Here is a 57,458-nt window from a genome sequence, read left to right on the forward strand (position 1 = left end):
GAAGGGCCATTCGACACACGATCCGCGCCGAACTTGATGATTTCGGCAGCTTTACCGGCCATCGTCATCGCGATCTGCTGTTCGCACTGGTCCTTGTGATAGTTTAGCCGATCCATTTCAGGAAGGCTCATCACCATACCAAGCGCGCCACCACGCGGAATAATCGTAGCTTTGTAAACCGGATCACATTCCGGCAAGGTCACGCCAACAACTGCGTGGCCAGCTTCGTGATAGGCGGTCATTTCTTTTTGCGCAGGTGTCATGACCATAGAGCGGCGCTCCGCCCCCATCATGACCTTGTCCTTCGCCATTTCGAAATCTTCCATCGTCACAACATTGCGCCCGATCCGCGCGGCCATCAGCGCGCTTTCGTTCACAAGGTTCGCGAGGTCCGCACCGGAAAATCCAGGTGTACCGCGCGCGATAATACGGAGATCAACATCCGGCCCGAGCGGGATTTTCGCAGCGTGGACGTTGAGGATTTTCTCACGGCCTTTGATGTCCGGATTAGGAACCTGTACCTGACGGTCAAATCGGCCTGGGCGCTTCAACGCCGGATCAAGAACATCAGCACGGTTGGTCGCTGCAAGAAGGATCACGCCCTCGTTGCTTTCAAAACCGTCCATCTCAACAAGGAGTTGGTTCAGCGTCTGCTCGCGCTCATCATTACCACCGCCATAACCGGCGCCACGATGGCGACCAACGGCGTCGATCTCATCGATAAATACGATACACGGGGCGTTTTTCTTGGCTTGCTCGAACATGTCGCGTACGCGGCTCGCACCAACACCTACGAACATTTCAACAAAATCAGAGCCCGAAATCGTAAAGAAAGGAACACCCGCTTCGCCTGCGATCGCACGTGCAAGAAGCGTTTTACCTGTACCCGGAGGTCCGATCAGAAGCGCGCCTTTAGGAATCTTACCACCAAGTCGGCTAAACTTCTGCGGGTTACGCAGGAACTCAACAATTTCTTCAAGTTCTTCCTTGGCTTCATCAATACCGGCGACATCATCAAATGTAACACGGCCCTGCTTTTCGGTAAGCATCTTGGCTTTGGACTTGCCAAACCCCATCGCGCCACCTTTGCCGCCGCCTTGCATGCGGTTCATCATGAAGAACCAAAAACCAATCAGAAGAGCAACCGGACCAAAGAGCATGATAAAGCGCCCAAGCGCAGACTGCTCTTGCGAGTTCGCTTTAACTTCAATGCCTTTTTCAATCAGCGTAGACGAAATTTCAGCGTCTTCCGGAACGATCGCCCAGTGGCTTTGGCCATCAGAGCCAACAAACTCCACCCGCTCGGCGTCCATCGTTACTTCGGTGACTTCACCGCTGTTCACAGCATTAACAAATTGTGAATAAGTGTACTCGCTGCTGTTCATCGTGCTGCGGTTACCGCTAAACACCTGAAAAAGAGCGACAAATAGCAGACCCAAAACGATCCAGAATGCGAAACTTCGCGCGTTGCCCAAGGGACATCTCCTCAAGAATTTTGACAGCACATAAGAATCCGTGCGTCGTCACCCGTCTAAAATAAGGATCGAAGCGAATTCTTCAATGCGATAAAGCTGTTTGAAGGAAATCTTCCCAATGTTTTTGGGGCTCAGCCGTGATTGCATTCGCTTTGCCCACCAATGGAGCGGACACAAGTTCGCCGCTTACCCAAACTGACGGTGAAACAAGCAGCGCCGCACGTTTTCTGCCCGTTTCGCGCCAGTCAGGGCAAAGTTGTAGCCCATCAGACCCAAGCGCGCGGACCTCGGCGCCATCCGCAACAATGCCGCGCAGCAGCCAGCGGCCGTCCCAAACTTCGCCGACAGCAACACTTAAGCCCTCAACTGCGGCAAACTCACGCGTGACCAATACCCTTTCGCCAACACGCACAAACAAACAACCGCGCAGCACGGTCTGCTCCTGCTCTTTGAGTTGCGCCAGAACGCGCTGCACAGACTTTCCGCGTGGCGCATATTCAAAAGGAGACATCCATTCGACAGCTCCCGAGATCAAACGACGCTGAATTTCTGCCGGGTGTTGAGTGAGCCGTGCGAGATCAAGCCAAAGATTGCAGTCTTCGATCGTCACCGCATCTTCGGCAGCGGTACGCGTATAATGATCGAGTGCTTCCGAGACCCCACGCAAGTTCTCCGCAGATTTTGCAATACTCGTAACGTTTACCCCGGCGCTTTCAAGATCAGGCAGCATCTTGCGAAGTCGGACTCGGTCAAATCGGTCATCTTGATTAGACGGATCTTCCACCCAAGCCGCGTCACGTTCCTGCAAGTATGCACGCAACTCGGAACGACGGAACGCCATCAACGGCCGAATGAATTCAACGCCGGAAACATCTCTGCTTTCTGTCATTTTAGCGAGACCTGCCGCCCCGGCACCACGCCCAAGCCGCATCAGAAACGTCTCGGCCACGTCATCCATAGTGTGGGCAAGCGCAACTCTTGAGACATCTACATCTTTTGCCCAATCGGCAAGCAGGCTGATCCTTGCCTTGCGCGCCATTGATTGCAGATTTCCGGTGCCATCCCATCCTCGCCACTCCAATGTGGAATGCGGGACTCCTAGAGTTCGGCAATGTTCTGCAACGAGCTTTGCTTCGTCTTTCGCCTCAGCGCGCAGCCCATGATCAACTGTCGCTACTTTAACCGTCACACCAGCTTCTGAAGCCCAGTCGGCAATCAGATAGAGCATTGCAAGTGAATCCGAGCCTCCAGAAACCGCAAGCCCAAGCCCATCAATGGCAAAAGGCGCCAGCTTGGTAGCGAGCGCCTCTTGATGTTCGTGTGTCCAACTTGTGGGCGTCACAAGCAACCAAGCTCCTGACGTCTGGTGTTTGCTTCTGCAACTTCAGGCGCAGTTGGGAAACGAGCCTCGACCTCTCCGAGAGTCAGGCAGGCTTCGTTCTGTTGACCGAGCGTGCCGAGAGAAGAGCCGAGTTTAAACAAGGCGCGCGGCGCGAGCGGCCCATCTGGCGCTCCAGAGAAGCTTTCCAAAAATGCGCGCGCAGCGGGCTGCACATCGCCCGCACCTTCATAAGCAAGACCACTTAGGAACTGCGCCTCACTTGTCAGGCGGCTCCCTTGATAGTCCCGCAAAAAGTTTTCGAATTTCTCAACCGCTTGCAGATAGTTTTGCGCGTCCAGCTCTGCTTTTGCTGCGGCGAAATCTGCCTCTTCGCCCACGGCAAGCTGACCACCTTGTTCGGTCGATGGCTGCGAAGGCGCAACTTCGGGAACATCGCCACCAAGTGTGCTGCCAAACTCAATTTTCGAAATATCGCAATTTGGTTCAAGCTCGCAAATCCGAAACTCAAGGTCACCAATACGCGTTGTGCCGTCTTTGACAACGCGGTTCAGGCGCAGTTCGATCTCTTCGGACCGCGCAGTCACGCTCTGTAGTTGGGCCTCGATGGTTTCGATCCGCTCAAGCAATGTACCTGCCTGATCTGTACCGCCAGACAAACCCGTCGTAGACAGTTCGCGCTTGAGCTTCTGGATCTCTACATAAACGACCGAAAGCTCTTGCCTGAGGTCCGCGAGCGTCTGATCCTGCGCTTGCACAGGCACAGCAGTCCAAGATGCGCAGACCAGTGCTGCTGCGACCGTAGTTTGTCTTAGGAACGAAATCACACGCCTGCCCCTGCTGCAACAACCGTCACCGCGCGACGGTTCTGACGATAACAGCTTTCCTCGGAACAAATCTCAAGTGGACGTTCCTTGCCAAAGCTCACAGTTTGCAACCGGTTGCTCGCCACACCTTGCGACACAAGGAACTGATAGGCGGCATTTGCGCGGCGCTCGCCGAGCGCGAGGTTATACTCGCGTGTGCCTTGTTCGTCTGCGTGGCCTTCAATAATGGCAGTATACTCGCCGTTGTTCATGAGCCATACAGCCTGCCCTGCGAGGGTTGCTTTGCCTTCTTCAGTCAGCGTGCTTTGATCAACTTCGAACAGAACGCGATCACCGATGGTGGTGTTGAAATAGGCGACGGAAGTTGGATCGTTAACATCGCCGTTCAGTCCGCCGCTTCCAGAACCGGCACCGCCACCAAATCCGCCAGTTGTGTTGGAACAAGCCGCCAGACCAAGCGCTGCAACCACCAGCGCAACCTTTGTAAACTGTTTCATATCACTTCCCACCTTTGTTCGTTTTTGCGCAACATCTTGCTCGCGCGCGTGCGCTTTCAATAGCTATTACTTCAACAGCGGCGACCACGCGGGATCACTTGCTGCACCCTGCGTTTGAACCCGTTTGAGGCTACGACCCGTCACGTCCACCGAATAGAGAGATGACGTGCTGCCAGAACCAAGCGTCTCACGCGTAAACATAATCACGCGCCCATTGGGGGACCATGTTGGCCCTTCGTCAAGGCGCGATGTGGTTAGAAGCCGCTCTTCGCTTCCATCTGTGCGCATTACGCCAATGTGGAAACGGCCATTGTGTTGCTTGGTAAAGGCGATCAAATCTCCGCGAGGGGACCAGACCGGCGTACCGTACCGGCCGGAACCAGAGCTGATCCGACGCGCTTCGCCGCCATTTGCCGACATGATGTAGAGTTGCTGACCACCGCTTCGATCGCTTTCGAACACGATTTTGCTACCGTCAGGAGAATAGCTTGGCGCGGTTTCGATTGACGGTGTCTGTGTTAAGCGGCTCGACGCGCCCGTAGAAAGGTTGAGCGTGTAGATATCGGTATTCCCGCCCCGAGACAGCGAGTAAACCACCGTGTTCCCATCAGGAGAAAAGCGCGGAGCAAAGCTCATGGTACCTTCTTGTTGCTCAAGAATACGGCGGCCAACGGTTGCCACGTCGAGCAGGTAAATCCGAGGAAAGCCTGTTTCATAGGACGTATAAAGAACGCGGTCCCCTGTTGGCGAGAATCGCGGCGCAAGAACAAGAGACTCATCGCCTGTTAGATACTGAACATTCGCGCCATCGTAATCCATGACCGCAAGCCGCTTTTTGCGGGCGTTCTTGGGGCCTGTCTCCGCAACATAGACAACGCGGCTATCAAAGTAGCCCCCCTCGCCTGTGATCCGGCTGTAAACCGCATCCGCAACCTTGTGCGCCATGCGCCGCCAGCTTTGCGTGGTTCCGCCAAACTGGAGCCCTTCTCCCATTGGCGCACCGGACACCACATCAAAAAGCCGGAACTTAACCGTCAACCGATCACCCGAAACACTCACCGCGCCGGTAATCAGCGCCTGCGTGTTGATCGCGCGCCAATCGGCATATTGGATCGGGCTGGTGAAGCTTGTGATATTCGAGATGTATGCATTTTTCGGGATTTCGCGGAACAGGTCCGTACCGACAAGATCCGCAACGACAACGCGGCTGATCTGCGAAGCCATCTCGCTTGATCCTGCGGTTTCGGCCACGAAGTCGGGCACGGCGACCGGCATGGGCTCGATCACACCATCAGTTACGGTAATACGCAAAGGTTCGGCCGTTGCCTTGTGACCAACACCAGCAACGATGAGAGCAAGAACGAGGGCAATCAATCGGAACATAGCTATCTATTCCTCATTTTAACTGGATCAAAGGTTATCTCTATTTCTTTCCAATGATCGTATTTTTCAGCAGGAAGGTTAAAACCCTTGCTGCCACACATGATAATGGCTCGGCGCGCGGCTGCAAACGCTCTATCGGCGGCGTCTTTTGAACCACCACTATAATCAATCATTCTAACCGAAGTGGCGTCAGGTACACCATCGCGGCCAACCGAGAGAGACGCAACCACTGTTGTCCGCAACGCCTCGCCCGACAGTGCACCAACGTTCCAGCATTGAGACACTGCAACGCGCAGCGACTCCTTCTCGCCAAAAGTAAGTGGCGGTCCGCTGGCCGGCTGCGGGGCTTCGCTTGGTGCGGGGGTTTCGTTTGCCTCGTTCAGCGCCGCGAGAATATCATCTTGCTGCTCTGGTTGATCCGGTTCTTCTGGCTCTTCAGGCTGCTCGACGACGGGTTGAGGGCGTTCAGGGCGCGAAGGTGGCCGCGGCGAAGATTTCGGCGGCTCGATCGCTTCGGCAACGATCTTGTTTGAGGCTTCTTCCTGTACTGTTGTTTCCTCAACTGGCTCCTCTACAGGATCAGGCGGCGTATCCTCTGCGGTTTCTGCGGCCTCTTGGGTAACAACATCAATTGGTTGCTCTGGGGTATCATTGATCACTGGTTCTGGCGCAACACGGTCTGCAGGGCGCTCAACGGCCTCTGGCGCAACTGGTGCTAGCGGCACAATCTGTGGTTCATCCGGCACAACCGGATTTGGAGCAACTTCGGTTATCTCTGGCGCTTCGGTCGGCTCGGCAATGATCTGTTCCGGCTGCTCTGGAACTTCGGGCGCGGTTTCTTCCGGCTGCACGGGTTCAGGCTCGGCAGGCACGTCTGGCTCTGGCTGTGCAGGCGGTTCAACTTCGGTATCCACATCAGGTGCAACAGATGGCGTAGCGATTTGTGCGAACTCTTCGGGCGAGATCAGCGAGACTTGGGTCGTCTCAACCGAAACCGGTTCGCGCGCACGAAGAAACAGGCCCCCGAACAGAACCCACAGGATCAAGAGCGCGTGGCCAAATCCCGAGATATAGTAACCGGTGCGCACTGTAGACCGCTACCCGTCGCTGCCGTTCAGCGTGGGACCGCCGGTGTCGGTAACGAGGCCAATATCATTGAACCCGCCCGCGTTAAGCGCGCCCATGATCTGCACTACTTGTTCATAGGGGATTGCCCCATCGGCGCGTAAAAACACCTTGTTGTCCGCCCGCTCCGCAGCAATCGCGCGCAGTTTGGGGATCAACTCCTCGGCGGCAATATCTGTACTCATCAGAACCAGCCGACCATCCGCCGTTAGCGACAGTGTCAGCGGCTCCTCTTGCTCGCTCGGCAATGCTTTGGCCGCGGTTTTCGGCAATTCTACCGGAACTCCAACGGTCATGAGTGGCGCTGCGACCATGAAGATAATTAGCAAAACAAGCATCACGTCCACAAAGGGCGTGACGTTAATTTCCGACATAGGTTTGTTCTTGCCGCTCTGGCGGCGGCGGCCTCGTCGGCCACCCCCTCCTCCACCTTGCATTACACCCGCGCCCATATCAGCTATCCAACTGACGGCTCAGAATGGTAGAGAATTCGTCGGCGAAGGCTTCGTGCCCCGCAATCAAACGATCACTGTCAGCGGACAGTTTGTTATAGAAGATAACCGCCGGAATAGCCGCCAGAAGGCCAAGAGCCGTCGCCAACAGAGCCTCGGCAATACCGGGCGCAACAACGGCGAGGTTGGTGCTTTGCTGAATGGCGATCTCTTCAAAGGCGTGTTTGATGCCCCAAACCGTACCGAACAAACCAACAAATGGTGCGGTCGCGCCAACAGTCGCGAGGAAAGGCAAGCCTTGCGTGAGTGACTCACTCTCTTTCGCGAGCGCCACATCCATGGAGCGATCAATCCGCGCCTGTGCGCCTGCGATCAATCCGCCGTCGTGTCGATGACTGCGCCGCCATTCCAACATGCCTGCGGAGAATATCTTCTGCGATGCGCCCTGTGGATCGCCCGCAATTTGATCGAAAAGCCCGTCCAGAGGCTCGCCAGACCAGAACGCGTGATCGAATTCGCTCGATTCACTACGGGCCCGTCGATAGTTCAGCGTCTTTTGAATAATAATCGCCCACGACCAAAACGATGCGACGATCAGCATGATCATCACGATTTTAACCGTGAAAGTTGCGCGCAAAAAAAGCGCCAAGAAGGAGAAATCAATCTCCTGCGCCACTGCAAGGGTTTCTGTTTCCATATGCCTGCTCGTTACTAAAGGCCGGTGTTCCGGCTCTGATTAACGCGGATTCTATCGTATTCACACGAGGATTGCTACGCAAAGCTCCTGAAAGCGACAAAATGTTTAATCACAAAGCAGTAACTGGCGAATATCCGCCGGTATTCGGGCTGGATTTCCCGTATTTAGGTTAAGCGCCACCAAAGTCACATGCGCAGAGAACAAAACCGTCTCGCCGCGCTTCACCTGCTGCAGCATAACAAAACGTGCACCCGTTGCCGCTTCAACAGAGGTTTCCACTGTTAGCACATCGTCGAAAATTGCTGGCTGAAAGTAATCAGCCTCTACTCGGCGAACCGCAAAAACAAGGCCTGTGTCGCGCTTGAGCGCCGACTGATCAACGCCCAACTCCCGAACGTATTCCGTACGCGCCCGCTCGATAAACTTGAGGTAATTGGCATAGTAAACGATGCCTGCCAGATCGGTGTCTTCGTAATACACCCGAAGCGGGAAGATATGGGGCACGATTTACCTCGAACTTTTTCCAATGATGCGTAGTTTGCCGTGAAGGCCTCGCAAACGCAATTTAACCAACCGCAGAGATCCGAGCAAACAGGCGCAAAGCATGACTGGAATCCTGAGCCGTAGCGGGCAATACAGAATCATAAGCGGCCTGAATGACCTGTGCGATTTCAGGGCGCAAAACGGTTGCTTTCGTTTCTGGGTGAATGGCCAACGGCGAACGCTCGGCAAAGGCCTTCTCGCCCCACAGCAGCATAATCTGGACCATCTGCCCCAAGACAAGGACGTCGGCGGGGATGTCGGCAAGCGTGTCATCCATTCTTAGGAACACGAAACCAGCCTTAATCGCACCCTGCTCGTCAAAGCGGAAAAAGCGGTACTGGTTTGCTTTAGCTTCGTCCAAACGCGCAAGGAGAGGATCCATTTCGGGGATCAAGCGATCGATATCTGGAACGCCCTTCAGGTCACTCCATTCGCGGATAAAGAACACCATTAGGTTGCTGCCCAACTCGGGATCAGTTTCGGCCAACTCGTGCCGCGCCAAGGAACACAGCGCTTCGAGCGCACCCTTCACCACAGAGATAGTTTCTTCCTCAACACCAAACACAACGGGCGCAATAGGCCTCCCCCAGCGGGAAAATCCGTAAGCACCACCGCGCTCAAACAGGCTTTCGATCTCTTCCGGCGTTATAGCGGTCATGCGTCACCCTTTATCCATGTCATTGCAGGGGGACATAAAAATTTTGAGCCCTTCATGCAACCCGCCTACTTGCCAAACAGCTGAGGTTGATCGGGCGACTTGGGCGGTGCAATGCCAAGATGTGTCCATGCCTTTTGTGCCAACATCCGGCCGCGCGGTGTCCGTTGAATCAACCCTTGCTGAAGCAGATAGGGCTCAATCACTTCCTCTAGGCTATCGCGGCTTTCCGACAGCGCGGCCGACATGGTTTCGATGCCCACCGGCCCGCCACCATAATTCTCGGCCACCAAACGCAAGTATCGGCGATCCGCACCGTCGAGCCCGAGGTGATCAACACCAAGCCGCGTCAGCGCATGATCAGCAAGCTGCTGCGTGATGACACCACTACCTTCCACCAATGCAAAATCCACAACACGGCGAAGCAGGCGCCCAGCAATTCGAGGTGTGCCGCGCGCTCGCTTGGCAATCTCCATCGCGCCATCGGGCTCAGACGGAACATTCAAAAGCCGCGCACCACGGGTGACAATTTCGTTGAGTTCTTCGATTGAATAGAATTGCAACCGCGTAGGGATGCCAAACCGGTCGCGTAATGGCGTGGTCAATAGCCCCATGCGTGTTGTCGCCCCGACAAGCGTGAAGGGTTGGAGCTCGATCCGAACCGTCCTTGCCGCAGGGCCTTCGCCGATAACGAGATCAAGTTCGAAATCCTCAAGCGCAGGATACAGAACTTCTTCAACTGCAGGATTAAGGCGGTGAATCTCGTCGATAAACAACACATCCCGCGCCTCTAGGTTTGTCAGGATTGCTGCGAGATCACCGGCTTTTGCGAGCACAGGGCCACTTGTCATGCGAAAGTTTACGCCCAACTCACGGGCCATGATTTGCGCCAGCGTGGTTTTACCAAGGCCAGGAGGTCCGTGAAACAAAACGTGGTCCATCGCCTCTTCACGCTGTTTTGCGCTTTCAATGAAAATCCGCAAGTTTGCGCGCGCCTCGGCTTGGCCAATGAATTCTTCGAGCACCTGTGGCCGAAGAGCGCGGTCTGCGTCCTCGGGGCGGGCTTCAGGGCGAATGGTCGGGTCTGGCTGCGGACTATCGGGTGGATACACGGGCTAGCCTTTCGGTGCCAGAAGCCGCAACGCGGCGCGAATTAGATCAGTCGTTTGCGCTTCGGGCGTATCACTGGCGGCCTGCGCCACAGCGCTTGCGGCTTCGCTCGGATTGTAACCAAGGTTGGTTAGTGCGGAAAGCGCTTCCGATTGTGCCGCCGCCGAAGACGGAGCCGACTTTCTCTTGGGCGCAGGCTCAACAACCTCAACAACATCCTCACTCGAAGGCGCTGCCGGAGCTATCCCTTCGGCATCTGCCAAAGTACCGCCAAGCGCCATGACATTGGGTGCTTTCTCTTTGAGTTCCAGAACAATACGCTGCGCTGTTTTCGGACCAACCCCCTTCGCGGCCTTGACTGCATTCCAGTCTCCGAGAGAAATTGCGCGACCGACACCTTCTGCGCCAATGGTTCCTAAGATCGCCATCGACGCTTTAGCCCCGACCCCTTGAACCGATACAAGCAACCTGTGCCACTCTTTCTCGATCAAACTGGTAAAGCCAAAGAGTTGAAGATTATCCTCGCGCACCAATAACTCGGTATAAAGCGCCACTTGCTCGCCGATCTGCGGCAGGGCGGCCATTGTCCGTTCCGTTACATAAACGAGATACCCAACACCCCGCACATCAATCATGACGTGGTCTGTGCTTCGATATTCCAGCCGACCGGAAATTTTGCCAATCACATCGCCACTCGCTTTTCTGCTTGTTTCACGGCCTTTGCCAAATGCCCTGCGGACTGTGCATGATGGGCATGGCAGATCGCAATCGCCAAAGCGTCTGCGGCATCTGGCCCAGCAAGCACAACACCTGGGAGCTGCATCTTAACCATATGCGCAACTTGCCCTTTGTCGGCATGGCCAACGCCCACGACCGTTTTCTTGACCTTGTTCGGAGAATATTCGCCCACATCCAACCCCGCCTGCGCCGGAACGAGCATCGCAACGCCCCGCGCCTGTCCGAGCTTAAGCGTGCCCGCACCGTCCTTGTTCACAAAGGTCTGCTCAACCGCCGCACTATCGGGTGCATATGTTGCGAAAACAGAGGAAAGTTGCGTGTGAAGCGACAAAAGCCGTGAGGCGAGGTCTGCTTTTCCGTCCGATGTACAGATGCCGTTGGCGACATGTGTGATCCGAACGCCTTGAACGTCAATGACGCCCCAACCAAGGTTTCTTAGCCCCGGATCAATCCCAACTACCCTCATAGAATGCCTACCTGCTCTGACTTTTTGGCTTTGCACCAATTGTTGTGCGCGAAAGTAGCACGAAACGCGAACATTTGCCAATCCTTAACTGAATTAGCAAGCATGTTGCACCCAGCGAATAGAACCGAAGAAGGCATGCAAGAATCGCATGATGGGTATGCGCGAACACCCTCTTGCGAGACTCGGCTTTGCGGCTTACCTGCCGCTCATCAGATAAACTAAATACCACGACAAAGAAGGAGGCCTCGCATGGCTGTAACTACTGTTGATACCCGCTCATTCGCCAACGGCGCCTCTTTTGCAGGCCGCACACTTAACTATGTTGCTTCTGTATTTGCATCGCTCGCAGCTTGGAATGACGCACGCGTAACACGCGCAACGCTCAACAAACTGAGCGATCATGAACTGAATGACATCGGCCTTTGTCGTGCCGACATCGCTAAGTTCTAGCCCCGACTTCATTGAGATTAAAGAAGCCCGCGTGCGCATCGGCCACGCGGGTTTTCTTTTGCGTGACATCACGCGTGTGCGCACACGACAATAGGCCACACCAATCGATGCGACCTTCTATCTTGTTGCATGAAATAGCGCTTAGCGGATGTAAGTCCGGATGGTGTCCGCAGCGTATTGTGTGATGGGATCCGCGTGCATAGCCCAGCCGCCAACCTGCTCAAACACAGTTCCAGCTTTTAGCTTCTCGACACGGCTATCATAGGTGCCCTGACCGAGGTGCGCCAACAGGAGCCCCTTCAGCGCGAAGAAAACCAAGCACGACAGGAACAACCCACGCCATGGAAAACGAGGACCGTGGCGGCGAACCTTAGTCTCAATAAGACCGTCTTTGTTCACGACATTTTCGACAACGCCGCGCGCCATCTTTGTGCGACGCTTGTTAATGCGCCCGACACGTTGTTCAAAACTTTGCATATTGGCATCAGCCATAGTGCGCTCCGTCCGTTAAACCCACCAACTCAATACTATACTTAAGAATATGAATTTTCTTAACAAAATGTGGCGAGAATGTGGCGAACGCGGCTATGGCGTGTCTTTCAAGGCTTTTACGAGGCTTTTCGCTGAATAAGTAGCGTCGTCCAGTCAACAATCTGCTGCTTTTCGATAAGATTGAAGCTATTTTGTGTATAAACTTCAATGACCTCATCGGCCTGCTCGTTCAAGATTCCAGATAGAATCGCGTATCCTTCTGGCGCAATGTTGGCCGCCATATCAGGACAAAGTCCAACCAACGGCCCCTTAAGGATATTCGCAAAAACAAGATCAAACGGCGCTTTCGCCTTTAGGGTTGGGTGCTCGAAGCCTGCTGCTTCCACACACTCAACGCGCCCGTCTAGGTTATTGGCTTTCACGTTGTTTTCAGCAACTTCAACAGCAACCTCATCGATATCACTCGCCAAAACGACACCTGGCCAGATCCGCGCAGCGGCCATAGCAAGAACCGCCGTACCACATCCAATATCCGCCACGTTCTTGCCGACAAACCCTTCGGTTGCCAAACGATCAAGCGCCTGAAGGCATCCGAGCGTTGTTCCGTGATGACCTGTGCCAAATGCCATAGCCGCATCAATCAACAATGGCACCGCGTCGTCAGGAACGGTATCCGCATCGTGGCTGCCGTATACATAGAACCGCCCAGCAGGAACTGGCGCAAGCTCGCGCTTTACATGGGCAACCCAGTCCACATCCGGCACTTCGGATACTACGAATGGTTTTGCCCCCGCCATCGCGGACAGTAATGCCAATTCTCCCTCGTCCGGCGCCTCAAGGAAATAGCCGCCAACTTCCCAAAGACCAGAGCCGTCCTCAACTTCGAAAACACCAACACCCGTTGGTTCAACGGTCATGTTTTCCATGGCTTCGCCGAGCTTGTTGGCCTCGGCCTTGCCTTGCAACGTTGTCAGTGCTGTGAATGTAGGCATTTGTACCTCTTGTTCAGATTGCGCGAGCGGCTATGTGCTCGGATTTCACTACGCGCCGCCCTTGAAGAGGTCAAGCGATCCTAAACCGCCAAGCCGATTGGACAAGTCACGCCTGTTCCGCCGATGCCGCAATAGCCTGTCGGGTTTTTCGCGAGATACTGCTGATGGTAGTCTTCGGCGAAATAGAATGGCCCAGCCGGTTCTATTTCCGTTGTTACCGCACCATAGCCTGCCCGCCGCAATCGATGTGCGTAAAGCGCGCGGCTTGCCTCTGCGGCTTCTGTCTGGGCGTCAGAAAATGTGTAAATTCCAGATCGGTATTGTGTGCCACGGTCGTTTCCTTGGCGCATGCCTTGTGTCGGGTCATGACCTTCCCAGAAATGCTGCAGCAACGTGTCATAGGAAATTTTCGCCGGATCAAACACAACACGCACAACTTCATTGTGGCCTGTTTTGCCTGTGCAAACCTCTTCGTATGTCGGATTTGGAGTGAAGCCGCCAAGATACCCAACCATGGTGAGATACACACCGTCGAGTTGATAGAATAACCGCTCAACGCCCCAGAAACAGCCCATCCCGAAAATTGCAACCTCCATACCCTCTGGCACGCTCAGGTCCAGCGGACGGTTGCTCAGGAAATGAACGTCTGCTGTTGGAATTTGTGTATCACGCCCCGGCAGAGCCTGTTCTTTGGTGATCATCGTATCTTTTGCGGAATGAAACATATTTTCTCCCATGAGTGTGGATTGAATATATGCTGCCTTCTTGCTGATTTCTACTCCGCTGGAACCGCGCCGCTCGAAAACCGCGTTTCGCGCCCTGGAGCTGGATGCCGAGGCAATAGAAACGACAACGCAAGCGAGCCGCAGGCAATAACCGAAGCCGTGCCAAATACCATCGCCGGATCAACGATCCATAGCAGCCCAAGAAGTACAGGAAGGAATACCGCTGCGATGTGATTGATGGTGAACGTAACCGCTGCAGAAGTCGCAATATCGGCAGGGTTTGCTATTTTTTGGAAATAGGTTTTCAAAGCCATTCGCAGCGCAAAGAGCATGTGGTCCACAATATAAAGCGCCATCGCCAACCAAACGCCCCAGCCGTATACATACAGCCCAGCATAAGCAAAGAACACTAGCGCAAGCCCTGCATATTCAAACACTAGCGCTGTCCGTTCGCCAAAGTGTGCGATTGCTTTGCCCGCCAACGGCGCCAGCACGATGTTAGCAATCAAGTTCACAAGGTAAAGCGCGGTGATTTCATGAACCGCAAATCCGTATTTCTCGACCATCATAAATCCGGCAAAGACCACAAAGATTTGGCGGCGCGCTCCGGCGAGAAACTCGAGCGCGTAATAAAGCCAGTACCGTCGACGCAAAACAATGCTCTTGCGTTGCACGACATCGGATTCAAACTGCGGAAACGCAAAGACACAATACAGCGCGATAACCGCCGCCACACCGCCGGAGATCAGGAAAACCTCGGTGTATTGCAGGCCAAACCGCTCCCACGTCATCACAATTGCAACGTAAGCGACAAGCGTAGCGACCGAACCAACAGCCGCCAGCCAACCAAGAATTTGCGGTGCCTTGTCTTTAGGCAGCCACTGCAACTGAAGCGAATGATTGACCGTTTCAAAATAGTGAAACCCAACCGAACTGATGAACGTCACCAAAAGGATGCCGCCAAGCGATGGGAAAAATCCCGTAACCGCGGTGGCCACAATAAGGAGCAACAGAGAGACCATGGCCAGAACTTGCTCACGCATAATCAGCAGAACTGCTGCGACCCCAATTGCCAAAAATCCGGGAATTTCGCGAATTGTATGCAAAAGCCCGATATCTGCCCCGTCAAATCCAGCAACCTCAATCACAAAGTTGTTCAACAGTGCGAGCCACGTTGAGAACGCAATCGGCACCGCAATGGACGCAAGAACCAAGAGCGCAACAGGCCGCCGCCAAACTGGAAGCTGATCTATGTCTTTGAAGGGAAACTTTTTCATACGGGCGCTTTACGCTGAAACGCCGACTGACAAAAGGTAGATTAGTAAAAATTCTGCGGGTCGATATCGATGGATAGCCGCAAGTTGGTTGGAATCTTGAACTGCGCCGCCCATTCAGACAGGGCTCGCTGAAGTGGCACAGACTTCTCAGCCTTAACCAACAGCCGAACCCGATGCCGTCCGCGAATGCGTGCGATTGGTGCGGGGGCCGGTCCGAAGACTTGCGCGCCAATCTTTCGTAGCGGCGCATCACGCCGTGCCATGTCCGCCCCTAAATCAAATACAGCCTGAACATCGGGCGAAGAAAGCACGATACCGGCCATTCGCCCATAAGGCGGCACGCCAGCGGCTTGACGTTCCTGCGCTTCAGCCTGCCAAAACGCTTCTTCGTCGCCAGAGAGGATTGCCCGAATAACGGGATGTTCCGGCTGATAGGTTTGCAACAGCGCAACGCCCTTTTTCTCCGATCTGCCCGCACGGCCAGAAACCTGCCGCATCAATTGAAAGCTCCGTTCTGCGGCACGCAAATCGCTGCCCTGCAATCCAAGATCGGCGTCGATGACTCCCACGAGCGTAAGGTTCGGAAAATTATGCCCTTTTGCCACAAGCTGCGTTCCGATGATTATATCAGCACCGCCTTCGGCAATGGATGTGATCTGTTCTTTCAACGCGCGCGCCGAACCGAACAGATCACTCGATAAAACCGCCACGCGTACATCTGGAAACAACTCGGCGACCTCCTCGGCAAGGCGTTCGACGCCGGGGCCGATGGGCGCGAGCTTGCCTTCTACTTCACAGCTTGGGCAGGCCGTTGGCATCGGTTTGGTCTCGCCGCATTGGTGGCACACAAGCCGCTTAAGGAAACGATGTTCGACCATGCGGGCATCACATTGCTCACAACCGATCTGAACGCCGCACGCACGGCAAAGCGTGGTCGGGGCATATCCACGACGGTTTATGAACAACAAGGCCTGTTCGCCTGCATCGACTCTCGCCTTAACTGCTGCGGTAAGTGTCGGCGATATCCACCGCGCAGAGGGCAGTTGCTCGGATCGCATATCAATGGCCTTTAGATCAGGCAGCTGCGCCTCCCCGAACCGGCTTTCAAGATCAAGACGCCGGTATTTGCCTGCCTCGGCATTGGCCCAAGTTTCCAAACTTGGCGTTGCAGAGGCAAGAATAACGGTTGCCCCACAATAGGTTGCGCGCAAGACGCTCATATCTCGCGCCGAATAGAGAACGCCATCGTCTTGCTTATAAGAGGTGTCGTGCTCCTCATCGACGACAATCAAACCCAAGTCTCGAAACGGCAAGTAAAGCGCCGAGCGGGCCCCAACAACAAGTTGCGCGTTCCCCTCTCCGACCATGCGCCACACACGGCGGCGTTCGGTCATTGTTACGCCGGAATGCCATTCTGCAGGGCGCGCGCCGAACCTCTTTTCAACGCGCGACAGAAACTCTGCCGTAAGTGCAATCTCCGGCAACAGAACCAGCGCCTGCCGACCTTTGCGCAAGCACTCGGCGATGGCTTCCATATAGACTTCTGTTTTGCCAGAACCGGTAACGCCCTTAAGCAAGAAGGACTCATAGTCCGCCGTCGCAACGCTTTTACGCAATTCCTCGGCGGCGCTGGATTGATCCTCGGTCAACTCAACCGCGCCGAACCCGGCTTGCAATGTAGGGAAAGGCCCATCTCGCGGCGTATCCAACTCAAGAACGGTTCCGAACTTAACAAGACCTTTAACAACAGAGGTCGAGACACCAGCCAAATTGGCAACTTCGCCAAGCGTGAAGCCAAGCCCGCCGTATTCTTGCAAGGTTTCGATCACACGCGTCCGCGCGGGGGTCATTCGGTCTGGCACACCGTCGCCCAACCGATAAATTTTCTGCATAGATAGCGGATCAGACAAGCCCGGCGCACGCGTTGCCAGTCGAAGCATTTGAGTTAGCGGTGTGATCGTATATTCAGCGGCGCGTGTCAGGAAATCCCGCATATCCTGCCCCATCGGCGCAACATCAAGGACGCGGCTTATCTTGCGGATCTTTGAAGGATCAAACTTTCCATCGCCCTTGCCCCAGACAACTCCCAAGGTTTTACGCGGCCCCAAAGGAACCTCAACAAAGCTCCCGATAGAGCAACCACCTTCTGGCGCTTTGTAATCAAGGAATCGATCAATCGGCTGCGTAGTGAGCACAGAAACAAGCGCGCCTTCTGGAAAATCATGGTCATTCTCTAGACCTTCCGCACTCATCCCTAACTCCGGCGATCCACCAAAGCTCAATTGCCCTGTCATATCAACACTCTGCCTTTTGGGGTTTCGACGGGGCATAACTTGAGGTAAACAGGCGCCGGATAGAGCCCAACCAAACTAGGAACACTCTCATGAAATTCTTTGTTGATACTGCGGATGTTGCCGCGATTGCCGAACTCAATGACCTCGGCATGGTGGACGGCGTAACAACCAACCCGTCCCTGATCATGAAATCCGGCCGCGACATTATCGAAGTCACAAAAGAAATCTGCGACCTCGTCGAAGGTCCTGTTTCCGCCGAAGTTGTTGCACTCGAAGCTGACGAAATGATCGCCGAGGGTCGTAAACTGGCAGAGATCGCGGAAAACATCTGTGTCAAAGTCCCTCTGACATGGGCGGGTTTGAAAACGTGTAAGACGCTTAGCGACGCAGGCACCAAAGTCAACGTCACTCTGTGTTTCTCTGCAAACCAAGCGCTTCTCGCGGCCAAAGCTGGCGCGACATTCATTTCGCCATTCATCGGCCGCTTGGACGACATCAATGTTGACGGTCTGGACCTGATTGCCGACATTCGCACCATCTATGACAATTACGCTTTCGAGACAGAGATTCTGGCTGCCTCGATCCGTTCCGTCAACCACATGAAAGATTGTGCGCTGATCGGTGCTGACGTCTGTACTGCACCTCCAGGCGTGATCAAAAAAATGGCTGATCACCCGCTTACCAAATCTGGCCTTGATGCATTCATGGCAGACTGGGCAAAAACAGGTCAGAAAATCCTCTGATCCGTCTGCAAATCTGATTTCAAAGCCCGTCGGTGTTTTTCTCCGGCGGGCTTTTTTGCAACTGGCGTTTGAGTACTCGCCCCTGCACATGGAGATTTTTGAGTGCATTGAACGCACCTGCATGTTAGAAAACTGCAAGTTGAGAGTAGTTTTAGCACCAATTCAGACGGAAAAATCCGCGATTTGGGCAATAAAGATGACGAGGCAGGCACGTTGAGCAGCGTAAAATTTCAAGAAGAACTTCGCGAGAAAATCATCTCTGATCCTGATGTTATTCTAGAGGATCAGGATCTTATGCGCGCCCTCGTTGCCGCAAACGAACGCTCACTCGGTGACAATATTGTTGATCTGCGCGGGATTGCAATGGAGCGGCTTGAAACTCGGCTTGATCGCCTTGAAGACACGCACCGATCCGTCATTGCTGCCGCCTATGAAAACCTCGCAGGGACCAATCAGGTCCATCGTGCTATTCTGCGTATGTTGGACCCTACAGATTTTGAGAGCTTCCTGAAAGAACTTGGCGGCGAAGTTGCGCAAATCCTGCGTGTTGACAGCGTGCGCCTTGTTCTGGAAAGCACCGAAAACGGTGATGACCCGCTGGTGAAACGCCTTGGCGCAGTTCTGACAGTCGCGGATCCCGGTTTCGTTGATGGCTACTTGAGCCAAGGTCGGAATGTGCCAGTGCGCCCTGTTACCCTTCGTCAAATTCATCCGAACAATGACCACATCTATGGCGAAGCCGCCGGTTATATTCGATCCGAAGCGGCGCTTAAGCTCGACCTTGGGCAAAATCGCCTACCTGGCTTGCTACTCTTGGGAGCAGAAGACCCGCATATGTTCAAGGCGGACCAAGGAACGGATTTGCTTGGTTTCTTTGGCGGCGTCTTTGAACGGATCATGCGCCGCTGGTTGTCGTGAGCGCAATTCCCCCAGCCGCCAGTGCACTGCTGGACGACTGGCTCGCAAATAAGCGTGCACTGCAAGCCGTCGCTGACAATACGATTACAGCCTACCAAACCGATCTATTGGCGTTCCTCTCGTTCATGTCCACGCGTTTTGACGGCAGCCTTGGGACATCTGCGCTCAAGCGCCTGACCTTGCAAGATATGCGTGCGTGGCTCGCGCATGAACGCAGTCGCGGTATTTCGCCAAGGTCGCTTGCACGCGAACTCTCTGCTGTCAAAAGTTTCTATAACTGGTTTTCTGAACGAGAAGGTTTTGACGCGACTCCTGTTCTTTCGACACGTGCACCAAAGTTTCACAAAAAACTTCCGCGCCCCGTCGACATTCCGGCAGCGCGTGCAATTATCGAATGCGTAGAGTTACAATCCACAAAGCAATGGGTTGGCCTTCGTGACGTTGCCTTGGTTACGTTACTATACGGCTGCGGACTGAGGATATCGGAAGCTTTGGCGCTAACAGGCGATATGGCCGACATGCCCGCAACGTTGCGCATTATCGGCAAGGGCAACAAAGAACGTATCGTGCCTGTGTTACCTACAACACAACATGCGATTGCGAATTACGCCAAAGCCTGTCCCTACGAGCTTTCCGCCAAAACACCACTTTTCTATGCTGTCCGTGGCGGACCGCTCAAGGCCCGTACGGTTCAAGACACGATGGCAAAAACCCGCATGCAGCTCGGCCTACCCTCCAGTGTAACGCCCCATGCGCTTCGTCATTCCTTTGCCACGCATCTTCTTTCGGCGGGTGGCGATCTACGCAGCATTCAAGAGCTGCTTGGGCATGCTTCTCTGTCCACAACCCAGAACTATACCGCCGTCGATACAGCTCGGCTCATGCAGGTCTATGAAAAAACTCATCCCCGCGCCTAAGCTGATTGCACTGAAGCACTAATTCAGCCATCAAAGCGTATGACCAAAGAACACAAAGCTTATTTCGTCCATCTCTTTACCGCGACCGGCGCAGTTTTTGCGATGCTCGCGCTTCTCTCGGCGGTTGAGCAGGCATGGAGCGTTATGTTCCTGTGGCTTGTTGTGGCGTTCTTCGTCGATGGTATCGACGGACCGCTCGCGCGTCATTTTGATGTAAAATCCAATGCGCCACAAATCGATGGTGTGTTGCTCGACCTGATCATCGACTATCTGACATATGTGTTCATTCCGGCCTATGCGCTATTCAAGTCAGGCCTATTACCTGGTTGGACTGGATGGATTGCCATCATCGTGATCACCTTCGCCAGCGCGCTTTACTTTGCCGATACACGCATGAAAACACAGGATAATTCTTTCCTCGGATTTCCCGGGTGCTGGAATATGGTTGTTATCGTGTACTTCGCACTTCAGCCGAATTTCTGGATTATGCTGGCTGGGGTCGTCCTTCTCGCTCTTGCGATGTTTGCGCCGCTCAAGTTCATTCATCCTGTTCGCACAGAACGCTGGCGCACCCTCTCGCTGCCCATCGCACTTGCTTGGACCTTTTTTGCGGGCTGGGCCGCGTGGGTCGATTTCGACTCCCAGAGCTGGGCCCATTGGGGGCTTGGGCTTACGACCTTGTACCTGCTGTTTGCAGGCATCGCGCAGCAAATCATACCCGTCCGCGCAAAATAAAAAGGGCGGCGCGAAGACCGCACCGCCCCAATTAAACCTCTTGCAAATAGCCTATTCGCTCAGCGCCTCATCACAACGGCCACAAACGCCTTCGTGTTTATGCTGCCCAACCTCTGGCAAAACCTTCCAGCAACGCTGACATTTCTCGCCCTCGGCGGGCTCAAATACAACGCCAATGCCTTCGATTTCCGGCAGGCGGAACGCTTCTGCGGGGATAGGATCGCCCGAAAGCTGAACCGAAGATGTGATGCAGATGTCATCGAACGGCAGGGATTTGAGCGCAGCCAGAACCGCTTCGTCGCGCACATGCACAACTGGCCCTGCTTCAAGGCTCGCACCGATAACCTTTTCCTGACGCTGGATTTCAAGCGCTGCCGTCACGACACGGCGGGCTTTGCGCACGCCTTCCCATTTCGCGGCCAGCGGCTCGTTAAGCCAATCGGCAGGCGTATCTGGGAAATCTGTAAGGTGAACCGAGCTATCGTCATCGCCGTAACGCTCAAGCCAAACTTCTTCCATTGTGAAGATCAGGATCGGGGCCAACCACGTCGTTATGCGATGGTACAGGATATCAAGTACTGTACGTGCCGCACGGCGTTGTAGCGTGTTACCGTCACAGTAGAGTGCGTCTTTGCGAATATCGAAATAGAACGCCGACAGGTCCAAAGTCGCAAAGTTGAACACCGATTGGAACACACCTTGGAAATCAAAGGCGGCATAGCCTTTGCGCACAGTGTGATCCAGCTCTGCCAAACGATGCAGAACCAAGCGCTCAAGCTCTGGCATATCCTCGGGTGCAACACGTTCGTCCTCACTGAACTCTGCGAGCGAGCCAAGCATAAACCGCATTGTATTCCGCAAACGGCGGTAGCTATCGGCCACGCCTTTGAGGATTTCAGGGCCAATCCGCTGGTCAGATGTGTAATCCGTTTGAGCAACCCAAAGGCGCAAGATATCAGCGCCGTATTGCTGGATAACCTTCTCTGGCACGATGGTGTTGCCGATGGACTTGGACATCTTCATGCCCTTTTCATCGAGCGTCATGCCATGGGTTACAACGTTGCGATAGGGCGCGCGGCCATTGGTGCCACAGCTTTGTAGCAGCGAGCTATGGAACCAGCCGCGGTGCTGGTCGGTGCCTTCCATGTAGACATCGGCGATACCGTCGTCGGAGCCGTCTTCACGATCGCGCAGAACAAAACTATGGGTCGAGCCAGAGTCAAACCAAACATCGAGAATATCGAAGACCTGCTCATAGTCCGCAGGGTCCACGATCCCGCTGAGGAAACGCTCTTTCGCACCCTCGGCATACCATGCATCCGCACCCTCGGCCTCGATCGCTTCAACGATCCGCGCGTTGATCTCTTCGTTGCGCAGAAGGAAATCCGCATCGGTCGGCAATGCGCCAACTTTGGTAAAGCATGTTAGCGGAACGCCCCACGCACGCTGGCGCGACAAGACCCAATCCGGACGGCTTTCCATCATCGAATAAAGGCGGTTGCGGCCCGATTGTGGCGTCCACTTTACGTTGTCGATTGCGGTCAGCGCGCGCTCGCGGATGGTCTTACCAAAGGTGTCTTTGCCATCACCAATTTCGCGGTCAATCGCGGCAAACCACTGTGGCGTGTTGCGGAAGATGATCGGCGCTTTGGACCGCCAAGAATGCGGGTAACTGTGCGTTACACGGCCACGCGCGATGATGCCACCAGCCTCAACCAGTTTGGCAATCACAGCATTGTTGGCTTTGCCCTCTTTGCCCTTACGGTCAAAGACCTGAAGCCCGGCAAAGAATGGAACATGTGGCAAGAACTCGGATTCTTCGCCCACGTTGTGAGTCATCCGGTCTAGCCAGTTGCGCTTTACGAAAGCCTCGTAGTCGTCGGCACCGTGGCTTGGCGCGGTGTGCACGAAACCGGTACCGGCGTCATCGGTTACGTGATCGCCATCGATGAGCGGCACTTCGTAATCCCAGAAGCCATCAGCACCGTCGAGACCCGCGAAGGGGTGCGCACAAACCGCTCCCTCAAGCTCAGACGCAGCAACATCAGAAACGCGGGTAAACTCTGTGACACGGGATTTGCCGAGCGTATCTTCGGCGAGTGTATCGGCTAGAACGTAAAGATCGCCTGGTGCAGTCCAGCTTTCTTCTTCAGTCGTCGCGACGCGGTAAAGACCGTAGGAAATGCCTTTGTTGTAAGCAACGGCCTTGTTCGAAGGGATGGTCCACGGAGTCGTTGTCCAGATGACAACCCGCGCGTCCTTCAGCGCTTCAGAACCAGAAACAACCTTAAACGGCACCCAGATCGTGTGGCTCTTGTGATCGTGGTATTCGATTTCTGCTTCGGCCAGTGCGGTTTTTTCAACTGGCGACCACATCACGGGCTTGGAGCCTTGATACAGCGTGCCGTTCATCAAGAACTTCATGAAGTCTTCGGCGATCACGCGCTCGGCGTGGAAGTCCATTGTCAGGTACGGGTTTTCCCAGTTGCCCGTCACGCCAATGCGCTTGAATTCCTCGCGCTGCACGTCAACCCAACCTTGGGCAAACTTACGGCACTCCGCTCGGAAGTCGTTGATTGGCACGTCGTCTTTGTTTTTACCCTTTTGGCGGTATTTCTCTTCGATCTTCCATTCAATCGGAAGGCCGTGGCAATCCCACCCCGGAATGTAGCGGGCATCAAATCCCATCATCTGATGGCTGCGGACGATGATGTCTTTGATCGTTTTGTTCAGCGCGTGTCCGATATGGAGGTGCCCGTTCGCATAGGGCGGGCCGTCATGCAGCGTGAAAACCTTGCGCTCGGCATCAGTGCCTTTCTTGGCGGCGGCCTCTTCGCGAAGGCGGTCATAAACGCCGATCTTTGCCCAGCGGTCAAGCCAGCCGGGTTCGCGCTTAGGAAGCCCTGCCCGCATCGGAAAATCGGTTTTCGGCAGGTTCAGAGTGGATTTATAGTCGGGTGTTTCGGTCGTGTCGGCGCACATGGATGTGGTCCTTAAACGGTATTCATTTTCGGCGAAGGGCGGCGCGCATGGCTTACGCCTTTTCCCGGCGTCTCCTGCTTTAGAGCGCCGGGCAAATAATTCGAATAATGATCGAGTGATGTATCATCATAGGCGCGTTATAGAGCCGCCTTTCCCTATGGTCTAGCGAAACCCGTGCGCTCTGGGGCTTCTCTGTTGAAATTTCGCGCTGTTTCCTAGGCCTCTGCGTCAATTGGGCGTGTTTCGCATGAAGAGTGAACGGAATATTGAAGAGAGGAAAGGTAATATCATGTCCCATCCGCTCGCACGTTTTGACATCACGCCCCAAGAGATCGACCGCGTGGTGGCGCAGTTCTACAAACGCATCCGTGCGCATGACGTACTTGGTCCGATCTTTATACAGCGGCTTGGCACAACAGCACAGGTATGGCGGCCACATGAGGCCAAGATCGCCGCATTCTGGCGCAATGCTATCCTTTTTGAACGCGAATATTCCGGCAATCCGATGCAGGTACACATGCAGGTTCCGGCGATCATGCCCGAACATTTCGCGCTCTGGCTTGACCTCTTTGATGAGGTGCTCGCAGAAGAGCTACGCCCAGAGGCTGCACGCTCATTCTCTGCTTTGGCGCATCGCATTGGCCGCGGTTTACGGATGGGGATTGCTTCGGTCCGGCAGCCCAAAGATCAACCGCCCGTATTTTCCTAGCTAAACAGACCCGTAAGCGCGCGCTGCACCAGTTTTGTCACGCCGGGGCGCTTTTTGGCAACGAATGGTAACGGTCGACATGTCTCCATTGCCGCAACCCCAACGCGCGCCGTCAACGCTCCATTAATCACGCCTTCACCGAAGCGACGTGAGATTTTGCTCATGACCCCGCCACCCGCGATCGAACCAATCATATCGTCACCAACCGCCACAGCGCCTGTTGCGACAAGGTGCGCCATAACAACTTTGGTCAACCGCCAACTTCCAAGAAAGCCAGCACGACCACCGTATATTTCGGCAATGCGGCGGATCATTCTAAGATTTAAGCTCAGTGCAGCGAACACATCGGCGAGCGCAATTGGGACAAACGCCGTAACAGTCGCAACTTGGCGCGCAGTCGCTTCAATTTCTAGGCGCGCCATATCATCAAGTGGAGCGAGTATTTCGTTTTCGGCAAACGCCAGCAAAGCATCGGCATCCAGTTGCTCGTCTTTCCGGTCATTTAAACGCGCCTGCCCCCACTCGGTTTCTGGACGGTTGGCGTAAAGCCGTTCAAGCCGCGAGACGACATCTTGTGCAGGCTTCAAGTCAGCGGCGGCATAGGCATGCGCTGCTTCTTTCTGTAGTGAATCGATCCGCCCCAAACGCACAAATCCAGCAATTTCCTTGAGCGCCACGATGAGCAACACAATCAGGAAGATGCCCAGAAGTCCGGCGGCAACATACCCGAGAACTACATTCTGTTCGATCAGTCCGGTTACGAAATTCCATGCCGCAATCGAAAGGCCAAACCCCAAAAACGCCAACAAGCTGCCCCAAAACCATTTGGCCAGTCGCGATGTGGGTTTCGCCATATAGCGCGCAGTTGATTGCAGGGCTGAGGATTCGCCAAGTTCAGGCACGGCAGGTGCTTCAGCAGGCGATTCTTCGGGGTCTGAAATCTCGATCAGGATCGGTTTATCTTTACTCATCGCAGCTTATCCCCAATCAGAAAATCAACGGCCTGATCTAGCCGGATATGCGGCGGGCCTTCATCAGGTTTCAGGTTCAGGGCCGCGGGCAGAAAACGCTGGCTTTCAACCGAAAACCCATTCCATTCGTCAGCACCATTTTGAAGCGCCGTTAGAACCTGAGAGGGATCTTTGGGCAATTGCCCCGAATAGAAAGCGACCTGCTTATCGCGCCCCTCGACCCTGCCTCGAACACAGTCAAGCACACGACCTTCGTGGGTTATCGTTGCTTCAGTTGTTGTGCGCAAAGCGGCAATAGCCATGGCCCGCGTTTGCGCTCCAGAGAAATCCGCGCGCGATTTGGCCTGTTCCAGCAAAGCTGACGTAATCGCGGCCAATTGTGGATGCTGCGTATGATGGAGATGATCAGCTTTGGTCGCGGCAAAGAGCATCCGTTCCACCCGTTTCCCGCCTAGTAGACTGGTTAACCAGCGCGACTTGCCCGGCCTAAAGCCCGCAAGAATATCACCCATCGTATTGCGCAAATCCTCAACAGCGGCAGGGCCACGATGCAGCGCTTTTAGGACGTCCACCAATACGATTTGCCGATCAATCCGAGCAAAATGATCGCGGAAAAACGGCTTTACGACTTGCGATTTATACGCCTCGTAGCGCCGCTCCATCTCTCGCCCGAAAGAACCACGCGAAAAGCGCTCGGCCATAGGTAGCGGAACAAATGTCAGCACTGGAGAGCCCTCCAGTTCACCAGGAAGGATCACGCGCCCCGGTGCGCCGCTGCTCAATCCGTTTAGATGCGCCGCGCGAGAAAATTCGGTGTATAGCGCGGCCAGTTCCTGTGCGCGCGGTTCTTCGAATGGGGCAGAGACATCAGCTTCCGAGAGCTTCTTCGCGAGATCGGCACCACCCTCCTGAGCCTGAATCCGTGCCAAAGCATTCTCTGACCAATCCGCATAGCTCTTGTCCATCAACGCAAGATCAAGAAGCCACTCCCCCGGGTAATCGACAATATCCAGATGAACGGTCCGCTCACCAGCTAGCCCCGCTATGAGCCCTTTGGATTTAACACGAAACGACAGTCTAAGCTCACTAACGCTTCGGGTGTTTTCGGGCCAAACTGGGTCTGGCCCGGTCAACTTGGCAAGATGTGTTTCATAGGGGAAGCGTGCTATCGTGTCGTCAGGTTGCGGCTGTAGATAAACCGAACGCAGCGTGCCATCGGTAAGTGCCGTAAGCTGCGGCATCCGTCCGCGCTTCAGCAGGTTAGCCACCAACGATGTGATGAAAACGCTTTTGCCCGCACGGCTAAGACCCGTCACGCCAAGGCGCACGGTTGGCTCGAAAAGGGTTTCGTTTACGCTGGCCCCGAGGCTTTCAACCTGTCGGGTTACGCCATCTGCAATATCTGCCAAGCCCAAGAATTCGCCTCACAATCTGGTTCTCTCAATCTATGCACTCCGCTGCAATTTTCCTAGGGCAGTTGCCAAGGACGCGCGAAGAATGTATCGCGAAGTATGCCTCGTTATGCTCTCAAAATCGAATACAATGGTGCGCCTTTTTCTGGCTGGCAGCGTCAAAAGGAGCATCCGTCTGTTCAGCAGGCGGTTGAGGAAGCACTACAAAAACTTGACCGATCCGTCACCGGAATTGCCGCCGCAGGGCGTACTGATACTGGCGTTCATGCGACAGGTCAGGTTGCTCATGTAGATATGGCCGCGACATGGGAGCCGTTCCGTTTGGCCGAAGCGCTGATCTATCATCTCAAACCGAACCCCGTTGCGATTGTGAATGCAGCCGAGGTGGATGAGGAGTTTCACGCGCGGTTCTCGGCGATTGAGCGGCGCTATCTCTTCCGGCTGATTTCGCGTCGCGCCCCGATGACATTTGACAAAGGCACGGTCTGGCATGTGCGCCACGAGCTTGACGCCGACGCTATGCAAGAGGGCGCAAACTTCCTTCTCGGCCGGCATGATTTTACAACCTTCCGCTCAACTATTTGCCAAGCCCCCTCGCCACTTCGCACGCTTGATGAGCTCCGCGTTGAGCGAATTGAATTACAAGACGCCACCGAATTCCGCTTCCATGTGCGTGCGCGCGCGTTTCTGCATAATCAAGTGCGCAGCTTTGTTGGCACCCTCGAGCGCGTTGGTGCCGGAAGCTGGCAACCCGAAGACGTTGCCGCCGCCCTCGAAGCAAAAGACCGCGCAGCCTGTGGACCCGTCTGTCCGCCCCATGGCCTTTACCTTGCCGAGGTGAAATACCCGCAAGACCCGTTCAAAGGAATGCGCGGCGGAGAACCCATCGACCACGAAGGAACTGAAGCATGAAACTCTTTGTTGGCCTCGGAAATCCCGGCGGGAAATACGCCCACAACCGCCACAACATCGGCTTTATGGCGCTGGACGAGATTGCCCATAGCCATAGCTTCAGCCCATGGAAGGGCAAGTTTCAAGGCGCGGTTGCCGAAGGGCGGCTTGGCTCTGAGAAAGTCATCCTACTCAAGCCGGAAACCTTCATGAACCTGTCGGGCCAGTCCGTCGGAGAGGCCATGAGATTTTACAAGCTCACTCCGGCCGACGTTGTTGTTTTCCACGATGAGCTAGACCTCGCTCCTCGAAAGATTCGCGTAAAAAGCGGTGGCGGACACGCGGGGCACAACGGGCTTCGCTCAATCCACCAGCATATCGGAGAAGCCTATGATCGCGTGCGCATGGGAATTGGCCATCCGGGGCACAAAGATCGCGTTGCGGGATATGTTTTGCACGATTTCGCCAAGGCAGATCAGGAATGGCTAGACGATCTTCTGCGCGGCATTGCTGATGGCGTTCCGCATCTCGCCGAGGGCGATAACGGAAAATTCCTGAATGCAGTCGCGCTTCGGGTTGCGCCACCGCGCTCTTCGACGACGGTCAAAAAGGAAGCCTCGAAACAGAAAAAGACTGAAACGCCCCCCGCCCCAGAGGCGCAGGATACCCGTTCCAGCCTTCAGAAACTCGCCGATAAATTTCGACGCTAGGCGTTATTCTTCGTCGCCCATGTCAAAGCCGAGCGCACGAGCGACGGTAAAGATGTCCTTGTCGCCGCGGCCACACATATTCATCACGATGATGTGGTCCTTTGGCAGTGTCGGCGCAATTTTCATGACGTGCGCAAGCGCGTGGCTTGGTTCAAGCGCGGGGATGATCCCTTCTTGCTGACAGCAATATTGGAACGCCTCAAGCGCCTCTTTGTCAGTGATCGAGACATATTTCGCACGGCCCGTATCGTGCAGCCAGCTGTGCTCTGGCCCGATGCCCGGATAATCCAGACCCGCCGAAATCGAGAACCCTTCGAGAATCTGGCCGTCGTCATCCTGAAGCAGATAGGTCCGGTTGCCATGGAGCACACCAGGGCGACCACCGGTAAGGCTCGCGCAATGCTCCATTTTGTCGTTCACGCCCTTGCCGCCCGCTTCAACACCGATGATGTTGACGCTTGGCTCATCAAGGAACGGGTAGAACAGGCCAATCGCATTTGATCCGCCACCGATCGCTGCAATCAGCGTGTCAGGCAAGCGGCCTTCGCCTTCATGCTCTTGCAACTGTTCGCGCGTTTCCTTGCCGATAATCGACTGGAAATCACGCACCATCGCTGGATAGGGGTGCGGCCCTGCTGCCGTGCCGATGCAATAGAAAGTATCGGCCACGTTGGTCACCCAGTCGCGCAGCGCATCGTTCATAGCGTCCTTAAGCGTTCCGCGCCCAGACGTCACAGGAACAACCTCGGCCCCCAAAAGCTTCATGCGGAACACGTTCGGTGCCTGACGTTCCACGTCATGCGCGCCCATGTAAACGACGCATTTCAATCCAAACCGCGCACATACAGTTGCAGTGGCAACACCGTGCTGCCCCGCACCGGTTTCCGCAATAATACGAGTCTTACCCATGCGCTTGGCGAGCAGAATTTGGCCCAATACATTGTTGATTTTATGCGCGCCGGTGTGATTCAACTCGTCACGCTTGAGGTAAATCTTGGCGCCACCAAGGTCCTCTGTCATCCGCTCAGCAAAATAGAGCGGGCTGGGGCGGCCAACGTAATGCTTCCAGAGATCATCCATCTGCGCCCAGAATGTCTCATCGGTTTTCGCGCGCTCGTACTCTTCCTCAAGGCTGAGGATCAAGGGCATCAGTGTTTCCGAAACAAATCGCCCGCCAAACTTACCAAAACGCCCGTTCTCATCGGGACCGGTCATAAAGCTGTTAAATAGATCATTCATGGCTGTGTTCTTTCCGAGCGGCGTTGATGAAATCTTGTATCATGCTTTCGTCCTTTATTCCCGGCGCAGATTCAACCCCGGAAGAGACATCGACCTGCCGCGCCCCTGTCAATTCGATGGCACGGCCAACATTTTCAGGTGTAAGGCCACCAGCAAGCATCCACGGACAGGCCCAGCGGCGGTTTGCGATGAGTTGCCAATCAAAGGCAATTCCGTTCCCGCCCGGCAAATCCGCATTGGGGTTTGGCTTGGCGTCGATCAGAATTTGATCCGCGACTGTGCTGTAACGCTCGATATCTGCAAGGTCAGCTTCGGTTGCAACGCCAACAGCTTTCATGACCGGAAGACCGTAGCGCGCGCGAACCTCTGCAACCCGCTTCGGGCTTTCACCGCCGTGAAGCTGCAGCATATCGAGCGGAACCGTTTCGCAAAGCTGATCCAAAAATGCATCGTCTGCGTTTACGGTAAGTGCAACTTTGGCCACGCCAAGCGGCACATCAACCGCCAAATCGCGGGCAAGCTCGGCATTTACATTGCGAGGAGATTTCCCGAAAAACACAAATCCCACGTATCCCGCTCCGGCGTCAGCAGCCGCAGCGACGCTCTCCGGTGTCTGTAATCCGCAGATTTTTACGCGAACGGGGCCGCTTTGGTCGGGTGTGTGAATACGAAACATAGACGCGGTTTAGCGAGTCGCGCCACTTTCCTCAAGCAGAGCGAGCACTTCGTCCTGATGTTCGCCCGCATTTCCACGAAGCCGAGACACTTCGCTTTTGAGTTCGCTAACTTCGCGTTTCACACGAGCGGCTTCAGCTCGTTGCTTATATTCACGAATCCATTCCCACACGAACCCAATCAACAGCCCTGCAACGATACCTGCGAAAATGATAACAAAAAGTGGGAGGTGAACGATAAAGCTCAGCCCGAAGAAGTCTGCAAGGTCAGCGGGCAGAAGCCGAAGCTCCACAACCGCACGATTTGCCAACGCCACGGTAATCAAAATGAGTCCGAGGGCGATAAGGAAGGCATAGCGAAAGTATCGCATTTGGGTGTTACTTTCCGTTCAGTCTGTCTCTTAGAAGCTTGCCAGTCTTGAAGAACGGCACATGCTTTTCTTCAACGGCCACACTCTCGCCGGTGCGCGGGTTACGGCCCGCACGTGCATTTCGTTTTTTCACAGAGAATGCGCCAAATCCACGAAGTTCGACACGGTCGCCGCGAGACATGGCCTCGATGATCTCTTCGAAAATGGTATTCACAATGCGCTCAACATCTCTTTGATAAAGATGTGGATTTTCATCGGCAATTTTTTGAATCAACTCCGAACGGATCATCCGTGGTTCCCCCCGATTAAATGGTTTTTGCGCTAAGTATTCTGAACACTTTAGTTTCAACGAGTATAGGGGGTATTTGATTTCTGAGAAAGAAATTCCAAGGGGTTAGCAGCAAAAAATCACGGTAGTTTGTACTGAATGGAGGGAATTTTTCCCGATTTCCCCAAGGCTTGCGCGGCGGGAACCAATGCGTGCCAACATATCAGCATCCGCGAGGTTAACGATTCGGCAACGAAAAACGGCCCCGCAAATGCGAGGCCGTTTCATGATTTCATAACCCGATTTGGGTTTTGGCTTTACTCGTCGCCCTTAAGCGCTGCGCCGAGAATATCGCCGAGGGAAGCACCGGAATCGGAGGAGCCATACTGCTCCACAGCTTCTTTTTCTTCCGCGATTTCGCGAGCTTTGATCGAGAGACCAAGACGACGTGTTTTTGCGTCAACGTTAGTTACGCGTACGTCCACTTTGTCACCCACACCGAAACGCTCTGGGCGCTGCTCGGCACGGTCACGCGACAGGTCGGAGCGGCGGATGAAGGATTTCGCGCCTTCATATTCCACTTCGATGCCACCGTCTTCGATCGCAGTCACTTCAACAGTGATGATGGAGCCGCGTTTCACGCCTTCAACTGCACCGGAGAAGCTATCATCCAGAGCTTTAACGCTCAGGCTGATGCGCTCTTTTTCAACGTCAACTTCGGTTACAACGGCTTTCACCATGTCACCTTTTTGGAAGTCGCCGATTACGTCTTCGCCACGGCCTTCCCATGTCAGGTCAGAAAGGTGAACCATGCCGTCGATGTCGCCGTCGAGACCAATGAACAGACCGAATTCGGTGATGTTTTTGACTTCGCCTTCAACTTCTGTGCCAACTGGGTGGCTTTCAGCAAAGACTTCCCATGGGTTGCGCATAGTCTGCTTGAGACCAAGGGATACACGACGTTTCGCGCTGTCGATTTCCAGAACCATGACTTCGACTTCTTGCGACGTAGACACGATTTTGCCTGGGTGGACGTTTTTCTTTGTCCAAGACATTTCAGAAACGTGAACGAGGCCTTCAACACCTGGCTCAAGCTCAACAAACGCACCGTAGTCGGTGATGTTTGTTACGCGGCCTTTATGTACGGACTCGAGTGGGTATTTACCCTCAACAAGGTTCCAAGGATCGTCCTGAAGCTGTTTCATGCCCAAGGAGATGCGGTGGGTATCTTTGTTGATTTTGATAACCTGAACCTTGACGGTTTCGCCGATGTTCAGGATCTCGGATGGGTGGTTCACGCGGCGCCATGCCATGTCTGTGACGTGCAGCAGACCGTCAACACCGCCGAGATCAACGAATGCGCCGTATTCAGTGATGTTCTTAACAACACCGTCAACTGCATCGCCCTCAGCCAGCTTGCCGATAACTTCGGCGCGCTGTTCGGCGCGAGATTCTTCGAGGATTGCGCGGCGGGAAACAACGATGTTGCCACGACGACGGTCCATCTTCAGAATCTGGAATGGTTGCTTAAGACCCATCAAAGGGCCCGCGTCACGTACGGGACGTACGTCAACTTGCGAACCAGGCAAGAAGGCCACGGCACCGCCGAGGTCAACTGTGAAGCCGCCTTTAACACGGCTAAAGATTGCGCCTTCAACGCGCTCTTCTTGCTCGTAAGCTTTTTCGAGGCGATCCCATGCTTCTTCGCGGCGAGCTTTGTCGCGCGAGATAACAGCTTCGCCTTTGGCGTTTTCAACACGGTCGAGGAAAACCTCAACTTCGTCGCCAACAGCGATTTCAGGCTCTTCGCCTGGGTTCGCGAATTCTTTAAGTTCAACGCGGCCTTCCATTTTGTAGCCTACGTCGATGATGGCTTGGCCAGCTTCGATTGCGATGACTTTGCCTTTAACGACAGACCCTTCGTCGGGTGTGTCAATTTCAAAGCTCTCTGCAAGCAGGGCTTCGAATTCGTCCATAGAGTTTGTTTGAGCCATGTGGTCTCAGTTTCCTTTTCATACGTTTTTGCGGGCCGAGTGGTTGTTTCCACCGGTCTTTGGGTTTCAGTTGGTCACCTCCTTTATGGAGGGTTAGACGGACTAGAAAACACGTCCCATAAAATGGGAGGGCCAAACACAAAAACAGGCCGAAGGATACCCTCAGCCCTGCCCATGATCGTGTGTCCCAGCGATTCCGCCTTGTAGACAGGCGCTATATAAGAAGTTTTTCTTGATAGAGCAAGGGGGTGCAGTAGGAGCAACAGCGCCTATTTTCGGCAACATTCTGCTTGTACCGCACCCAAATCACGCCAGCCGCTTAACTGACGAGTTTGGCCTCGATCGCCGACACGGCAGCAGACACAGCCTCCTTGATCGTAAGCTCACTTGTATCAATCACAACGGCATCGTCCGCGGCAACGAGTGGTGCTGCGTCGCGTGACGCATCCCGTTCATCGCGCGCTTTCACATCCGCTAGAACCTGTTCGAAATCGACGGAACTTTCCTTCTCAGACAACTCCAGAAAACGGCGCTTTGCCCGCACTTCTGCACTTGCGGTGACAAACAACTTCACGCTCGCATCAGGGCAGATCACTGTTCCAATATCGCGCCCGTCCAAAACCGCGCCGCCTTGCCGCTTTGCAAAACCGCGTTGGAATTCAACCAGGGCAGCGCGCACTTCCGGCATCGCGGCAGCTTTGCTTGCGGCCTCCGCAACTTCCGCCGTCCGAAGCTGAGAACCATCAATCTCTTTGGCATTCAGTGACTGTGCAGCTTCAATCGCGTCCGCGCCATCCAAAACACGAGCGCCGACGGCACGGTACAGCAAGCCAGTATCCAAATACGCGAAGCCAAAGTGTGTCGCCACGGCCTTTGATACAGTACCTTTTCCCGCTGCTGCCGGACCATCGATTGCCACAGTAAATTGCATTCTTCTTCTGCCTCGTTTTGCAAAATGGGCCTAAGCCCGTTTCCGTTGCTTTTTCACATGTGTTTGCGTGGAACGCTATTCAATCATCTCAAACCATGATGCGCGGCAACCGGCGCTAGGCTGTTGGTATTACGCTTCATTTTTCCGCCTACCGGCAAAAAACCTGTTCCACGCCACACGAATGAGAAGAACAAGAAGCACCGAATACGCCAAAGTTCCGAAGGCGGATTTCAATTCGGTCATCATAGTTGCCCACCCCGCGATTTTCGGATCAAGCGCGGCAGGATCAGATTGGAGCATCATGCGCACAGCGATGTTCTCGAGATAATCAAACACCATTGCAGCGACGGCGAATACGCCTGCGACCCATCGCAAAGTCCAATGACGCCCCTTTGTAGCCCAAAGGCTTGTCCAAATCACAAGCGCCGTCACCAAAGCAGGAAAGGCAAGATCAAGAAGTTGCTGTGTCCACAGATAGTATTCGACCTGAGCGTCGGTAAGGGCAGTCAGGTATGCTTGCGCCTGTGAATAATCATACCCTCGGGGACGCAGATCAAATGGCAAGCTCCCATCAGGAACCCGCAATGCCGGAAGGCTCCACGCAACCATGAGGCCGTAAACGCCAAACGTTGCAACAAACAAAGCCCAGTAGGCAATCACACGCCGCATAGAATTCCTCCTTTAGTCAGGCAGGTTAGGCGACGCAGGATTTCAGGCAACCGAATTCCGCCGAAAGGTAAGATAGTGTGGCTTACGACCCTCACGAAATGCCTTTTGCTCATAACGTGTCGAAATCCAGTCGTCCCATTCCGTGTGCCAGCTTTCAGGATCGGGATTAAGATGCGTAAATCCCTGCTTTGGCACTTCCTGCAATGTCTGTCGCACATAATCCGGAATATCGGTCGCTACGCGAAAAATCGCACCGGGCTTCATAACCCGAGCTAGAGGTGCAAGGTGCTCGGCGGTTACAAACCTACGCCGATGATGTCGCCGCTTTGGCCACGGATCAGGATAGAGAAGGAAGGCACGCGAAATTGAGGCCTCCGGCAGAACATCAAACATATGCCGCACATCGCCAGGGTGCACGGCAACATTCTTCACGCCAGCATCACGGATTTTGCCCAGAAGCATCGCCACGCCGTTGATGTAAGGCTCGCAGCCGATAATGCCCTTTTCAGGGTTCTGTGCCGCCTGATGAACCATATGTTCGCCGCCGCCAAACCCGATCTCAAGCCAAACTTCGCGCTCACCGAACAACCCCTCAAGATCAATGTTCTCGCGCTCTGGATTTTCTTCCCAAGTGACTTTTCCAGGTGAAAGCGCAGCCAGATCCTCATTCAGGTACTCTTCTTGAGATTGGCGCAGGGTCTTACCTTTGAACCGACCATAGAAGTTCCGCCACGGCGCACCGGTTGGATGGGCGCCGTGATCTGCCTTGTTTTCAGGCGTCTCAGGGTTGTCGGACTGCGGTTTATCTTTATCGCTCATTGCAGGCTCTCAATAATGACTCGGCGCTGTTCCTAGCCAATTTCCGCCCGCGGTCAAGCAACGAGGCCGCTAAAGCGCGGCTTTAAGTGTCTCGACCAGATCGGTACGTTCCCAGCTAAACCCGCCATCCGCATCAGGAGCACGGCCAAAGTGACCATAGGCTGCCGTACGCTGGAAAATGGGTTTGTTCAGACCAAGATGCTCGCGAATGCCGCGCGGCGTCAGGTCCATTGCATCAGAGACAATGCGCTCGATTTTGGCGTCTGCAACCGTACCGGTGCCGTGTGTGTCGATATAGATCGATAGTGGACGTGCGACACCAATAGCATAAGCAAGCTGAAGCGTGCAGCGCTTGGCGAGCCCAGCCGCAACGACGTTTTTGGCAAGGTAGCGCGCTGCATAAGCGGCAGAGCGGTCAACTTTGGTTGGGTCTTTACCAGAAAACGCCCCGCCCCCATGAGGAGCCGCACCACCATAAGTATCAACGATAATCTTGCGCCCTGTTAGCCCAGCATCACCATCCGGCCCGCCGATCACGAACTTTCCAGTTGGGTTCACAAGCCATTCTGTTTCATCAGTGACCCACGCATCAGGGAGGGTTTCGCGAATAATCGGTTCAACGATTTCACGAACGTCTTGGCTCGTGAGGCTTTCATCCAGATGCTGTGACGACAGAACAATCGAGGTGCTTTCAACCGGCACACCCTTTTCATACCGCAAAGAAAGCTGCGCCTTCATATCCGGCCCAAGAATAGTTGCGGGGCCGCTCTCTGCTTTGCGGGCAGCTGCGAGTTTGCGCAAAATCTGGTGAGAATAGAAAATCGGAGCAGGCATCAATTCGGCTGTTTCATCAACGGCGTAACCGAACATGATCCCCTGATCGCCGGCACCCTCTTCCTTGTCTCCTGCAGCGTCAACGCCTTGGGCAATATCGGCAGACTGGGCGTGAAGAAGATTGGTCACTTCAAGTGTATCGGCGTGAAAACCGTTCTGTGTGTAGCCAATGTCGCGCACGCAGTCGCGCACGATCTGCTCTACAGAATCAATAACAGAGGACGGTCCGCGCACTTCACCACCCACAACAACGCGGTTCGTCGTTGCAAAGGTTTCACACGCAACACGAGAAAACGGATCTTGTGCAAGAAACGCATCAAGAATCGCATCAGAAATTCGATCGCAGACCTTATCTGGGTGTCCCTCTGAAACAGACTCAGAGGTAAACAGGAAATTTTGTCGTGTCATGAAGTGCTCCGTTGAAAGTAAACCGCCACGTCAGGAAGCCGTTGTGGCGCTTGTCTAAATGTCGGTACTCTTCTCGTTGGCGGTGGTCAATCCGATTTTTCGCGCCTTTTGAACCAAAAAACGCCTAATAGCCCCGCCAAGAGCAGAACGAGCACCGGTATTTCGCCAAAACGCGAATATGGTGTTGGCTTGAGTGGCTCGGGTAGCGCAACGTCAATCGCACCGGATACGCCCAGCGGGATGGATTGGATAACGTCGCCAGTCGGGCCGATCATCGCCGTGATACCGGTATTTGCAGCACGCGCGACGGGCAATCCCTGCTCGATAGCTCTGAACCGTGCTTGAACAAGATGCTGATACGGACCAGCGAAGTCACCAAACCAAGCGTCATTTGTAATGTGCAGAATCCAATCCGCTCGCTGGCCATTCACACGCAAGTCACGCGGGAACACGGCTTCATAGCAGATCAAAGGGAGAACTGCGCCGCTGCGGCCGAGGCTCAAGATTTCTGGCCCAGCGCCGGGGGCATAGCCGCTTCCGATTTGTTGCGCCAATCCAGAGAGGCCGAACCTGCCGAGCAGGCTTCCTCCGGGGATGTATTCTCCGAACGGAACGAGGTGATGTTTGTCGTAGATATCCTGAACCGCGCCATCTGATCCGATCACCATCATTGAATTGTGAAAACCCTCGGGGCTGCGGCGTTGACCTCCTGCAATCACGACTGCACCCTGAGCTGCATCAGAGATAATTTCAGGAACTGTGCTCTCGTCATGAAACAAGTAAGGGATCGCTGTTTCAGGCCAAACAATAACGTCGGGCGATTTGCCATCTAAATCACGCTCTGCCGTCAGCTTCAGGTTTCGCTGCCAGAAAACTGGAATCATATCAGGCAACCATTTCTGGTCCTGCTGGGCGTTTGTCTGAACCAACCGAATGATCGGAGCATCAGCTTTTGCAACCGGTTCAATCTTTTCATGCTGAACGCCGAACCACAGCAGCCCGATAGCCGCCAAAATGGAGATAACCCTCGACGGTTTCATCCCCCTATCGCCAGGACTGACAATCCCTGCAGCCAGCAAGAAAGACGCCAAAGTTAATCCATACGGGCCAATAAGCGCTGCCACCTGAGCGAGAGGCGTATCAATCCAAATATATCCGAACATGCCCCACGGAAAGCCCGTGAATAGGTAGCCACGCACCAATTCCATTCCGCCCCAAAGAAGTGCAAGCGACCAATGCCACGCAGATGGGCGAAGCCGATAAGCGAGCGCAAAGGCACCGCCCCAAAGAAGCGCAAGGCCACCCGCCAAAAACACGAGCGCAAAAGGCGCCATCCAACCATGACGGGCTGCATCGACAAAGAAAGGCTCTATGATCCAATACATAGAGGCCGCAAAATAGCTGCTCCCAACAAGCCAACCGTAAACGGCAGCTTGTTTCCAGCTGCGAACATCTTTTGAGAACCAGAAGACCGCTAGTAGGCCAAGAACAGCGACATACCACAGAGAAAGCGGTGCTTGCCCTGTGGCCATCGCAATGCCGGAAAACACAGCAACAAACGCAAGGCGGCGGCTTGAAACGCGAACCGCCTGATCTTGCGTCGTGTCATCACTCACTGATTGGATCTACCTTGCGCACGCGCATCCGTTTGATGCGTCGTGGATCGGCGTCAACGATCTCGAATTCAACCCCCGCAGGATGCACGACAACTTCGCCACGGGTCGGCACGCGGCCGCAGAGAACGAAGGCCAAACCGCCAAGGGTATCTACTTCGTCATCCTCAGCGATTGCCTGAAGATCAACGCCAAGTTCTTTCTCGAATTCATCAAGCGGCGTTCGGGCCTGCGCTAGATAGCTGCCAGATTTTTCTTTGATCCAGAGCGTGTCTTCTTCGATGTCATGCTCGTCTTCGATTTCGCCGATTACCTGTTCAATGAGGTCTTCGATGGTTACGAGCCCGTCTACGCCGCCGTATTCGTCAATGATCAACGCCATATGACGCCGCTCTGCTTGCATTTTCTGCAACAGCACACCAATCGGCATAGACGGCGGCGCAAATATAAGTGGGCGGATAAGTTTTTCGATTGAGAACTCTTTAGACTGATCGCCATTAAATCCGTGGCGCAATGCCAGATCTTTGAGGTGTATTAGCCCGATCGGCGTATCAAGCGTTCCTTCAAACACAGGAAGACGCGTCAGGCCGCTTTCGCGGAACAGATGAACCAGCGCTTCTTTCTCAATATCCTTGGGAACAGCAACAATTTCGACTGTCGGGATCGCCACATCCTCGAGCTTGAGATGGCGCAGATTGTGCATATTGCCGACAGGCACAGCCGGCGTGACCGGCGCGTTTACAATCTCAGGCGATTTCGGGGTGTCTTCTGTCGGGCTAAGCGCTCCGACAATGCGGCTGAAAAAGCCGCGCGATTCCGGTGGTATATCTTCGGGTTGCGCGCTGTGCGCTGCCCTAGAAGACCCGTCCGTGGTCTCCGCTACTTGATTTGTGTCGCCCATTGGCCCTTTCCATTTACGCGCCATTTTTGGCGGCGCGTCTCAATCAGTGATACTATATGGGTCCGAAATCCCCAAGATTTCAAGTATCTCGCGCTCTAATCCCTCCATTAAAGCGGCATCTTTGTCATCTATGTGGTCAAACCCCAACAGGTGCAGCACCCCATGAACTATCAAATGGGTCACGTGATCGGTGGTTGAACGACCCAGTTCTTCGGCCTCGCGAACGCATGTTTCATAAGCGATAGCGATGTCACCAAGCTCTTCTGCGAAGGGGCCTCCCCCTGTCTGCGGAAGTTCCGGCATCGCTCCACGCTGTTCACTCGCACGTTCCTCGCTTGGCCATGACAGCACATTCGTCGCCTTATCATTTTCGCGAAACTCGACATTTAGAGCGCGGATACGGGCATCATCACACCCCATAAGGCTCAGTTCGAACGCCTCTGGATCAAGCCGCAAATGGCGCAGAGTCGCGTCAGCTGCGGCTTGCGATATCTCCTCGAGCCCGATGGTTTGCCAGCGCGGATCCTCGATCAGGAGATCAACCGTTTCGCTCATCGGCCTTGTCATATGCATGGATAATCTTGGCAACGAGCGGATGACGCACGACGTCTTGCGCGGTGAAATAATTGAAGCTGATCTTCTCGATTCCGCTCAGGATTTTTTCAGCCTCGCGAAGCCCCGACTGAACACCACGAGGAAGGTCGATCTGTGTGCGGTCGCCCGTGATAACCATACGGCTCCCCTGCCCCAAACGGGTAAGGAACATCTTCATCTGCATGGTCGATGCGTTTTGCGCCTCGTCAAGAACAACAAATGCGTTGGACAGCGTACGCCCACGCATAAACGCAAGCGGTGCAATCTCGATCTTCTTGTCTTCAATCAGCTTGGCAACCTGCTTGCTTGGCAAGAAATCGTTCAGCGCATCATAGAGCGGCTGCATATAAGGATCGACCTTATCCTTCATGTCGCCAGGCAAATATCCAAGCTTTTCACCTGCTTCAACCGCGGGCCGTGACAGGATAATTTTATCAACATGTCCACCAATGAACATGTTCACGCCGACCGCTACCGCAAGGTATGTTTTACCCGTACCAGCAGGACCGATCCCAAAGGCCAGCTCATTCTCGAAAAGCGATTGAACGTATGTTTTCTGTGCTTCGGTGCGCGGCTCGACCAGTTTCTTGCGTGTCTTGATTTCGACCTTGTCGCCGACCGAAAGCTCCAACTGATCGCCTGTCCGAACGCCAGTACCGTTCTCTGACCCACCCATGCGGATTTCGCCATCGATGGCACCGGTCTCAACATCACCACCCGCTTCAAGCCGAAGATACAATGCTTCAAGAACGCCAACGGCTTTCTCGATCGAATCCGGCTCGCCCATGATCGCAAGCTGATTACCGCGGCGCACAATTTGCACAGCGAGGTCAGCTTCAATTTTGGCGAGATGGCTATCGTAGGGGCCGCATAAATCAATCAACAAACGATTGTCGGGAAATTCCAGATGCGTTTCTGTGACACTTTCGTCCTGTGCCAGAGGGGGGATTGTGCTGGTTACCAAACAGGTCTCCTGTGGCTGAATTACTTTGATCGTGCCAATATGCGTCGCTCTGCGCAAGAGCAGAGTCACAAGTTTCACGCCTCTGTCACAAAATGTGCTTCCGAGCAGCCCAAAATGACGCAGAAATCAGCGATTTGACAAAAACTGTTGCCTTCTAAATTAATTCGCCACCAAGCGAGTTACGCTCAGTGTTGACGATCCGCACCTTGCGAATGTCTCCACGGGCGGTATTTGGCGCAGTTACGTGAACGGCATGTAGGTACTCGGATTTACCGACCATCTGCCCTTCAAGGCGCCCTTCCCGCTCAAACAAAACCGAAACTTCACGGCCAACCATTGTATCCTGAACAGCGTATTGTTGCTCGCTCAATAGCGCCTGAAGCCGTTGCAAACGCTCGTCTGCGACGGCGGCGTCGACCAGCGCACGCTCTGCGGCTGGTGTTCCTGGGCGAGACGAGTATTTGAAAGAATAGGCCTGTCCGTAATTCACTTCGCGCACCAAGGACATTGTATCCTCGAAATCGGCATCCGATTCTTCGGGGAAACCAACGATAAAATCGCCGGACAACAAAATATCAGGCCGCGCTGCTCGGATACGTTCGATCAGGCGAATATACTCTTCGGCGGTGTGATTGCGGTTCATCCGTTTGAGGATATGGTCCGAGCCGCTCTGAACCGGAAGATGCAGGTATGGCATCAGCTTCTCACATTCGCCATGCGCCGCGATCAATGCATCAGTCATGTCGTTTGGATGACTCGTTGTGAAGCGGATACGCTCGAGACCGTCCACATCGTTGAGCGCCCAGATCAGTTGATCGAGGGTCATTGGGCCGTCTTTGCCAAGGCCGTGATAAGCATTCACGTTTTGGCCAAGTAGCGTGATTTCTTTAACGCCACGCTCAACAAGTTCGCGCGCTTCAGTCAGAATACGCTCAACCGGGCGGCTGACTTCGGCACCGCGGGTGTATGGCACAACACAGAACGCACAGAATTTGTCGCATCCCTCCTGAACCGTCAGAAATGCAGTCGGCCCGCGCGAGGCTTTGGGGCGCTTCGGCATATGCTCGAATTTGTCTTCCTCTGGGAAATCCGTATCGAGTGCCTTTTTGCCTTCCGTAACCTTCGCCTCCATTTCAGGAAGACGATGATAACTCTGCGGCCCAACCACAAGATCAACCATTGGCTGACGTTTCATGATCTCTTCGCCCTCAGCCTGCGCAACACATCCCGCAACACCGATCTTCAAGTCCGGTTTTGCGGCCTTCAATCCCTTAAAGCGGCCAAGTTCGGAGTAAATCTTCTCGGCTGCTTTTTCACGGATGTGACAGGTATTAAGCAGGATCATGTCGGCTTGATCCGCCGTTTCAACGGTTTCATACCCCGAGCCGCCAAGCGTTTCCGCCATGCGTTCGCTATCATAAACGTTCATCTGGCACCCGTAGGTTTTGATAAACAGTTTCTTGGCTTCAGACATCTTGCGCCTCGTAGGTTAAAGTCATGGCCCGCTCCCTACACAATCCACGCAGCGCCTGCAACGCTTGCAAAGCGGGCGGAATTGGGGAAATTTGATCGCAATCAAACAGGCGGACCATATGCGATATAAGAGCTTTCGGGATTTTTTACAGGCAGACAAGGCCGCTCTCTCTAACGGACCGATTGCAATAATCCTCGTTGAAGACCTAATCGAAGTTGCTTCAACCATCGAGCATCACCTCAATTTGGGCTTTCGCACAGCGCTGGTGTTTGCACCAGACGCACTTGAGCTTTCAGACGAGTTGGAAAGCAAAATTCACCGAATCTCTGCTGCAATAACCACACCGCAAACCGCCGCAGACATTGTAAATTCCGTGATCTCAGCCGCAAACGGCACATGGCTCTATTATTGCTTTAATGCCGAATACCTGTTCTTTCCTTTCTGCGAAAGCCGAACCATAGGCGAGATGCTGGCGTGGCATAGCGAAGAGCGGAGGGATTCGGTTCTTACCTATGTCGTGGACTTATACGCGGCAGATCTATCACAGCATCCCGACGCTGTTTCGAAAGAAGACGCGCATCTAGATAAATCGGGCTATTACGCGCTTGCCCGCAAAGATTCTTTAAATCGCGATCACCCAAAAGACCGACAGTTGGATTTCTTTGGCGGGCTGCGGTGGCGGTTTGAAGAACATATCCCGCAGAAGCGCCGCAGAATCGATCGCATTTCGATTTTTCGCGCGAAACCCGGTTTGCTTTTGAACGAAGATCACACTTTTAACGACGAGGAATACAATACCTATTCCTGCGCATGGCATCACAACATCACAGCAGCCGTATGTAGCTTTAAGACGGCCAAGGCGCTCAAGCTCAACCCCGGTTCAACGTTCGATATCGATACATTCAAATGGCACAACTCGGTGCCGTTCACGTGGGAGAGCCAACAATTGCTTGATTTGGGCCTCATGGAACCAGGGCAGTGGTTCTAAACCAATCTAGTCCTTAGCGGTGCTCCGCAAACGGATCACCACATCAACCTTGGAAATTTCCGCACCATTTGGCGCTTTAGGAATTTTGGCAAGCACAAGCTCCTCATTTGGCGCATCCGTAAGGCGCGAGTCGTCTTCCCAATAGAAATGCGGGTGATCGCTCATGTTGGTGTCGAAATAGCACTTGGAACCATCAACGATGATTTCGCGCAACAGGCCCGCGGCACAGAATGCCTTGAGCGTGTTGTAGACCGTTGCAAGCGAAACCTGCTCGCCCGCATCGCGGCTTGCTTCGTAAAGGCTTTCAGCAGTTACGTGTTTGTCTTGCCCGTCACCGACAAGAAGCTCAGCGAGCGCCAAACGCTGCCGTGTTGGCCGCAATCCTGCGCCAGCAAGCCAGTTCGATCCAATTTCATTCGCGCTTAGTGCCATTTGGGTACCAGTCTGTTGTCTGCTGCGAATATAGCTTGGGGCAGTAGAGGTTTTCAAACAAGTTTTTAATGAAACCCATTTGCAACTGGCGTCTGAACGCTGCCCAACCCTTGCCAGCCTATCAACACGGGTGATAGAGGATGGGCAACAACGAAACCGATGATAAGGGGGCCCGTCAGTATGGCCGATTTTCCTAGCAGCTTCGACAAAGACGGGCTGATCAAATGCGCGAAAGGTGAACTGTTTGGCCCGGGTAACGCCCAATTGCCAATGCCACCCATGCTTATGATGGACCGCATCACCGAGATTTCCGCTGACGGTGGCGAGTTCGGTAAAGGCCATGTTGTAGCTGAATTTGATATCAATCCTGACCTCTGGTTCTTTGAATGCCACTTCCCCGGCAATCCGGTAATGCCCGGCTGCCTTGGTCTTGATGGCTTGTGGCAGCTAACCGGGTTCAACCTCGGGTGGCGCGGCATGCAAGGGCAAGGGTTCGCGCTTGGCGTTGGTGAAGTAAAACTCAAAGGTATGGTTACACCTGAGAGAAAAATGATTAAATACTACGTCGATTTCACGAAAGTGATTGATCGCCGCCTCAAGATGGGTGTCGCCAATGGCCGCGTTGAAGCGGACGGCGAAGAGATTTATCTTGTGGAAAATATGAAGGTTGGTCTGGCTGCTGCCGACTAATCACAGAGGAAAAAGAAGGACAGCCCATGCGCAGAGTCGTCATCACAGGGATGGGCGTTGTTTCGTCTATCGGGAACAATGTCGAAGAAGTGACCAAAAGCCTGATCGAGAGCAAGTCAGGCATCGTTGCCGCTCCCGATTACAAAGAGCACGGATTCCGCAGCCAGATTCACGGCATGCCTCAAATCGATGTCAAAGAACACATCGACAAGCGTGATTTGCGATTCATGGGGATGGGCGCGGCCTATAACTTCATTGCAATGGAACAGGCCATCAAGGACTCTGGCCTCGAACCACATGAAGTTTCAAACGAGCGCACAGGCTTGGTGATGGGATCCGGCGGCCCGTCGACGATGAACTTCTTTCAAGCGCATAACATCGTGAAAGAAAAAGGGTCGCCAAAGCGGATGGGGCCATTCATGGTAACCCGCTGCATGAGTTCGACCAACTCTGCCTGCCTTGCGACTCCGTTCAAGATTAAAGGCGTGAACTATTCGATCACCTCAGCTTGTACGACCTCACTGCACTGTATCGGTAACGGTGTGGAGCAAATCCAGTTCGGCAAGCAAGACATTGTGTTCGCTGGCGGCGGTGAAGAGCTTGACTGGACACTGTCTTGTCTGTTCGACGCAATGGGCGCGATGAGCAGCAAATATAACGACACCCCCGAAACCGCATCCCGCGCGTTCGACGCAACACGCGACGGTTTTGTAATTTCCGGCGGCGGCGGTGTGTTGGTTCTCGAAGAGCTAGAGCATGCCTTGGCACGTGGCGCGAAAATCTATGCCGAAGTTACTGGCTACGGCGCAACATCTGATGGCCACGATATGGTTGCCCCGTCGGGCGAAGGTGCAGAGCGCTCTATGAAGCTTGCAATCTCGACCATTGGCGACCGCAAAGTCGGTTACATCAACGCGCACGGCACCTCGACGCCGGCGGGCGATGTGACGGAAGTTAAAGCCGTTCGCAATGTCTTTGGCGAAGGCAACACGCCTCCGATCACCTCAACCAAATCGCTCACAGGCCACTGCCTCGGCGGCGCAGGTGTTCACGAGGCGATCTACTCGCTGATCATGCTCAACGGCGATTTTATCCCGCCATCGGCGAACATCACCGAGCTTGACCCAGAGATCAACGAAGGTGAGATCAATCAGACCTTCGTGAAAGATGCTGGTCTCGATACTGTTATTTCAAACAGCTTCGGCTTTGGTGGCACGAACGGCACCATCGCCATGAGCAAATATCACGGATAAGGCATTGCCATGGCAGATTTGATGAAGGGGAAGCGCGGGTTGGTCATGGGGGTAGCCAACGAGCGTTCGATCGCTTGGGGCATCGCCAAGGCCATGGCCGCGGAAGGCGCAGAGCTTGCGTTTACCTATCAAGGTGAGGCGTTTGGAAAGCGGGTTGAACCGCTGGCCGCGAGCCTCGGCAGCGATTTCTTGGTCGACGTCGATGTAACGGATGACGCGTCTCTTGATGCAGCATTCGCCAAGCTTGAGGAAGTTTGGGGAAAGGTCGATTTCGTCGTCCACGCAATCGCCTACTCTGACAAAAACGAGCTTACTGGCCGCTTCGTCAATACGTCGCGCGAGAATTTCAAAAACTCGCTCGACATCAGCTGCTACTCACTTATCGAAGTGGCACGCCGCGCGGTTCCGCTGATGGCAGATGGCGGTACGATCCTGACCCTCACGTATCAAGGCTCTAACCGCGTTACGCCGTTCTATAACGTTATGGGTGTAGCCAAAGCTGCTCTTGAGGCAACAGTACGCTACCTCGCGAATGATCTCGGGCCAGACGGTATCCGCGTCAATGCGGTATCTCCAGGTCCGATGAAAACACTCGCTGGAGCAGCCATCGGCGGTGCACGCAAAACGTTCCGCCAAACCGAAGCAAACGCTCCGCTTCGCTCAAACGCGACGCTGGAAGCGGTTGGCGGTACGGCTGTATATCTTGCCTCTGATGCAGGAGCTTGCACCACAGGCGAGATTATCCGCGTGGACGGCGGCTATCATGTTCTTGGCATGCCTCAGCCGGAAAACCTCTGAAGCATCTGTAAAAGCTAAGTACACAAAGGGGCCTGCGTGGCCCCTTTTTCATGTCATTGGACAGTCGCGCTACCCATCAGTCGCAGGTGTCATGATCCCCAATGCTGCGCCTCCGGGATCTTTGACGATTGCAATTTTTCCAATCCCCGGAACATCAAAAGGCGCACGCAAAATTTCTCCGCCCTTATCCTCTGTGGTGTTGACGCCATCTTGCACGTCGTTGATCGCAATATAGGTAAACCAATGCGCCGGAACGTCTTTTAGATGCTCAAGCGGGGTCATATCCATAATCCCACCGGCAGGCTTGCCATGCGCCATACCTACGTAATACGTCCCACCTTCGGGCATTTCCATTTCGTCGAAGGTCCAGCCACATACTTCGCCGTAGTAAGCCAACGCCCCTTTGACATCTCGGGTCATCAACTCGCTCCAATGCACAGTGCCATGAATATCAGTCACTTTAGTTCTCCCCGTTAACAAAAAATACAAATTACGAACAAAAGAAATGATACCACAGACCGCCCCTTCCCCCTATCACAATGCTGTGCCAAAGTCCGCTCAGACACTGAGCTTCGGAGACCGACATGCCCATCACAACCTGTATTTTCGATGCCTATGGAACGCTTTTTGATGTGAACGCTGCCGCGCGAAGTGCGGCCTCCGAGCAAGGTCACGAGAGTTTTGCAGAGCATTGGCAAGACATAGCAACCAACTGGAGACAAAAGCAGCTTCAGTACACTTGGATCAGAGCCATAACCAATACCCACTGCGATTTTTGGCAAGTTACGAAGGACGCGCTTGATTGGGCCTTGGAAGCGAAAGACCTAACTGATCCGCACCTTCGTGAGCGCTTGCTACAGCTGTATTGGGAGCTTTCTTCCTATCCGGAAGTCCCAACAATGCTCGCTGAATTGAAAGCGAAAGATTTCAGTACGGCCATACTCTCGAACGGTTCGCCCGACATGCTGCAAGGCGCGGTTAATTCAGCTCAGCTTGGCGCATTACTTGATGACTGTCTGTCGGTTGAAACGGTCCAAACATTCAAACCTTTTGATGTTGTTTATGATCTAGTTGGGAAACGATTTGATTGTCCGCCGAACGAGGTGTTGTTTGTTTCGTCAAACGGATGGGATATCGCTGGCGCTGCGCAATATGGCTTCCACACAGCATGGGTCAATCGCGCATCAGAGCCCGTAGATCGATTAGACGGCAAGCCCGAGCATGTATTGCCCGACCTATCCAAAATACCCCAACTGGCCACCGCCCTATGACCAATTATTACAAGAGTTCCGATAATCTAGACCTCGCCTATCTTGACGAGGGCGAAGGGCTTCCGCTGGTTATGCTCGCGGGCCTAACGCGCAACGCCCACGATTTTGATCATGTCGTGCCGCATTTGCCAGGCGTCCGGATCATCCGCCCAGATTATCGAGGGCGTGGGCAATCGGCCTATGCCCCGCCCGAAACTTACACAATTCCAACCGAAACCAATGATATTCTCCGTCTGCTCGATCACCTCGAAATCGACCGTGCCGCCGTCCTTGGGACATCCCGCGGGGGACTGATTGGTATGAGTATGGCCGCAATCGCAAAAGACAGATTGTTGGGGCTTTGCCTAAACGACATTGGTCCGGAAATTGATGCAAATGGGCTTGCTGCGATAGAGCAATATCTAGGACGCAGGCCAACTCAGAAATCATATGAAGACGCTGCAAAAGCGCGCGCTGCACTCCTCATCGATTTTCATAACGTGCCCTATTCACGATGGCTCGCCGAGGTACGCGCGCATTATCGCGAAACAGAGAACGGATTAGAGTTAAGATACGATCCCAAGCTCAGAGACGCCTTCCTCGCCGCGAGCGACGCACCGATGCCAGACCTTTGGCCGTTGTTTGATGCGCTTGAAGGGCTTCCTCTTGCCCTTTTGCGCGGTGAAAACTCGAATATCCTCTCAAAAGAAACCGCCGAAAAGATGTATGCCAAGCGTCCGGACATGTCATATGCCGAAGTAACGGATCGCGGCCACGTCCCGTTTTTGGATGAGCCCGAAAGTTTGTCCGCGCTCCGAGTTTGGCTAAAGGAACTCCAATGATTGAAGACGCCTACAAACGCCTCCAAGGTCACGCGCGGAAAACTCCCCTTCTTAGTTCCCCATTCCTCGACGAGATTTCTGGCCGTCGCGTTTTTGTAAAAGCAGAGTGCTTGCAACACACTGGCTCATTCAAATTCCGCGGAGCATGGAATGCTATTTCCACTCTAACTGAGGAGGAAAAAGCGCGTGAGGTATTAGCTCTATCAAGCGGAAACCATGCACAAGGAATAGCAGCGGCAGCAAAGGCCCACGGCGTAAAGGCGACTGTTCTCATGCCCTCTGATGCGCCAACGGTGAAAATCGAAAACACGCGTTTTCTGGGTGCAAATGTGGTGACATATGACCGTGCCACCCAAGATCGCGACGAGGTTGCCGCCAAGATGCTCGAGGAGAAGGGCTACACTTTGATCCATCCCTTCAACAATCCAAAAGTGATCGGTGGGCAAGGCACGGTTGGCCTTGAGATCGCAGAGCAAGCTGATGAGTTTGGCATCAATGACGCCGAGGTTCTGGTGCCCTGTGGCGGTGGCGGTTTGATGTCCGGTGTTGCGACAGCGCTTGAAGCACGCAAACCTAAATTCAAAGTGCGACCAGTGGAGCCAGAAGGGTTTGATGATGTGACGCGCTCGCTAGCCACTGGCAAACTTTTGGCGAACGAAAAAACGTCGGGGTCGATATGCGATGCAATAATGACGCCGTGCGCAGGCGATCTGACCTTTCCGATCATACAAAAGCTCTGCGGCAGCGGCATCGTAGTAAGTGACGAAGACGCGCTTCGTGCAATGGCGCTGGCCTTCAAACGGCTTCGTATTGTTATAGAGCCCGGCGGCGCCGTGGCCCTTGCCGCTGCACTGTTTCACGCGAATAAGATCAACTCCGAGACCGTTATCTGCGTCGCCTCTGGTGGAAACACAGACCCAGATGTTTTCCAGCGCGCGCTCGCCCTTGATCAATCATCATTGGGGTAAACAGTGCCGATATTCGATCATCAGGGCCTTGAGGTTCATTGGCAGGAGGACGGTTCGCCAACCGGTGAACCGATAGTATTTGCGCACCCTTTAGGCACCAATCTGCGGGTTTGGGACGCCGTTTTCGCCGCCTGCCCCGAACTCAGCGCCTATCGTCTGATCCGCTATGACATCCGAGGGCACGGAAAAAGCTCCACTCCACCACCGCCCTACACGATGGGGTCACTAATCGGCGAGGCCGAGGCCCTTATCGAGCACCTTGGAATAATAGATTGTGTATTTGTAGGCGCGCATCTTGGTGGGCAAATTGCACAAGGGCTTGCTGTAAAACGCCTCGACCAGATCCGTGCTCTGGTTCTGGTCAACACAGCTGCCAAGATCGGCATTAAAACCAAGTGGGATGTTCAACTTGAGGCGCTCCAGAAAAACGGAATGCCAGCAGCAGAGAGTGCTACGAAAGGTTGGTTTAGCCGCGCCAATCAAAACTCGCCTGAAGCGGAGCATTGGCGTACGGTATTGCTCCAGAACGCGCTCGACGGATACATCGGCTGCTGCCATGCCATGAGTGGAACAGATTTCTTCACACCTGTATCTGGGCTTCGGCTTTCTACGCTTGGGCTATCGGCCTACAACGACACGCTCATTCCGCCCGATCTTATGCGCGATACTGTCGAACTCATTCACGGTGCGGATTTTCAGATCATGCCACGTGCGGCCCATCTGTCCATGATTGAACAACCCGTGGATTTTGGGGAACGACTTGCTGACTTTCTTAAAAAGATAGGGCACGGTAGCTGCTCCTGCGACGATGGTTGCTCGGGCCACTAAAAACAACACATTTCAGAAAGTACGCTCACAGTGAAATCCAGATTGCCGATCTTTTTTATTCTGGTCACGCTTGTGATCGACGCGATCGGATTTGGGTTGATCATGCCAATGATGCCCGCGTTAATCCGCGACGTAAGTGGCGCCGATCTTGCCCATGCTGCGATTTGGGGCGGCGTGCTGGCCACGGTATTTGGCCTTATGCAATTCTTGTTCTCCCCGCTTTTAGGGAACCTCTCTGACAGGTTCGGGCGCAAAGTTGTGTTGCTCACTTCGCTGGCGATCCTTGCTGTCGATTACCTCATTATGGCGGTCGCGGGCAGCATCTGGCTCTTGTTTCTTGGTCGGATAATCGGAGGGATCACATCGGCCACGCATTCCACAGCCAATGCCTATGTCGCGGACATTTCCGCGCCGGAAGACAAGGCCGCAAACTTCGGCATGGTGGGCGCAGCATTCGGGTTTGGGTTTGTGTTTGGCCCATCTCTGGGTGGTTTGCTCTCAACCTTTGGCCCTCGCGTGCCGTTCTACGTTGCCGCCGCGCTTGCAGGGGCTAACTTTTTCTTTGGCCTGTTTGTATTGCCAGAAACGGTTACAGATAAAATCCGCCGCCCTTTCGAATGGCGTCGCGCAAACCCTCTGGGCGCCTTCAAAGCCATCGGGAAGTTACCAGGCTTGCAAGGCCTCATGGTTGTGTTTTTGATCTATGAAATTTCCTTCTTCGTTTACCCTTCCATCTGGGCGTATTTCACCCTTGAGAAGTTCGCATGGGATGAGCGCATGGTCGGCCTTTCTCTGACAGTCTTCGGCCTGTCTATGGCGTTCATGCAGGGCGTAGCGATCCGCCCCATTCTTAGGAAACTCGGCGAAGCGAAAACGACAATGCTAGGCATGGGGCTCAATGTTTTGTCGTTCTTTCTTCTCGCAATAGCGCCAAGCGGGTGGATGATAATCGCCCTGACGCCACTCTCCTCGCTCGGCATTATCGCAAGCCCTGCAATCATGGGGATCATGAGCCGCGCCGCCTCAGACGATCAACAAGGCGAGCTCCAAGGTCTGACCACCTCACTCGCTGCACTTGGTATGCTCATGTCACCGATTGTCATGACACAGACATTTTTCTTTTTCAGTCACGAAGGTGCCTCGCCATACTTTCCCGGCGCACCCTTTCTTTTCGCGGCCGTTCTGATGGCCGCAGCGATGATTTTGTTCGCCGCGACACAGCCAAAAACCAGCGTCGCCGCAGAATAGCCAACGGTTCTGCCAGCGGTTTTATTTCATGAACGCCGAAAATTCGCCTAAAAGGGTTAATAGAAACTCATTAGTTTATCTTTTTAGCAGGCTGTGATGACCGCAGATTTTCAAAACTCGGTTCGTGAACGGATCGCCCAGAAAAAGTCGGATATCTGTAATCGATGGCTTCTGACCGCGGCATTCCTTACGGTCATTGTATCACCCATCATTATTTACAGAGACCTTACGGTTACTGATGGGCTACGAACCTCTACTCTCCTGACGGTTTGCGCATTGGGTCTTATGCTTGGGATTACGTATTTCCGAAGCAAATTACCACTTTGGGTACGGGCTGTTGCTCCGATTATGCTGCTTGTTCCGCTATCGGCCTATGGGGTTTCCTATTTCGGCATGACGGCTGCTGGATTTTATTTTCTGGTGATTGCCCCGACATTGCTGTTGGTGTGCTACGGTTTCTGGTCGGCTCTCGTTCTTCTTGTCTTAACCAATAGTTTCGTAATCGGGTTCGCTATATTTACAGTGAAGACGGGATTGATCCGATTTGGCGATCCTGCCGCGTATATCGTCGCACCTGCAAGTTGGGCGAACTACGTTGCGATATTCGTTGCTTCGTCCTCAGCAATGCTTGCCACTGTCCATGTATTGAATAAATTCTTTACCGAAGCGCTGGAACAACAGGCTGCTGAATCCGAGAAAGTAGCCAATTCCGAGCGTGAAACCCGCTCGATACTCGACCAACTTGTCGAACCCTTTTTTCGCGTTGATACACGCGGCGTGTTGGTAAAGGTTTCTCCGTCAATCGAGAAACTTCTTAACATTCCGCCTCAACAAATAATCGGACAGCCACTTGGAAACTTTTCTCCTGATCCTGAAGGGATTGATCAATTTCTCCAGTCGGTATTGGACACCGTTGGTAAGTCGGAAATGGAGATTACACTTCGCCGAAATGACGACACGCTCCGAACGATTGTAATGCGTGCGCAGCCGTGGCGCGGGCCAAACGAGCAGACGCTGGGAGTTGAAGGCGTTCTTGTTGATATAACGGAACGCCGCGCTGCTCAGAAAGCGATTTACCATAGTCGAAAGGTTGCGGCGTCAGGGCTGATGGCGGCTGGAATCTCACATGATTTTAACAACAATCTCGGTGTGATTTCAGGATGCTTGTCATCAATGGAACCCTATGTAGAAGACAACAAAGATCTCAAGAACCTCGTCGATCTCGCGCAACGCGCAAGCGCCAAAGCGTCACAACTCTCCACACGCCTTCACCAGATTTCGATCAAAACCACCTATGATACAGAACCGCACGACATCGATGTTATTATCCAAGAGTTCGCGCCGATTTTGTTCCGTGTTTTGCCAACCGATATCAAGCTGAACACTAAGATCGGAGAAGGCCAAAAAATCGCCGAGATCAACCGCTCCGAGCTTGAAGACGTTATCTTTAATCTTGTCGGCAATGCGCGGGACGCTGTGGTCGGTGGTGGTGAAATTACAATCGAGACCCAGATTGTTACCCTCGATCCTGACACCCTTGAAACCTTACCCGGCCACCTCAATGAAGGGCAATATCTCCGCATTGCTGTCGAAGACACGGGTAAAGGAGTGTCACTCAAAGATGCTGCGCGTATGTTCGATCCATTCTATTCAACAAAGCCCGAAGGCCACGGAAGCGGCCTTGGGTTAAGCATGGTCCGAAGCTTCGCTGAACGCGCGGGTGGTGCAATTATCCTTGCGAACCCCGGCGAGGAAGGAGCGCGGCTGGAATTATTTCTTCCCGCGCTCTCTTCTGATTAGGATTTTCGTTGAAACGCAATCATAGTCAGCGCCAAAAGGCTTGAGCCAAGCATAAGCAAAAGCGACACCGCGTTGAGCACCGGAGTGGAGCCCTCTTTCAACCGATCAAACATCTCGATCGTGAGCGGCGCGTCAGAACCGACAAGCATCAGGGTCGTGTTAAAGTTTTCAAAGCTCATCAAAAACGCGACCAATACAGCACCCAAAATCGCTGGACGAAGATAGGGCAGCGTGATTGTCCGCACCGCTGTAAGCCTTGTTGCCCCAAGATTTAGCGCGGCCTCTTCGAGAGACGTGTCAAACTTCTTGAGCCGCGCGGCAATCACCAGTGTTGCAATCGTTGTGATGAAACTGAACTGCCCGAGTATCACCAGCACCAAGCCGGGCCGAAGCGCTTCGATATCATAGTTCAGGCTATCCTCGACGCCGTTTGCGACGGTCGAGGAGAATACCAAGATCGAGATACCCAGAACGATGCCAGGGATAACCAGCGGCAATAGCATCAGGACATAGAGAACCGATTTGAGCCGAAATTCATAACGGTTGAACAGGAACGCGTTGCAGGTTCCAACACCGACGGAGAGCGCAGCAACCGACACCGCAACGAGTGCAGACGTGCCGATAGATTCGAGGATCGACTTCTCATAGAAAACTCCGCGCTGCGGTTGTTCAGGCGAAAAGAACCAATCGAGAGTGAAACCATTCCACGGCAAAGATGGGAACAAGCTGTCATTGAACGCAAAAAGCGACACAACAAGCAGCGGCAGCGCGAGATAGACGAAAAACAGCGCAACATATGCGCCGTAAATCAGCGAGAATGCGCGGGGTTGTTTGATTGTTGGTATCATCGTTTACCCCATCGTCTTTTCAAGCGTCTGGCCGGAGAGCTTGAGCGCACCCCAGACAATCAGAGATGAAAGCCCTAGAAGCAGGAAGCCAAAGGCCGCCCCCAGCTCCCAATTAAAGCGGACGATAAACTGGCTATAGATCATTTCAGTGAACCAAAGGCTATCTTTGCCCCCAAGCATAATCGGCGTCAGGTAATTCCCAAGCGAGAGCATGAAGACCACGATAGAGCCTGAAACAATTCCCGGCATTGCGTGCGGTATTATGATTTCGCGCAGGACGTTATAGCCGTTTCCGCCAAGGTCATAGCCCGCTTCGATCATGGAATCGTCGAGACTTTCGAGCGTCGTTACAAGCGGGACAACCATGAACAGCATAGACGTATAAATCAATCCGACCATCATCGCTGCGTCGTTATAGAGGAACTCAACAGGCCCGCTCACAATCCCCGACCATTGCAGGAAGTTTGAAAATATCCCCGTTTCACGCAGCAAAATCATCCACCCGAAGGTCCGCACCAGTTCCGAAACCCAGAACGGCACCAAACACATCAGGAACAGAATAGACTGAAGCCGCCCACGCGCGATTTTTGCGATGTAATAGCTGATCGGGAATGCGATCAATAGCGTCAATACCGTTGCAACGATCGACATGAATGCCGTCCGTAGGAAAGTGCGCAAATAGAGAGGTTCGCTAAAGAACGTCATGTAATTGGCAAAGCTGGTTTGATACTGACGCACGCCAATTTTTTCCTGAAGAGACAGGATAAAGAGATCAATATGCGGGATGATGATCAGCAAGCTTAGCCAAAGCACAAGCGGACTCGCCAGAAGGATAAACCCGAGTTTTCCGTGCGCGCCCATCAGTTTGCCCCAAAGCACAAGGATTGGGATGCGCCCCAGCCGATCGCCAGCGCATCACCCCGTTGAAGCCCGTTGAACTCGCCTGACTGCGGCAAGGCAACGTCAATCGTTCCGCCGCCCTCGACTCTGAGAAGCACGCGAGAGTTCGCACCATTGAACAGCACGTTTTCAACATTTCCGACGAAGCTGTTTGCGTGTTCACCAATGCCATTTACCGAGTGCGCCACCCGAATTGCCTCTGGTCTAACGAATGCCTCGACTGTGGCGCCGCTTTGAACTGTGCCCCTGGCAGTGCCGATGATCGAAACGCCTGTTTCCGTTACCAGTTTAACCTGATCGCCAGACACGCTCTCGACCCGGCCCTTCCATCGGTTGCTATCCCCAACAAACCCAGCAACGAACGGCGTTTGTGGCGCGTAATAGAGATTTGCGGCGGTGTCGAGTTGCTCAAAACGGCCCGCATTCATCACTGCCACCTGATCACTCATTACAAGGGCTTCGGACTGGTCATGGGTGATGTAAACGAATGTCGTATCAAACGCGGCCTGAAGCGACTTAAGTTCAACTTTCATATGCTCCCGCAGCTTGAGATCAAGCGCACCAAGCGGCTCATCCAGCAGTAGAACATCCGGCTCCAGCACCATACACCGCGCAATAGCAACACGTTGCTTCTGCCCACCAGAAAGCTGCTCCACACGGCGGTTCCCGATACCCGGGAGCCCGACACGTTCCAGTGCATCGGCAACTTTTGCATCGATCAGTTTTTTGTCCAACCCTTGCCGCCGCAATCCGTACCCGATGTTGTCGGCGATGTTCATCATTGGGAACAACGCAAGATGTTGGAACACCATATTTACAGGCCGTTTGTTCGGCACGGTATCCAAAACAGATTTGCCTTTGATCTGAATGTCACCGGATGTGGGATCAAGGAAGCCGGCGATCATCCGCATGATCGTGGTTTTGCCGCATCCCGATGGGCCGAGGATCGAAAAGAACGATCCCCGCGGCACCGAGAATGAAACATCATCCACAGCAAGAGTCTCATCAAAACGCTTCGTGAGGTTGATGCAATCAAGGTCGTTTACAGCAGTCATTCGAATATTCCAGAAAAGAGAAAACGGCGCGCAGGATTGCCCCGCACGCCGCAATATTATTTGCGATTAGTTAGATGCTTTTACGCGATCAAGCGCTGCGCCTTCCATTTCTTCAAGACCAGCCGGTACTGTTGGATACCAGTTAATGTTGTCGATGGCTTCTGGTGGGAAGCTGGCTTGGAAACGCGCTTTAAGAGCGTCGTCTGCGTAGGCGTCCGCACCGAGAGAGGCGGTAAAGTTGCCCGCTTCGGCAGTGATCATGGCAGCGATTTCCGGCTGCATCACAAAGTTGATCCACTTGTAGGCCGCATCTTCGGCTTTGGTCTTGCGCGGAAGGGCGAATGTATCAATCCAGCCCAGCGCACCGGATGTTGGCGCAACAAAAGTGATGTTCTCGTCTTCGGAGTTCAGCTTCCATCCGCCTGTATCCCAAGCCATAGATGCCACAACTTCGCCAGAACGCAGAAGCCCCATCAACTCGTCGCCACCGCTCCAATACGCTTTGACGTTGCCCTTACAGGAGATCAGCTTCTCTTCGACGGCATCGATGATTTTCTTGTATTCTTCTGGGTCGCGATAAGCAGCAAACGGGTCAAGGCCCATGGAGAACGCAAATCCAATCAGTGTTGGACGCTTCAGACGGTAAGATACCTTGCCCGCGTAAGCTTCGTTACACAGATCAGTGTAATCCTTCACGTCGCCTGCCATTGCGGTATTCACGACAAGGCCCGATGTACCCCATACATGCGGCACACCGTAAACATCTTCGCCAAGCATTGTGTTGGATTTAGTCGCTTCAAGCATGGACGTAATAAAGAGCGACGTGTCAATCTTGGACAAATCGATTGGCTTATAAATTTCGAACTCTTCCTGAGCACCGGCGATCCGGTCCTGCGAAGGCTGTGCGAGATCAAATCCGCCGCCGCCAGTTGCGCGGAGCTTCGCGACCATTTCTTCGTTATTAGATTTCGTGACTTCAACTTCGATGCCAGTTTCAGCGGTGAACTTTTCCACCACAGCGTCTGGTGCGTATCCGCCCCAAGTCAAAAGGCGCAGCGTTTCGGCATTTGCTGCCGTTGTTGATGCTGCAATCAAAGTAATCGCAGCGATTCCTTTAGTGATTGTCATTTTGTTCTCTCCTTGTCGGTTGTGAATCGAGCCTAGGCTATTTTAGACCATTCAGTAAAGAATGGATTTGTTCAGAATGAACGGCCTCGGAAAAAAGCTTTCAGAAGGCTTGCCCCGCTCATGCTTGGCAATTGTAACAAGCGGATGTCATT

General features: G+C 53.9%; 59 protein-coding genes and 1 riboswitch (1 of these 60 running past the window's edge). Of the genes, 18 read left to right on the forward strand and 41 right to left on the reverse strand.

Annotated features, from left to right (window positions below; genetic code table 11):
• The 13 genes from ftsH to ruvC all read right to left on the reverse strand — a co-directional run.
• Positions 1–1,475: the 5' portion of an ATP-dependent zinc metalloprotease FtsH gene (gene ftsH, locus N9C89_RS12055; protein WP_263954140.1), read on the reverse strand. The gene continues 442 nt to the left of window position 1, outside the view; 1,475 of the gene's 1,917 nt are visible here — the first part of the coding sequence; it begins with the start codon at positions 1,473–1,475; its stop codon lies beyond the left edge, outside the window.
• 82 nt (positions 1,476–1,557) lie between these two features.
• Positions 1,558–2,817, reverse strand: a complete 1,260-nt coding sequence (tilS, locus tag N9C89_RS12060) for a tRNA lysidine(34) synthetase TilS (RefSeq protein WP_263954141.1) — start codon at positions 2,815–2,817, stop codon at positions 1,558–1,560.
• Positions 2,814–3,641 (reverse strand): tol-pal system protein YbgF, encoded by an 828-nt coding sequence (ybgF, locus tag N9C89_RS12065; RefSeq protein WP_317134933.1) that lies wholly within the window; start codon positions 3,639–3,641, stop codon positions 2,814–2,816. Before ybgF ends, tilS begins: the two co-directional genes overlap by 4 nt.
• Positions 3,638–4,138, reverse strand: coding sequence for a peptidoglycan-associated lipoprotein Pal (pal, locus tag N9C89_RS12070; protein ID WP_263954142.1), 501 nt, complete (start codon positions 4,136–4,138; stop codon positions 3,638–3,640). Before pal ends, ybgF begins: the two co-directional genes overlap by 4 nt.
• Positions 4,139–4,204: 66 nt before the next feature.
• Positions 4,205–5,521 (reverse strand): Tol-Pal system beta propeller repeat protein TolB, encoded by a 1,317-nt coding sequence (gene tolB, locus N9C89_RS12075; protein ID WP_394358502.1) that lies wholly within the window; start codon positions 5,519–5,521, stop codon positions 4,205–4,207.
• Positions 5,522–5,523: 2 nt separating this feature from the next.
• Entirely contained in the window at positions 5,524–6,609 is a 1,086-nt protein-coding gene (locus N9C89_RS12080) for an energy transducer TonB (RefSeq protein WP_263954144.1), read from the reverse strand.
• Between the two features lie 9 nt (positions 6,610–6,618).
• Entirely contained in the window at positions 6,619–7,098 is a 480-nt protein-coding gene (gene tolR / locus N9C89_RS12085; protein WP_263954145.1) for a protein TolR, read from the reverse strand.
• A gap of 1 nt (position 7,099) precedes the next feature.
• Positions 7,100–7,795, reverse strand: a complete 696-nt coding sequence (tolQ, locus tag N9C89_RS12090; protein WP_263954146.1) for a protein TolQ — start codon at positions 7,793–7,795, stop codon at positions 7,100–7,102.
• Positions 7,796–7,900: 105 nt separating this feature from the next.
• On the reverse strand, positions 7,901–8,299 hold the full coding sequence (gene ybgC, locus N9C89_RS12095) for a tol-pal system-associated acyl-CoA thioesterase (RefSeq protein ID WP_263954147.1): 399 nt from the start codon (positions 8,297–8,299) through the stop codon (positions 7,901–7,903).
• Between the two features lie 61 nt (positions 8,300–8,360).
• Entirely contained in the window at positions 8,361–8,996 is a 636-nt protein-coding gene (locus tag N9C89_RS12100) for a DUF2927 domain-containing protein (RefSeq protein WP_263954148.1), read from the reverse strand.
• Between the two features lie 65 nt (positions 8,997–9,061).
• A complete protein-coding gene (ruvB, locus tag N9C89_RS12105; protein WP_263954150.1) occupies positions 9,062–10,105 on the reverse strand; it encodes a Holliday junction branch migration DNA helicase RuvB in 1,044 nt (347 codons plus the stop codon).
• Between the two features lie 3 nt (positions 10,106–10,108).
• Entirely contained in the window at positions 10,109–10,789 is a 681-nt protein-coding gene (ruvA, locus tag N9C89_RS12110) for a Holliday junction branch migration protein RuvA (RefSeq protein ID WP_263954151.1), read from the reverse strand.
• Positions 10,786–11,307: a crossover junction endodeoxyribonuclease RuvC gene (gene ruvC, locus N9C89_RS12115; RefSeq protein WP_263954153.1), complete on the reverse strand. Its 522-nt coding sequence runs from the start codon at positions 11,305–11,307 to the stop codon at positions 10,786–10,788. Before ruvC ends, ruvA begins: the two co-directional genes overlap by 4 nt.
• Positions 11,308–11,556: 249 nt before the next feature.
• Between ruvC and N9C89_RS12120 the strand changes: the two genes are divergently transcribed.
• Positions 11,557–11,757: a DUF1127 domain-containing protein gene (locus N9C89_RS12120; protein ID WP_263954154.1), complete on the forward strand. Its 201-nt coding sequence runs from the start codon at positions 11,557–11,559 to the stop codon at positions 11,755–11,757.
• Positions 11,758–11,898: 141 nt separating this feature from the next.
• On the opposite strand, the gene N9C89_RS12125 is transcribed toward N9C89_RS12120, so the two are convergent.
• The 5 genes from N9C89_RS12125 to N9C89_RS12145 form a co-directional block, all read right to left on the reverse strand.
• Entirely contained in the window at positions 11,899–12,249 is a 351-nt protein-coding gene (locus N9C89_RS12125) for a hypothetical protein (RefSeq protein WP_263954156.1), read from the reverse strand.
• A 116-nt stretch (positions 12,250–12,365) separates the two neighbouring features.
• Complete coding sequence (locus N9C89_RS12130) at positions 12,366–13,241, reverse strand: 50S ribosomal protein L11 methyltransferase (RefSeq protein WP_263954158.1); 876 nt, start codon at positions 13,239–13,241, stop codon at positions 12,366–12,368.
• An 80-nt stretch (positions 13,242–13,321) separates the two neighbouring features.
• Positions 13,322–13,966, reverse strand: a complete 645-nt coding sequence (gene msrA, locus N9C89_RS12135; RefSeq protein WP_263954161.1) for a peptide-methionine (S)-S-oxide reductase MsrA — start codon at positions 13,964–13,966, stop codon at positions 13,322–13,324.
• Between the two features lie 50 nt (positions 13,967–14,016).
• The gene (locus N9C89_RS12140; RefSeq protein WP_263954162.1) at positions 14,017–15,243 is read right to left on the reverse strand and encodes an MFS transporter; all 1,227 of its coding nucleotides are present in this window, start codon (positions 15,241–15,243) and stop codon (positions 14,017–14,019) included.
• A gap of 41 nt (positions 15,244–15,284) precedes the next feature.
• Positions 15,285–17,495, reverse strand: coding sequence for a primosomal protein N' (locus N9C89_RS12145; protein ID WP_263954450.1), 2,211 nt, complete (start codon positions 17,493–17,495; stop codon positions 15,285–15,287).
• A gap of 131 nt (positions 17,496–17,626) precedes the next feature.
• Between N9C89_RS12145 and fsa the strand changes: the two genes are divergently transcribed.
• The 4 genes from fsa (at position 17,627) to N9C89_RS12165 (ending at position 20,850) form a co-directional block, all read left to right on the forward strand.
• Positions 17,627–18,280: a fructose-6-phosphate aldolase gene (fsa, locus tag N9C89_RS12150; protein ID WP_263954163.1), complete on the forward strand. Its 654-nt coding sequence runs from the start codon at positions 17,627–17,629 to the stop codon at positions 18,278–18,280.
• Between the two features lie 213 nt (positions 18,281–18,493).
• Positions 18,494–19,198 carry a DUF484 family protein gene (locus tag N9C89_RS12155; protein WP_263954165.1) on the forward strand — a complete coding sequence of 235 codons (705 nt, stop codon included), beginning with the start codon at positions 18,494–18,496 and terminating at the stop codon, positions 19,196–19,198.
• Positions 19,195–20,115 (forward strand): tyrosine recombinase XerC, encoded by a 921-nt coding sequence (locus N9C89_RS12160; protein ID WP_263954167.1) that lies wholly within the window; start codon positions 19,195–19,197, stop codon positions 20,113–20,115. Before N9C89_RS12155 ends, N9C89_RS12160 begins: the two co-directional genes overlap by 4 nt.
• Before the next feature lie 39 nt (positions 20,116–20,154).
• A complete protein-coding gene (locus N9C89_RS12165; RefSeq protein WP_263954168.1) occupies positions 20,155–20,850 on the forward strand; it encodes a CDP-alcohol phosphatidyltransferase family protein in 696 nt (231 codons plus the stop codon).
• 51 nt (positions 20,851–20,901) lie between these two features.
• Here the strand turns inward: N9C89_RS12165 and ileS are convergent, their stop codons facing one another.
• Positions 20,902–23,832 (reverse strand): isoleucine--tRNA ligase, encoded by a 2,931-nt coding sequence (ileS, locus tag N9C89_RS12170; protein WP_263954169.1) that lies wholly within the window; start codon positions 23,830–23,832, stop codon positions 20,902–20,904.
• A 289-nt stretch (positions 23,833–24,121) separates the two neighbouring features.
• On the opposite strand from ileS, the gene N9C89_RS12175 reads away from it, so the two are divergent.
• Positions 24,122–24,541 carry a group III truncated hemoglobin gene (locus N9C89_RS12175; RefSeq protein WP_263954170.1) on the forward strand — a complete coding sequence of 140 codons (420 nt, stop codon included), beginning with the start codon at positions 24,122–24,124 and terminating at the stop codon, positions 24,539–24,541.
• On the opposite strand, the gene N9C89_RS12180 is transcribed toward N9C89_RS12175, so the two are convergent.
• Complete coding sequence (locus N9C89_RS12180) at positions 24,538–25,512, reverse strand: YcjF family protein (protein WP_263954171.1); 975 nt, start codon at positions 25,510–25,512, stop codon at positions 24,538–24,540. The genes N9C89_RS12175 and N9C89_RS12180 overlap by 4 nt on opposite strands.
• The gene (locus N9C89_RS12185) at positions 25,509–26,927 is read right to left on the reverse strand and encodes a YcjX family protein (protein ID WP_263954173.1); all 1,419 of its coding nucleotides are present in this window, start codon (positions 26,925–26,927) and stop codon (positions 25,509–25,511) included. The genes N9C89_RS12180 and N9C89_RS12185 overlap by 4 nt, the downstream gene beginning before the upstream one ends.
• A gap of 96 nt (positions 26,928–27,023) precedes the next feature.
• Between N9C89_RS12185 and truA the strand changes: the two genes are divergently transcribed.
• Both truA and pth read left to right on the forward strand, forming a co-directional pair.
• Positions 27,024–27,836, forward strand: coding sequence for a tRNA pseudouridine(38-40) synthase TruA (truA, locus tag N9C89_RS12190; RefSeq protein WP_263954176.1), 813 nt, complete (start codon positions 27,024–27,026; stop codon positions 27,834–27,836).
• The gene (gene pth / locus N9C89_RS12195; RefSeq protein ID WP_263954177.1) at positions 27,833–28,525 is read left to right on the forward strand and encodes an aminoacyl-tRNA hydrolase; all 693 of its coding nucleotides are present in this window, start codon (positions 27,833–27,835) and stop codon (positions 28,523–28,525) included. Before truA ends, pth begins: the two co-directional genes overlap by 4 nt.
• A 3-nt stretch (positions 28,526–28,528) precedes the next feature.
• On the opposite strand, the gene trpB is transcribed toward pth, so the two are convergent.
• The 14 genes from trpB to miaB all read right to left on the reverse strand — a co-directional run bounded on the left by trpB (position 28,529) and on the right by miaB (position 42,278).
• Positions 28,529–29,764, reverse strand: coding sequence for a tryptophan synthase subunit beta (trpB, locus tag N9C89_RS12200; protein ID WP_263954178.1), 1,236 nt, complete (start codon positions 29,762–29,764; stop codon positions 28,529–28,531).
• Entirely contained in the window at positions 29,757–30,440 is a 684-nt protein-coding gene (locus N9C89_RS12205; protein ID WP_263954179.1) for a phosphoribosylanthranilate isomerase, read from the reverse strand. The genes trpB and N9C89_RS12205 overlap by 8 nt, the downstream gene beginning before the upstream one ends.
• Positions 30,441–30,449: 9 nt before the next feature.
• The gene (locus tag N9C89_RS12210; protein ID WP_263954180.1) at positions 30,450–30,809 is read right to left on the reverse strand and encodes a LapA family protein; all 360 of its coding nucleotides are present in this window, start codon (positions 30,807–30,809) and stop codon (positions 30,450–30,452) included.
• Between the two features lie 7 nt (positions 30,810–30,816).
• The gene (gene ihfB, locus N9C89_RS12215) at positions 30,817–31,098 is read right to left on the reverse strand and encodes an integration host factor subunit beta (protein ID WP_263954181.1); all 282 of its coding nucleotides are present in this window, start codon (positions 31,096–31,098) and stop codon (positions 30,817–30,819) included.
• A 296-nt stretch (positions 31,099–31,394) separates the two neighbouring features.
• Complete coding sequence (rpsA, locus tag N9C89_RS12220; protein ID WP_263954182.1) at positions 31,395–33,071, reverse strand: 30S ribosomal protein S1; 1,677 nt, start codon at positions 33,069–33,071, stop codon at positions 31,395–31,397.
• A gap of 319 nt (positions 33,072–33,390) precedes the next feature.
• The gene (gene cmk / locus N9C89_RS12225) at positions 33,391–34,002 is read right to left on the reverse strand and encodes a (d)CMP kinase (protein WP_263954183.1); all 612 of its coding nucleotides are present in this window, start codon (positions 34,000–34,002) and stop codon (positions 33,391–33,393) included.
• Between the two features lie 129 nt (positions 34,003–34,131).
• Positions 34,132–34,671, reverse strand: coding sequence for a hypothetical protein (locus N9C89_RS12230; protein ID WP_263954185.1), 540 nt, complete (start codon positions 34,669–34,671; stop codon positions 34,132–34,134).
• A 42-nt stretch (positions 34,672–34,713) separates the two neighbouring features.
• The gene (trmB, locus tag N9C89_RS12235; RefSeq protein WP_263954186.1) at positions 34,714–35,490 is read right to left on the reverse strand and encodes a tRNA (guanosine(46)-N7)-methyltransferase TrmB; all 777 of its coding nucleotides are present in this window, start codon (positions 35,488–35,490) and stop codon (positions 34,714–34,716) included.
• Positions 35,491–35,559: 69 nt separating this feature from the next.
• Positions 35,560–36,732 (reverse strand): methionine adenosyltransferase, encoded by a 1,173-nt coding sequence (metK, locus tag N9C89_RS12240; protein WP_263954188.1) that lies wholly within the window; start codon positions 36,730–36,732, stop codon positions 35,560–35,562.
• Positions 36,733–36,736: 4 nt separating this feature from the next.
• Positions 36,737–36,785, reverse strand: a riboswitch (SAM-SAH riboswitch).
• A 33-nt stretch (positions 36,786–36,818) separates the two neighbouring features.
• Positions 36,819–38,348, reverse strand: a complete 1,530-nt coding sequence (lnt, locus tag N9C89_RS12245) for an apolipoprotein N-acyltransferase (RefSeq protein ID WP_263954189.1) — start codon at positions 38,346–38,348, stop codon at positions 36,819–36,821.
• A complete protein-coding gene (locus N9C89_RS12250; protein WP_263954190.1) occupies positions 38,341–39,246 on the reverse strand; it encodes a transporter associated domain-containing protein in 906 nt (301 codons plus the stop codon). The genes lnt and N9C89_RS12250 overlap by 8 nt, the downstream gene beginning before the upstream one ends.
• Positions 39,247–39,285: 39 nt before the next feature.
• The gene (gene ybeY, locus N9C89_RS12255) at positions 39,286–39,801 is read right to left on the reverse strand and encodes an rRNA maturation RNase YbeY (RefSeq protein WP_263954191.1); all 516 of its coding nucleotides are present in this window, start codon (positions 39,799–39,801) and stop codon (positions 39,286–39,288) included.
• The gene (locus N9C89_RS12260) at positions 39,785–40,804 is read right to left on the reverse strand and encodes a PhoH family protein (protein ID WP_263954451.1); all 1,020 of its coding nucleotides are present in this window, start codon (positions 40,802–40,804) and stop codon (positions 39,785–39,787) included. Before N9C89_RS12260 ends, ybeY begins: the two co-directional genes overlap by 17 nt.
• Before the next feature lie 154 nt (positions 40,805–40,958).
• Entirely contained in the window at positions 40,959–42,278 is a 1,320-nt protein-coding gene (gene miaB / locus N9C89_RS12265; RefSeq protein ID WP_263954192.1) for a tRNA (N6-isopentenyl adenosine(37)-C2)-methylthiotransferase MiaB, read from the reverse strand.
• A 118-nt stretch (positions 42,279–42,396) separates the two neighbouring features.
• Here miaB and N9C89_RS12270 point away from each other — a divergent pair, with 118 nt between their 5' ends.
• A complete protein-coding gene (locus tag N9C89_RS12270; protein WP_263954193.1) occupies positions 42,397–43,266 on the forward strand; it encodes a hypothetical protein in 870 nt (289 codons plus the stop codon).
• A gap of 6 nt (positions 43,267–43,272) precedes the next feature.
• Here the strand turns inward: N9C89_RS12270 and irrA are convergent, their stop codons facing one another.
• On the reverse strand, positions 43,273–43,698 hold the full coding sequence (gene irrA / locus N9C89_RS12275) for an iron response transcriptional regulator IrrA (protein WP_263954196.1): 426 nt from the start codon (positions 43,696–43,698) through the stop codon (positions 43,273–43,275).
• A gap of 180 nt (positions 43,699–43,878) precedes the next feature.
• Here irrA and fabA point away from each other — a divergent pair, with 180 nt between their 5' ends.
• Genes fabA through N9C89_RS12290 form a run of 3 tightly spaced genes read left to right on the forward strand, consistent with a single transcriptional unit; the run spans position 43,879 to position 46,439 of the window.
• Complete coding sequence (fabA, locus tag N9C89_RS12280; RefSeq protein ID WP_263954197.1) at positions 43,879–44,388, forward strand: bifunctional 3-hydroxydecanoyl-ACP dehydratase/trans-2-decenoyl-ACP isomerase; 510 nt, start codon at positions 43,879–43,881, stop codon at positions 44,386–44,388.
• A gap of 26 nt (positions 44,389–44,414) precedes the next feature.
• The gene (gene fabB, locus N9C89_RS12285) at positions 44,415–45,641 is read left to right on the forward strand and encodes a beta-ketoacyl-ACP synthase I (protein WP_263954198.1); all 1,227 of its coding nucleotides are present in this window, start codon (positions 44,415–44,417) and stop codon (positions 45,639–45,641) included.
• A gap of 9 nt (positions 45,642–45,650) precedes the next feature.
• Complete coding sequence (locus N9C89_RS12290) at positions 45,651–46,439, forward strand: enoyl-ACP reductase (protein ID WP_263954199.1); 789 nt, start codon at positions 45,651–45,653, stop codon at positions 46,437–46,439.
• A 69-nt stretch (positions 46,440–46,508) separates the two neighbouring features.
• Here the strand turns inward: N9C89_RS12290 and N9C89_RS12295 are convergent, their stop codons facing one another.
• Positions 46,509–46,898, reverse strand: a complete 390-nt coding sequence (locus N9C89_RS12295) for a VOC family protein (RefSeq protein ID WP_263954204.1) — start codon at positions 46,896–46,898, stop codon at positions 46,509–46,511.
• Between the two features lie 125 nt (positions 46,899–47,023).
• Between N9C89_RS12295 and N9C89_RS12300 the strand changes: the two genes are divergently transcribed.
• From N9C89_RS12300 to N9C89_RS12325, 6 genes are all read left to right on the forward strand, one after another.
• Positions 47,024–47,710, forward strand: coding sequence for a haloacid dehalogenase type II (locus N9C89_RS12300; protein WP_263954205.1), 687 nt, complete (start codon positions 47,024–47,026; stop codon positions 47,708–47,710).
• The gene (locus tag N9C89_RS12305; RefSeq protein WP_263954207.1) at positions 47,707–48,531 is read left to right on the forward strand and encodes an alpha/beta fold hydrolase; all 825 of its coding nucleotides are present in this window, start codon (positions 47,707–47,709) and stop codon (positions 48,529–48,531) included. The genes N9C89_RS12300 and N9C89_RS12305 overlap by 4 nt, the downstream gene beginning before the upstream one ends.
• Positions 48,528–49,499 (forward strand): threonine/serine dehydratase, encoded by a 972-nt coding sequence (locus tag N9C89_RS12310; RefSeq protein WP_263954208.1) that lies wholly within the window; start codon positions 48,528–48,530, stop codon positions 49,497–49,499. The genes N9C89_RS12305 and N9C89_RS12310 overlap by 4 nt, the downstream gene beginning before the upstream one ends.
• Before the next feature lie 3 nt (positions 49,500–49,502).
• Complete coding sequence (locus N9C89_RS12315; protein WP_263954209.1) at positions 49,503–50,327, forward strand: alpha/beta fold hydrolase; 825 nt, start codon at positions 49,503–49,505, stop codon at positions 50,325–50,327.
• Positions 50,328–50,357: 30 nt separating this feature from the next.
• A complete protein-coding gene (locus N9C89_RS12320) occupies positions 50,358–51,575 on the forward strand; it encodes a TCR/Tet family MFS transporter (RefSeq protein WP_263954210.1) in 1,218 nt (405 codons plus the stop codon).
• Positions 51,576–51,671: 96 nt separating this feature from the next.
• The gene (locus tag N9C89_RS12325) at positions 51,672–53,375 is read left to right on the forward strand and encodes a two-component system sensor histidine kinase NtrB (RefSeq protein ID WP_263954211.1); all 1,704 of its coding nucleotides are present in this window, start codon (positions 51,672–51,674) and stop codon (positions 53,373–53,375) included.
• Here N9C89_RS12325 and N9C89_RS12330 read toward each other — a convergent pair.
• The 4 genes from N9C89_RS12330 to N9C89_RS12345 all read right to left on the reverse strand — a co-directional run bounded on the left by N9C89_RS12330 (position 53,372) and on the right by N9C89_RS12345 (position 57,306).
• The gene (locus tag N9C89_RS12330; RefSeq protein ID WP_263954212.1) at positions 53,372–54,223 is read right to left on the reverse strand and encodes an ABC transporter permease; all 852 of its coding nucleotides are present in this window, start codon (positions 54,221–54,223) and stop codon (positions 53,372–53,374) included. The two genes, N9C89_RS12325 and N9C89_RS12330, sit on opposite strands and share 4 nt — an antisense overlap.
• A 3-nt stretch (positions 54,224–54,226) precedes the next feature.
• Positions 54,227–55,084, reverse strand: a complete 858-nt coding sequence (locus tag N9C89_RS12335; protein ID WP_263954213.1) for an ABC transporter permease — start codon at positions 55,082–55,084, stop codon at positions 54,227–54,229.
• Entirely contained in the window at positions 55,084–56,178 is a 1,095-nt protein-coding gene (locus N9C89_RS12340) for an ABC transporter ATP-binding protein (RefSeq protein WP_263954214.1), read from the reverse strand. The genes N9C89_RS12335 and N9C89_RS12340 overlap by 1 nt, the downstream gene beginning before the upstream one ends.
• A 66-nt stretch (positions 56,179–56,244) precedes the next feature.
• Positions 56,245–57,306 (reverse strand): extracellular solute-binding protein, encoded by a 1,062-nt coding sequence (locus tag N9C89_RS12345; RefSeq protein WP_263954215.1) that lies wholly within the window; start codon positions 57,304–57,306, stop codon positions 56,245–56,247.
• Positions 57,307–57,458: the final 152 nt, after the last annotated feature.

The sequence above is a fragment of the Halocynthiibacter sp. SDUM655004 genome (assembly GCF_026015885.1).
Taxonomy (GTDB): Bacteria; Pseudomonadota; Alphaproteobacteria; order Rhodobacterales; family Rhodobacteraceae; genus Falsihalocynthiibacter; species Falsihalocynthiibacter halioticoli.

Coding starts and splice junctions, on each gene's coding strand:
- pal (WP_263954142.1), bottom strand. CDS start 4,138: ATGAAACAGTTTACAAAGGTTGCGCTGGTGGTTGCAGCGCTTGGTCTG.
- tolB (WP_394358502.1), bottom strand. CDS start 5,521: ATGTTCCGATTGATTGCCCTCGTTCTTGCTCTCATCGTTGCTGGTGTT.
- tolR (WP_263954145.1), bottom strand. CDS start 7,098: ATGGGCGCGGGTGTAATGCAAGGTGGAGGAGGGGGTGGCCGACGAGGC.
- tolQ (WP_263954146.1), bottom strand. CDS start 7,795: ATGGAAACAGAAACCCTTGCAGTGGCGCAGGAGATTGATTTCTCCTTC.
- N9C89_RS12100 (WP_263954148.1), bottom strand. CDS start 8,996: ATGACCGCTATAACGCCGGAAGAGATCGAAAGCCTGTTTGAGCGCGGT.
- ruvC (WP_263954153.1), bottom strand. CDS start 11,307: ATGAGGGTAGTTGGGATTGATCCGGGGCTAAGAAACCTTGGTTGGGGC.
- N9C89_RS12120 (WP_263954154.1), top strand. CDS start 11,557: ATGGCTGTAACTACTGTTGATACCCGCTCATTCGCCAACGGCGCCTCT.
- N9C89_RS12125 (WP_263954156.1), bottom strand. CDS start 12,249: ATGGCTGATGCCAATATGCAAAGTTTTGAACAACGTGTCGGGCGCATT.
- N9C89_RS12130 (WP_263954158.1), bottom strand. CDS start 13,241: ATGCCTACATTCACAGCACTGACAACGTTGCAAGGCAAGGCCGAGGCC.
- msrA (WP_263954161.1), bottom strand. CDS start 13,966: ATGTTTCATTCCGCAAAAGATACGATGATCACCAAAGAACAGGCTCTG.
- N9C89_RS12140 (WP_263954162.1), bottom strand. CDS start 15,243: ATGAAAAAGTTTCCCTTCAAAGACATAGATCAGCTTCCAGTTTGGCGG.
- N9C89_RS12145 (WP_263954450.1), bottom strand. CDS start 17,495: ATGAGTGCGGAAGGTCTAGAGAATGACCATGATTTTCCAGAAGGCGCG.
- fsa (WP_263954163.1), top strand. CDS start 17,627: ATGAAATTCTTTGTTGATACTGCGGATGTTGCCGCGATTGCCGAACTC.
- N9C89_RS12165 (WP_263954168.1), top strand. CDS start 20,155: ATGACCAAAGAACACAAAGCTTATTTCGTCCATCTCTTTACCGCGACC.
- ileS (WP_263954169.1), bottom strand. CDS start 23,832: ATGTGCGCCGACACGACCGAAACACCCGACTATAAATCCACTCTGAAC.
- N9C89_RS12175 (WP_263954170.1), top strand. CDS start 24,122: ATGTCCCATCCGCTCGCACGTTTTGACATCACGCCCCAAGAGATCGAC.
- N9C89_RS12180 (WP_263954171.1), bottom strand. CDS start 25,512: ATGAGTAAAGATAAACCGATCCTGATCGAGATTTCAGACCCCGAAGAA.
- truA (WP_263954176.1), top strand. CDS start 27,024: ATGCCTCGTTATGCTCTCAAAATCGAATACAATGGTGCGCCTTTTTCT.
- pth (WP_263954177.1), top strand. CDS start 27,833: ATGAAACTCTTTGTTGGCCTCGGAAATCCCGGCGGGAAATACGCCCAC.
- trpB (WP_263954178.1), bottom strand. CDS start 29,764: ATGAATGATCTATTTAACAGCTTTATGACCGGTCCCGATGAGAACGGG.
- N9C89_RS12205 (WP_263954179.1), bottom strand. CDS start 30,440: ATGTTTCGTATTCACACACCCGACCAAAGCGGCCCCGTTCGCGTAAAA.
- N9C89_RS12210 (WP_263954180.1), bottom strand. CDS start 30,809: ATGCGATACTTTCGCTATGCCTTCCTTATCGCCCTCGGACTCATTTTG.
- ihfB (WP_263954181.1), bottom strand. CDS start 31,098: ATGATCCGTTCGGAGTTGATTCAAAAAATTGCCGATGAAAATCCACAT.
- rpsA (WP_263954182.1), bottom strand. CDS start 33,071: ATGGCTCAAACAAACTCTATGGACGAATTCGAAGCCCTGCTTGCAGAG.
- cmk (WP_263954183.1), bottom strand. CDS start 34,002: ATGCAATTTACTGTGGCAATCGATGGTCCGGCAGCAGCGGGAAAAGGT.
- N9C89_RS12230 (WP_263954185.1), bottom strand. CDS start 34,671: ATGCGGCGTGTGATTGCCTACTGGGCTTTGTTTGTTGCAACGTTTGGC.
- trmB (WP_263954186.1), bottom strand. CDS start 35,490: ATGAGCGATAAAGATAAACCGCAGTCCGACAACCCTGAGACGCCTGAA.
- metK (WP_263954188.1), bottom strand. CDS start 36,732: ATGACACGACAAAATTTCCTGTTTACCTCTGAGTCTGTTTCAGAGGGA.
- N9C89_RS12250 (WP_263954190.1), bottom strand. CDS start 39,246: ATGGGCGACACAAATCAAGTAGCGGAGACCACGGACGGGTCTTCTAGG.
- ybeY (WP_263954191.1), bottom strand. CDS start 39,801: ATGAGCGAAACGGTTGATCTCCTGATCGAGGATCCGCGCTGGCAAACC.
- miaB (WP_263954192.1), bottom strand. CDS start 42,278: ATGTCTGAAGCCAAGAAACTGTTTATCAAAACCTACGGGTGCCAGATG.
- N9C89_RS12270 (WP_263954193.1), top strand. CDS start 42,397: ATGCGATATAAGAGCTTTCGGGATTTTTTACAGGCAGACAAGGCCGCT.
- irrA (WP_263954196.1), bottom strand. CDS start 43,698: ATGGCACTAAGCGCGAATGAAATTGGATCGAACTGGCTTGCTGGCGCA.
- fabA (WP_263954197.1), top strand. CDS start 43,879: ATGGCCGATTTTCCTAGCAGCTTCGACAAAGACGGGCTGATCAAATGC.
- fabB (WP_263954198.1), top strand. CDS start 44,415: ATGCGCAGAGTCGTCATCACAGGGATGGGCGTTGTTTCGTCTATCGGG.
- N9C89_RS12290 (WP_263954199.1), top strand. CDS start 45,651: ATGGCAGATTTGATGAAGGGGAAGCGCGGGTTGGTCATGGGGGTAGCC.
- N9C89_RS12300 (WP_263954205.1), top strand. CDS start 47,024: ATGCCCATCACAACCTGTATTTTCGATGCCTATGGAACGCTTTTTGAT.
- N9C89_RS12305 (WP_263954207.1), top strand. CDS start 47,707: ATGACCAATTATTACAAGAGTTCCGATAATCTAGACCTCGCCTATCTT.
- N9C89_RS12310 (WP_263954208.1), top strand. CDS start 48,528: ATGATTGAAGACGCCTACAAACGCCTCCAAGGTCACGCGCGGAAAACT.
- N9C89_RS12325 (WP_263954211.1), top strand. CDS start 51,672: ATGACCGCAGATTTTCAAAACTCGGTTCGTGAACGGATCGCCCAGAAA.
- N9C89_RS12330 (WP_263954212.1), bottom strand. CDS start 54,223: ATGATACCAACAATCAAACAACCCCGCGCATTCTCGCTGATTTACGGC.
- N9C89_RS12335 (WP_263954213.1), bottom strand. CDS start 55,084: ATGGGCGCGCACGGAAAACTCGGGTTTATCCTTCTGGCGAGTCCGCTT.
- N9C89_RS12340 (WP_263954214.1), bottom strand. CDS start 56,178: ATGACTGCTGTAAACGACCTTGATTGCATCAACCTCACGAAGCGTTTT.
- N9C89_RS12345 (WP_263954215.1), bottom strand. CDS start 57,306: ATGACAATCACTAAAGGAATCGCTGCGATTACTTTGATTGCAGCATCA.